Source organism: Allobrachymonas chironomi DSM 19884 (genome assembly GCF_000374625.1).
GTDB lineage: Bacteria > Pseudomonadota > Gammaproteobacteria > Burkholderiales > Burkholderiaceae_C > Brachymonas > Brachymonas chironomi.
Genome location: NZ_KB894771.1, coordinates 53706 through 111376, shown reverse-complemented (window position 1 = coordinate 111376; position 57671 = coordinate 53706). Strand labels below are relative to the sequence as shown.

Genomic DNA, 57671 nt, shown 5'->3' with positions numbered 1-57671 from the left:
GTGCGTGGTGACGGTGGCAGCACGGATTCCCACCGCAAGTTCTACGACGAGTACAACGCCGTACTCGACATGGATGCCGAGTTCTATCTGGACACCATCAAGACCGTGTTCCAGGACTACTCCCTGCCCAACGGCACCTGGGAAGTCCGCAACCCCGAAGGCAAGCCCGAGCTGGTGCGCCCGCAAGACATTACCAAGACGGCCGTGCTGGCCATTGAAGGCGAGCTGGACGACATTGCCGGTCTGGGTCAGACCCAGGCCTCGCTGGACCTGTGCAGCAGCGTGCCCGACAGCGAAAAGCAGTACTACGAAGTCATGGGTGCCGGTCACTACGGTATCTTCAGCGGCCGCCGCTGGCGCGAAGTGGTCTACCCGATCCTGCGCGACTTCATCGCCAATCACCACACCGGCATCGTCACCACCAAGCGCCGTGCCGCGTCCCAGGCCCTGATGGAAGCACTGGAAAACCGCGAAGACCTGTACGAACAGCTGCAGCTGGGAACCAACTACCAGCCGGTGGAAGACAAACCTGTCGCAGCCAAGGCAGCGGCCACTGTCGCTGCCGACAGCGCCGTGAAGGCCGCTCCGGCTGCCCGCAAGCCGGCCGCCAGCCGCGCCAAGCCGGCTACCGCGCGCAAGACGACCAGTACCAGCAAGGCTGCTGCCGCAAAACCCGCCGCGGCTGCCAAGCCTGCCGCTGCCCCCAAGGCCGCAAGCAAGCCCGCTGCCACCGCCACCAACAAGCCAGCGGTCGAAAGCAAGCCGGACGTTGCCCCGAAGGCCACCAGCGTGCCTGCCGCAGCAGTAGCCGCCAAGCCTGCCACCGTAGCAGCAACAGCTGCTCCGGCACCGGCTGCGGCTCCTGCCAAGGCCGAAACCGCAACACCAACTGCGGCACCCGCCCAGCCGGAAGCCGAAGCCAGCCGCCCGGCTACCGCCTGGCGCACCCCGGAAACAGAGGGGCAGCCAAACGCAGCCCAGAGCGCCAGCGCCCCCAAGCAGTCCTGATCACCTATACTGCAGACTGACACGCCAGCCCGGCCCTGCCGGGCTGTGCTGTTTCTGCCCCCGTGTTCACGCTGCCATGACTTCCCGGAATCTTGCTGTCACTCCTCCGGCCCTGCACGATACCCGTGCCGAGGCCATCCACCGCATCCTGCCGCAGACGCAATGCCAGCGCTGCGGCTACCCGGATTGCGCCGGCTATGCCGAAGCGATCGCAACGGGTGCAGCCGGTATCGACCAGTGCCCGCCCGGTGGAACAGAGGGCATGCACAGGATTGCAGCAGTCATCGCCCTGGAGCCTGCCCATGTGCCTGCCACGCTGAATCCCGAATTTGGCCAGGAAGGCCCGATGACAGTGGCCGTGATCGACGAAGCCTGGTGCATCGGCTGCACGCTGTGCATCAAGGCCTGCCCGACCGATGCGATTCTGGGCAGCAACAAGCGCATGCATACCGTGGTGGAAGCGTTGTGTACCGGCTGCGACCTGTGCGCCATCGCCTGTCCGGTGGACTGCATCGCCATGGAGCCTATCAGTGGCGAACGTACCGGCTGGAATGCCTGGTCACCTGCACTGGCAGCGCAGGCCCTGCAGCGCTACACCTTTCACCAGTTCCAGCAGCAGCGCGCCGAGCGCGACCAGGCCGCCCGGCTTGAAGCCAAGGCTCAGCACAAGCTGGAACACCTGCAGGAGCAGAGCCTGTACACCGATCCCGCCGTGCTCGACAAGAAACGCGCCATCATCGAAGCCGCACTGGCCAAGGCGCGCGCACGCCGCCAGGACTGAACGCCCTGCCCCAAACGACAACAGGCGACCGTTAGCCCGGTCGCCTGTCTGCTATCAGCTGCCTGCCGTCGCACGGCAGGCATGACGCATGACTTACTGGCCCGCCAGTTTGGCAAAGGCGTCGATCACTTCCTGCGGTGCCTGTACCAATTCGATCAGCACGCCCTCGCCCCCAATCGGCAGCTCGTCATTGCCCTTGGGGTGAATGAAGGTGATGTCGAAACCGGCAGCGCCCTTGCGGATGCCGCCCGGGGCAAAACGCACGCCCTGTGCCGTCAGCCATTCCACGGCCAGCGGCAGATCATCGATCCACAGGCCGATGTGGTTGAGCGGCGTGGTGTGCACCGCCGGCTTTTTCTCGGGGTCCATCGGCTGCATCAGATCCACCTCGACCTTGAACGGGCCGCTGCCGATGGCGCAGATGTCTTCGTCCACGTTTTCGCGCTCACTCTGGAAGGTGCCGGTCTTTTCCAGGCCGAACATGTCGACCCACAGGGTCTGCAGGCGCTCCTTGCTCGGGCCGCCAATGGCGATCTGCTGGATGCCCAGCACCTTGAACGGACGCGGGCTGCCTTTGGCGATAACGGTTTCAGTCATGCGATTCTCCTTGGTTGGTTCTGTATGCAGTTGAAAATGAGGGAAGACGAGTCAGGTCGCAGCCCGCATCGGCAGGCGCAAAATGCCACGATAAACCGGATTGCCGTTGCGTTCCACGGCTCCGGCCAGTTGCAGGCCTGGTAGCCGCAACACCAGTTGCGCAAACAGCGTTTGCGCCTCCAGCTGGGTCAGGGCGGCGCCAATGCAGACATGCGGGCCGCTGCCAAACGACAGCGCACCGGGGTTGTCGCGCTGCACATCCAGCGTTTCCGGATCGGCATGGCGGTCTGGATCGTGGTTGGCGCAGCCAATCATCGGCAGCACCAGTTCGCCACGGCGCAGCGGCTGGCCATGCAGCGTCAAGCTGCGCGCCACGCGGCGGCCGGTCCATTGCACCGGGCTGTCAAAACGCAGCAGCTCACGGATCGATCCCGGCACCAGCTCCGGCTGGCGGCACAGCAACTCCCACTGCGCGCGATGCTGCATCAGCACTAGCATGCCATTGCCGAGCAGGTTGCGCGTGGTCTCGTAACCGGCAAACAGCAACATGGCGCACTGCGCCAGCAACTCGGCATCGGAGCTGATACGACCATCGTCACGCGCCTGCACCAGCTCGGTGACCAGATCATCCTGCGGATCGCGGCGACGGCGCGGCAGCAGGTCGCGCTCGAAATAGTCAGCCATCTCCAGCGTGCTGCGCTGTGCCAGGCGCGTCTGCTCCGGGCTCGGGCGCACGGCACCGATAAAGGCGGCGATGTCATCGGCCCAGCGCATGAAATCGGTTTCCAGCGACAGGTCGACACCCATCAGGCGCGCAATCACGCGCACCGGCAGCGGGCGCGCGATGCGCTCCATGAAATCGAAGTCTTCGCCGGGAGCGATGCCCTGCACCAGTTCGGCAGCAAACTGTTCGATCTCCGGCTGCAGGGCCTGCAGGCGCTGCGGCCGGAATGCCGGCATCAGCACCTGGCGCAGGCGCGTATGTTCGGGGGCGTCCAGAAACAGCAAGGCACGCGTGAACAGGCGCTGGAACGGCGTGAGGCCGGCGCGATCGCCTTCGGCCACATCCATCACCCAGCCGCCGGTACGCTGCGCCGACAGGCGCACATCGCGCAGCGCCGATTCGACATCGGCATGGCGCGTCAGCAGCCAGGCGCCGCCAAAAAAGGCATCGCTCCACAACAGCGGACCTTCGGCACGCCAGCGCGCATAAGTGGCATACGGGTTGTCGGCAAAATCCGGCGACAACGGACTGGCCAGCGGCTTGTCCCTTGCGTGTCCGTCCGCGAGGACGAGGGTCTCCGGTGCGTTCATGACGTGATCTTCTCCAGCGTATCCAGTACGGCCAGCAGCTGATCCAGCTGGGCCTGTGTGTGTGCGGCACTGAGCGTAAAGCGCAGCCGCGCCGTGCCGGCCGGCACGGTGGGCGGGCGGATGGCTGGCACCCAGACGCCGCTCTGCTCCAGCGTTGCCGACAGACGCAAGGCATCTTCGTTGCTGCCCACCACCAGCGGCTGGATGGCCGTGACGGAATCGGGCAGGCTCCAGTGCGGGTGTTGCTGCACCAGGGCCGACAACCCTGCGCGCAAGCGCGCAATCAGTTGCTGCAAGTGCTGGCGACGTGCTGCGCCCTCTTGCGACTCTACCAGTTCCATGGAAGCGAGCAAGGCCTGCGCCAGCGCCGGCGACATGCCGGTGGTGTAGATATAGGGACGTGCGCGCTGCACCAGCCAGTCGATGATGGTGGCATGCGCCACCACCACGGCGCCGGACACGCCCATGGCCTTGCCCAGCGTGCCCATCCAGACCAGGCGCTCGCTGTGCAGGCCGAAATGTTCCAGACTGCCATGACCGTGCGCGCCCAGCACGCCCAGCCCGTGGGCATCGTCCACCACCAGCCAGGCATCATACTGTTCGGCCATGCGCAGCAGCGCCGGCAGGTCGGCCAGATCACCGTCCATGCTGAACACGGCATCGGTAACAATCAGGCGCTGCGGCGTGTTGCAGCGCTGCAGCAACCGTTCCAGTTGTGCCAGGTCACCATGCATGTAGCGACGTACGTCGGCATCGGCCAGACGTGCGCCATCGATCAGCGAGGCATGGTTGAGCTTGTCGGAAAAAATCGTGGTCTGGCCATCACCCAGCGCCGTCATCAGCGCCATATTGGCCATGAAGCCGCTGCAGAACAGCAGCCCCGCCGCTTGCGGAATGTGGGCCGACTGCCAGCGTGCAAAGCCCTGCTCCACATCTTCATGCACCTGGCTGTGACCGCTGACCAGATGCGAGGCACCGCTGCCCACGCCCCAGCGCTGCGCCCCTTCGGCCAGGGCCTCGGCCAGCGCCGGATGCCCGGCCAGGCCCAGATAGTCGTTGCTGCAGAAGGACAGCCGGGGCTGCTCTGCGCCGGCCAGCTGCTGCAACGGGCCGCAAGGCCCGGTCACGACACGGCGGCGACGACGCAGGCCGGCCTGCTCCAGCGCGGCCAGCTCCTGTTGCAATCGGGTGATCAGCATGGGCAACTCCAGGTGCCGCTGTGGATTCGGCAGAAAGCCATGGTGGTCTGTACGTTCATGTCGCGGCCTCGCCACGCAACTGTTGCAGCAGTGCCTGCGCGGCAGCCAGTGCGGCCGCATCGGCCAGCTGCACGGCCAGCACCTTTTGTCTGCCGGCAGCCCCATGCAGCAGCTCGACCTGTTTTTTCGGTACGCCAAACGTGCTGGCTGCCCAGGCAATCAGGGCCTCGTTGGCCTTGCCATCCACCGGCGCGGCGCCCAGGCGCACGCGCAAGGCATCGCCATGCAGGCCGGCCGCCTCGGTACGCTTGGCCCCCGGCGTGGCATGAATGGCCAGTTTCAGGACATGGCTTGTCATGGGCTTCAGGCGGCTGTGGCCAGCAGTTCGGCCGACTGCACACGCTGCACGCCAGCTGCAGCCATCTGCTCCCAGGCACGTGCCAGCGAACCTTCCAGATCAATGCCACGGCAGGCATCTTCGACCACCGTGACCTCGAAACCCGCAGCCCGTGCATCGAGCGCACTCCAGGCCACGCAGTAATCGGTGGCCAGCCCGCACAGGTAAAGCGAGCGGATACCACGCGCCTTCAGATAGGCCTCCAGCCCGGTGGTGGTCTGGCGGTCGGCCTCGACAAAGGCCGAGTAGCTGTCCACGTCGCGGTGAAAGCCCTTGCGGATGATGAGTTGCGCTTGCGGCACCTGCAGGTCGGCGTGCAAGGCGGCATCGGGCGTACCCTGCACACAGTGCATCGGCCACAGCACCTGCTCGCCATAAGGCAGCGTCAGCGTCTGGTAAGGCTGCATGCCTGCATGGTTGCGCGCAAACGAGACATGGTCGGCCGGGTGCCAATCCTGCGTCAACACGGCATTGGCAAACAGCGGCGCGATGCGGTTGATCACCGGCACCACGGCATCGCCATCCGCCACGGGCAAACCACCGCCTGGCATGAAGCCGTACTGGACATCGATCACGATCAGCGCCTGGCTGGCATCTTGCAACAACACACTCTCCTTCTGGAAAAAAACCGCCCATGCTCGCACATGGGCGGTCCGGCGTTCAGTGCACGGTCACTACCGCGCAGCTTACTCGAACGCCACGATGGCCTGATCGACCGCCAGGCTCTCGCCCGGCTGTGCCAGCACTTCCTTCACCACGCCATCGGCCGTAGCGAACAGGATGTTTTCCATCTTCATGGCCTCGATCACGGCAACGCGCTCGCCGGCCTGCACCTTCTGGCCAGGCTCCACGGCCACCTGCGTCAGCAGGCCCGGCATCGGGGACAGCACGAACTTGCTCATGTCCGGCGGTGCCTTGTAGGGCATCAGCTTGTGCAGCTCGGCCGTGCGCGGATGCATCACGATGGCATCGACCTGGCTGCCGTTGTGGATCACGCGGATCGCCAGCGGATTCTTGGCGCGGCCACGTTCCATCTGCACGGTGAACTCTTCGCCGTTGCAGGTACCGGTGATGCGGGCATCACCCAGGAATTGGTCGATCAGCATGTCGTAATGGCGCTCGCCTTCGGGCGTCTGCAGCGTCACCACGGTGGATTCGCCCGGTGCGGTGGCGCTCAGTTCGGCATTGACATAGATGTTGTTGCCTTCCTTGCCCAGGGCGCAGACGGTGAACTCGCGCTTGGGCAGGCGCTTGTAGCCTTCCCAGAACTTGCCCTGCAGATCCTGTGCACGGTTGCGGTAGTACATGTTCAGGCGCGCTGCCAGGGCCATCAGGAAGTACGGATCGCTGTGCGGCACGTCTTCGGCGCGGAAGCCATCGGCGTAGTTCTCGGCGATGAAGCCGGTATTGAAATCACCGGAGATGAACTTGGGATGCGCCAGCAGCGCGGCCTGGAACGGGATGTTGCTCTGCACGCCCTTGATCACGAAACCGTTCAGGGCTTCACGCATGCGCGCGATGGCGTCGTTGCGATCCTTGCCGTGCACGATCAGCTTGGCGATCATGGAGTCGTAGAACATGGAAATTTCGCCACCATCCACCACACCGGTGTCGACGCGCACACCGTAATCGGTGCTGGCTTCGCCCTGGAACAGGTTCTGCTCCGGCGGCTGGAAGCGCACCAGACGACCGGTGGAAGGCAGGAAGTTGCGGAACGGATCTTCGGCGTTGATACGGCACTCGATCGCCCAGCCTTCCTTCTTCACGTCAGACTGCTGGAGGGTCAGCTTTTCGCCAGCGGCGACGCGAATCATCTGCTCCACCAGGTCCAGACCGGTGATGCACTCGGTCACCGGATGCTCCACCTGCAGGCGGGTGTTCATTTCCAGGAAGTAGAAGTCCTGGTTCTTGCCCACCACGAATTCCACCGTACCGGCAGACTGGTAGTTCACCGCCTTGGCCAGGGCCACGGCCTGTTCGCCCATGGCCTTGCGGGTTTCATCGCTGATGAAGGGAGACGGTGCTTCCTCGATCACCTTCTGGTGACGACGCTGGATCGAGCACTCGCGCTCGTTCAGGTAGATCACGTTGCCGTGCGCATCGCCCAGTACCTGGATCTCGATGTGGCGCGGCTGCTCGACGAACTTCTCGATGAAGACGCGGTCGTCGCCGAAGCTGTTGCGGGCTTCGTTGCGGCAGGAAGCAAAGCCTTCATGCGCTTCCTTGTCGTTGAAGGCCACACGCAGACCCTTGCCACCGCCGCCGGCGGAAGCCTTGATCATCACCGGATAGCCGATGCCCTTGGCGATTTCCACCGCCTGCTCGGGTGTATCGATCGGGTCGTTGTAGCCGGGAATGGTGTTGACCTTGGCTTCGTTGGCCAGCTTCTTGGAAGCGATCTTGTCGCCCATGGCGGCAATCGCCTGGTGCTTGGGGCCAATGAAGGCAATGCCGTTTTCCTCGACCTTGCGGCAGAATTCCTCGTTCTCGCTCAGGAAGCCGTAGCCGGGATGGATCGCCTGTGCGCCAGTCTGCTTGGCCACTTCGATGATCTTGTCGCCCAGCAGGTAGGACTCGCGGGAAGGCGGCGGGCCCAGGCGCACGGCCTCGTCGGCCAGCTGCACAAAGCGCGCGTCCTTGTCGGCGTCGGAATAGACCGCCACGGTCTGGATGCCCATTTTCTTGGCAGTGGCGATCACGCGGCAGGCGATTTCGCCGCGGTTCGCAATCAAAATCTTGGTGAACATGAAACGGTTCTCCTAATCGGTATTCTGGTCTGGATGCTTGTGGAAAAGGAACGCGGATTACAGCGGGATGTTGCCGTGCTTGCGCCACGGGTTTTCCAGCTTCTTGTCCTTCAGCATGGCCAGGCTGCGGCAGATGCGCTTGCGCGTCTCGTGCGGCTGGATCACGTCGTCGATGAAGCCACGGGCACCGGCCACGAACGGGTTGGCGAAACGGGACTTGTATTCGGCTTCGCGGGCAGCCAGCTTTTCCGGATCATTCTTGTCTTCACGGAAGATGATCTCCACCGCGCCCTTGGCACCCATCACCGCGATTTCGGCATTCGGCCAGGCCAGGTTGACGTCACCACGCAGGTGCTTGGAGCTCATCACGTCATACGCACCGCCGTAGGCCTTGCGCGTGATGATGGTGATCTTCGGCACCGTGCACTCGGCGTAGGCGTACAGCAGCTTGGCACCATGCTTGATGATGCCGCCGTATTCCTGGCTGGTACCGGGCATGAAACCAGGCACGTCCACGAAGGTGACCACCGGGATGTTGAAGGCATCGCAAAAGCGCACGAAACGGGCTGCCTTGATGGAGGACTTGATGTCCAGGCAGCCGGCCAGCACCAGCGGCTGGTTGGCCACGATACCGACCACGTTGCCGTCCATGCGGGCAAAACCGATCACGATGTTGGCGGCATAGTCAGGCTGCAGCTCGAAGAATTCGCCATCGTCCACGGTCTTGACGATCAACTCCTTCATGTCGTAAGGCTTGTTCGGGTTGTCCGGCACCAGCGTGTCCAGGCTCAGGTCGGCACGATCGACCGGATCCAGCGTCGGGCGGTACGGTGCCTTTTCGCGGTTGTTGGACGGGATGTAGTTGTACAGGCGACGCAGCATCAGCAGCGCTTCCACGTCGTTCTCGAAGGCCAGATCGGCCACACCGCTGCGGCTGGTGTGGGTAATGGCACCGCCCAGCTCTTCTGCCGTCACGGATTCGTGCGTCACGGTCTTCACCACTTCCGGGCCGGTCACGAACATGTAGGAGCTGTCCTTGACCATGAAGATGAAGTCGGTCATGGCCGGAGAGTAGACGGCACCACCGGCACAGGGGCCCATGATCATGGAGATCTGCGGCACCACGCCGGACGCCATCACGTTGCGCTGGAACACCTCGGCGTAGCCAGCCAGGGAGGCCACGCCTTCCTGGATGCGCGCGCCGCCGGAATCGTTCAGGCCGATCACCGGCGCGCCGACCTTCATCGCCTGGTCCATCAGCTTGCAGATCTTTTCTGCGTGGGCTTCGGACAGGGCACCACCGAAGACGGTGAAGTCCTGGCTGAACACGAACACCAGGCGGTTGTTGATGGTGCCGTAGCCGATCACCACGCCATCGCCCGGAATGTGGCTTTGTTCCATGCCGAAGTCGGTGCAGCGGTGCTCCACGAACATGTCCCATTCCTCGAACGTACCGGCGTCGAGCAGGACCTCGATACGCTCACGCGCCGTGAGCTTGCCCTTGCCGTGCTGCGCATCGATACGACGCTGGCCGCCACCCAGTCGGGCGGCTTCGCGCTTCTGTTCAAGTTGGTCAAGAATTTCCTTCATCTCGGATCCTTTGGTTTGAAATTGAAAGATTGAAACAGGTACAAAACGGAAAACCCGTGACGATTCAGGGTTGCACTGCAGACTGGAACAGCTGCAGCAGCTGACGCGCTGCGGTCGATGCGGCCAAGGTGCCCTGCTGGACACGCTGCGTCAACTCCGGCAATTGTCCGGACACGCCAGCGTGGGTGCGGAAGGCATCCTTCAGGCCGGCATCGATGCGTTCCCACATCCAGGCCTGCGACTGCTGCTGACGACGCTGCGCCAGCTTGCCATTGCCGGTATTGATGTTGCGGAATTCCTCGACGGCAGCCCAGAAATCTTCCACGCCGGTGCCTTCCAGCGCACTGATCTGCAGCACGCGCGGTTGCCACTGCGGGGCAGCGCTGTCGTCATGGCGGCCATGGAAGCCGAGCAGGCGCAGGCTGGAAGTAATCTGGGCCTGGGCACGCGTGGCTGCCACCGGATCGATATCGGCCTTGTTGATCACGACCAGATCGGCCATCTCCATCACGCCCTTCTTGATCGCCTGCAGATCGTCACCGGCGTTGGGCAACTGCAGCAGCACGAACATGTCGGCCATGTCATGCACGGCGGTTTCGGACTGGCCGACACCAACGGTCTCGATGATGACCACATCATAGCCGGCCGCCTCGCACACCAGCATGGCTTCGCGCGTCTTCTCGGCGACACCTCCCAGGTTGCAGCTGCTCGGGCTTGGGCGGATATAGGCATTGGGTTCGCGGCTCAGGCGCTCCATGCGGGTCTTGTCACCCAGGATGGAGCCGCCGGAAACGCTGGAGGACGGATCGATGGCCAGCACGGCCACCTTGAGCCCGCGCCCGGTCAGGTGCAGGCCGAGCGTCTCGACAAAGGTCGACTTGCCCACGCCCGGCACGCCACTCAGGCCCAGGCGCAGCGCCTTGCCGGTATGCGGCAACAGGGCCGTCAGCAACTCATCGGCCAGCGCACGGTGATCGGCGCGGGTGGATTCGAGCAGCGTGATGGCCTTGGCAATGCCACGACGGCGACGCGACGCGTCACCGTGCAGAATGGCTTGCTGGATGTCGGGAACTGCTGGCAACATGGATCAGGACAGGCTTGCCTTGATCTGTTCCAGCACGTCCTTGGCGCTGACCGGAATCGGCGTACCCGGACCATAGATGCCCTTGACACCGGCTTCGTACAGGAAGTCGTAGTCCTGACGCGGAATCACGCCGCCCACAAACACCACGATGTCGTCGGCACCCTGTGCCTTCAGCTCCTTGACGATGGCCGGCACCAGCGTCTTGTGGCCGGCCGCCAGCGTGGAAATGCCGATCGCGTGCACGTCGTTCTCGACAGCCTGGCGGGCGCATTCTTCGGGGGTCTGGAACAACGGGCCGATGTCGACGTCAAAGCCCAGGTCGGCGAAGGCGGTGGATACCACCTTGGCACCGCGGTCGTGACCGTCCTGGCCCAGCTTGGCCACCATCACGCGCGGGCGGCGACCCTGCTGTTCGGCGAACTGGCTGATTTCTTCCTTGAGTTTTTCCCAGCCTTCGGCCGAGTCATAAGCAGCAGCGTACACACCAGTCACCTTTTGCGTATCCGCACGATGGCGGCCAAATGCTTTTTCAAGCGCGTCGGAAATCTCGCCACCGGTGGCACGCAGACGCGATGCCTTGATGGCCAGGTCCAGCAGGTTGCCTTCGCCGGATTCGGCAGCAGCAGTCAGGGCATCCAGCGCCGCCTGCACGGCAGCGTTGTCGCGCTTGGCCTTGATCTGGTTGATGCGGGCAATCTGCGATTCGCGCACCTTGACGTTGTCCACTTCCAGGATCTCGACCGGGTCTTCCTTGGCCAGCTTGTACTTGTTGACGCCAACGATGACATCCTTGCCGGAATCGATGCGGGCCTGCTTCTCGGCCGCGGCTGCCTCGATCTTGAGCTTGGCCCAGCCGCTGTCCACGGCCTTGGTCATGCCGCCCATGGCGTCCACTTCCTCGATGATCTTCCAGGCGGCATCGGCCATTTCCTGGGTCAGCTTTTCCATCATGTAGGAACCGGCCCAGGGGTCGATCACGTTGGTGATGTGGGTTTCTTCCTGGATGATCAGCTGCGTGTTGCGCGCAATGCGGGCCGAGAATTCGGTCGGCAGCGCGATCGCCTCATCCAGCGCGTTGGTGTGCAGCGACTGGGTGCCGCCGAACACGGCTGCCATGGCCTCGATAGTGGTACGCACCACGTTGTTGTACGGATCCTGCTCGGTGAGCGACCAGCCGGAAGTCTGGCAGTGCGTGCGCAGCATCAGGGACTTGGGGTTCCTGGGCTCGAACTCCTTCATGATGCGGCACCACAGCAGGCGGGCGGCACGCATCTTGGCAATTTCCAGGTAGAAGTTCATGCCGATGGCCCAGAAGAAGGACAGGCGGCCGGCGAAGGCGTCCACGTCCATGCCCTTGGCCAGGGCGGTCTTGACGTATTCCTTGCCGTCGGCCAGCGTGAAGGCCAGCTCCAGCGCCTGGTTGGCACCGGCTTCCTGCATGTGGTAGCCGGAGATCGAGATCGAGTTGAACTTGGGCATGTTCTGGCTCGTGTACTCGATGATGTCGCCGATGATGCGCATGGACGGCTGCGGCGGATAGATATAGGTATTGCGGACCATGAACTCCTTGAGGATGTCGTTCTGGATGGTGCCGCTGAGCTTGTCCTGGGACACGCCCTGCTCTTCTGCCGCAATCACGTAACCTGCCAGCACCGGCAGCACGGCGCCGTTCATGGTCATGGAAACGGACACCTTGTCGAGCGGGATGCCGTCGAACAGGATCTTCATGTCCTCGACGCTGTCGATGGCCACGCCGGCCTTGCCGACGTCACCGGTCACGCGCGGATGGTCGGAGTCGTAGCCTCGGTGGGTGGCCAGGTCAAAGGCCACCGACACGCCCTGACCACCGGCCGCCAGGGCCTTGCGGTAGAACGCGTTGGATTCTTCGGCGGTGGAAAAACCGGCGTACTGGCGGATGGTCCAGGGACGCACGGCATACATGGTGGCCTGCGGACCACGCAGGAAAGGCTCCAGGCCCGGCAGCGTGTTGGCGTACGGCAGGCTGGCGGTATCGGCTGCGGTGTACAGCGGCTTGACCCTGATGCCGTCAGGCGTGATCCAGTCGAGGGCCTGCACATCACCGCCCGGGGCGGATTTGGCAGCCGCCTTCAGCCAGTCTTCCATTGTGCTGGGGTTGAACTCGGTGTTCAGCTTGTTGTCGGAATTTGCCATGGATTGCAGTCCCTCTGTGGTGATGAGCAGATGCCACTACAGCAGAAGCGCCGAAGCCGCGCCAAGTGACGCGGTTCGACGAGCTGTTGGACCCTGCCCTGTTATAGCAAAAAAAACAAGGTTGGACCTGTCTGCCAGATGTCCGGCATGCAGGCATCGGTTGCCAGCAGTTGCATTTGGCAATACTGTAATTATGAATGCAAAGCAGGTAAGATGCGCGCATTGTGACCCTTTTTTTACGTTCGGGCCCGGGCCATGGCACTTGCATCCTCCTATTCGACCAGACAGCCATCCGGCGGACTCGCAGCCGCCCGTCCGCTGTACATGGATGTAGCCGACAATCTGCGCCTGCGCATCCTGCAGCGCGGACTGCCGCCCGGCAGCTGGATCGACGAGCAGAAGCTGGCCGAGGAAATGGGCATCAGCCGCACGCCGATGCGCGAGGCGATCAAGGTGCTGGCGGCTGAAGGCCTGGTCACGATCCGGGTGCGACGCGGTGCCTATGTCACCGAAGTGCCGGAAAACGAGGTGCGCGAAATCTACCACCTGCTGGCCCTGCTCGAAGCCGATGCCGCTGCCGATGTGGCACTGCATGCCGCTGACGAGGAGCTGCAGGAGCTGTCCGGCCTGCACACGCAGCTGCAGCTGCAGGCCGGCTTGCTGGCCGCCAGCCCGAACGACAGTCTGCTGATTGACCGCTTTTTTGCCATCAACCAGCAGTTCCATGGCCGCATGCTGGACATCAGCCGCAACCACTGGCGCATGCAGATCGTGAACGACCTGCGCGGCGTGATGCAGCTCGGACGCCACCACTCGCTGTTCAAGACCGGCCGTGTGCAGCAGTCGCTCGATGAGCACGCGGCCATTCTGGCAGCGCTGCTGGCGCGTGATGCTACCGCCGCCAGTGCTGCCATGCGCACCCACTTCGCCAACGGCCTGCGGGCCGCCGGCTGAGCAGCCCAGCGCCTACAATCCCTGCATGGCCATACCGCAGGGTTTCATCCAGGATCTGTTGCAACGCGTCGACGTCGTCGAGGTGGTGGGTCGCTACGTCCAGCTGAAGAAAACCGGCGCCAACTTCTCCGGCTTGTGCCCCTTCCACTCGGAGAAATCGCCCTCCTTCACGGTCAGTCCGACCAAGCAGTTCTACCACTGCTTTGGTTGCGGCAAGAATGGCGATGCGATCCGCTTCCTGATGGAACACAACGGCATGAGTTTTGTCGAGGCGGTGCAGGATCTGGCCCAGCAGCACGGTCTGCAGGTACCGGAAGAAAACATCAGCCCGCAGCAGCGCGCCCAGCAGGAAGAACGGAAGCAGAAACAGGCCACGCTGACCGATGTCCTGGAACGCGCTGCCATCGATTACCGCAAGCAGCTCAAGCATGCGCCCGTCGCCATCGACTACCTCAAGCAGCGTGGCCTGACCGGTCGCATCGCGCTGCGTTTCGGCATGGGCTATGCGCCGGCTGGCTGGCACCATCTGACCAGCGTGTTTCCCGAATACACCGATCCGCTGCTGGAAGAGGCTGGCCTGGTGATCCGCCAGGCCGACCAGGCCGGAGACAGCACGCAGGACCGGCGCTACGACCGCTTTCGCCACCGCATCATGTTTCCGATTCGCAATGTGAAGGGCGAATGCATCGGCTTTGGCGGTCGCGTGCTGGGAGACGACAAGCCCAAGTACCTGAACTCGCCGGAAACCCCGGTGTTCAGCAAGGGACGCGAGCTGTACGGCCTGTTCGAGGCACGCGAGGCGCTGCGCAGCCACGGTTATGCATTGGTGACCGAGGGCTACATGGACGTGGTGGCGCTGGCCCAGCTCGGCTTTGCCAACGCCGTGGCCACGCTGGGCACGGCCTGTACGCCCGAGCATGTGCACAAGCTGTTCCGCTATACCGACCAGATCGTGTTCAGCTTTGATGGCGACCAGGCCGGTCAGCGCGCTGCGCACAAGGCGCTGGTCGCCGCCCTGCCCTATGCCACCGATACCCGCAGCGTGAAATTCCTGTTCCTGCCGCCCGAGCATGATCCGGACAGCTTTATCCGTGCCAACGGTCCGGAAGCCTTCAGTGTCCAGGTGCAGCAGGCGCTGCCACTGAGCCAGTTCCTGGTCCAGGCGGCATCCGAAGACTGCGATCTGGGCACCGCCGAAGGCCGCGCCCGCATGAGCAGTCAGGCGCGTCCGCTCTGGCAGGCCCTGCCCGATGGCGCGCTCAAGGCACAGTTGCTGGCCGAACTGGCAGCACAGGCGCAGCTGACGGCCGCCGACCTGCAGCATGTCTGGCAAACCCAGGGCGGATCGATTCCCCAGACCACGTCTGCGCCCCGGCAGCCGACCAACGCAGCAGGCCATGCGGCCTCGTCAGCAGCGGAATGGCGACCGGCCTCCAGCCAGCGTCCGCAACGCGCAAGACAGGCATGGAAAAATGCGGCTTCGCCAGCACCCGTGCCCCAGGGCCGTCGCAGCCCGCCCACCAGCCGCGCCGACCACGCGCTGCGCCTGCTGTTGCTGCACATGCCGTTCTGGGGCCGCTTGCCACCGGCGCTACAAGGCCTGCTGTGCGCGCTGCCGGTACCGCACGGTCCGCTGTTCGGCTGGATCGACAGCCAGTACCAGGAACATGGCGCGCTAGCCTGGGGCACGCTGCAGGAAAGCCTGCCGCAGGTCGCCTGGGGCGATGTGGCCCTGCAGCTGGTGCAGAACTACCAGGCCCTGGGACTGCAGCCCAGCCAGGACGATGCGCTGGCAGAATTGCGTTCTGCTGTCACCTGGCTGCACGCCGACGAGCTGGACCGCCAGGCACAGCAGGCCGCCGCCGCCGGCGATGTGGCGCGCGTCCGCGCCCTGCTGCAGCAGAAAACCGCACTCGATATCCTGCCGCCCGCGCAGCAGGACTGATCAGGGCTTGTGGACGACGGGCGGTACATCCGCCAGCACATTCGATGCGCCAGGCAGTCGAGCCGGCAGATCACGGGCCGGCTCGGGCGGTGGCGCATTCACCCAGGGCTGCATGACCGGCAACAGGAATTCGGTGGCCTGGCGGCCGATATCGATGGCCTCCTGCGCCCGGTGAAAATCCATCAGTGACAGATGCGCCAGCCTGGGCGCAATCACCATGTCGGGCGGATCACCCGCCATGCGGCTGCGCGTGATGCGCTGCTGCATGATGTTGATGCTGGTGGCCAGCACCTCGAGCATGGAAGGCAGCGGCGAGCTGACGGCATCGGTCACGCTATCGGGCAGCCAGCTGCCGAGCGTGTTCTGGATCGACTGCAGCCAGGGCGAACGCTGTACCGGCTCGTCGGGCTCCTGCAGATGACGCTGCAGGATGTCATGGTTCAGGTCAACCGCGATCACGATATCCGCCCCCATGGCGCGTGCCAGCGTGACCGGCACCGGATTGACCAGACCGCCATCAACCAGTAGTCGATCCTGCACCATGACCGGAGTGAACAGGCCTGGCAAGGCGATAGAGGCACGCACCGCATCCACCAGTGAGCCTTCGCGCAACCACAACTCGTTGCCGCCATGCAGTGCCGTGGCGACTGCAGCAAACGGCAGCGGCAGATCCTCGATCTGGCAGTCCTCGAAATGGTGGCGGAAGAAGCTGACCAGCTTTTCGCCCTTGAGCATGCCGCCGGCCAGTCGAAAATCCATCAGCGAGATCACATCGCGCATGCGCAGGCCACGGATCCAGGCCTCGAAACTGTCCAGCTTGCCGGTGGCATAGGCGGCACCGACGATGGCCCCGACAGAGGAGCCGCAAACGATATCCGGACGGATACCGGCTTCCAGCAAGGTGCGCAGCACCCCTACATGCGCCCAGCCACGTGCCGAACCGCTGCCCAGCGCCAGGCCAATCACCGGCTTGCGTTTCGGCATCTCAGGCCTGCTCAGCCGCTACCGCTTCCGGCATGCGCAGAAAGTGTTCGCGGTAATAGACCAGCTCGTCGATGGACTCCTCGACATCGGCCAGCGCGGTATGCTTCTGGTGCTTTTTGAATTGTGCGTGCAGTTCCGGACGCCAGCGACGCGCCAGTTCCTTGAGCGTACTCACGTCCAGATTGCGGTAGTGGAAATAGGCTTCCAGCTTGGGCATCGCCTTGACCAGAAAACGACGGTCCTGGCCGATGGTGTTGCCGCACATGGGCGACTTGCCCTTGCTCACGTACTTGCGCAAAAAGGCCAGGATCTGCTCTTCGGCATCCGCTTCGGTGGTGCTGCTGGCCTTGACCTTGTCGATCAGGCCGCTGCGGCCATGTGTGCCCTTGTTCCAGGCATCCATGCCATCCAGCAACTGCTGGCTCTGGTGGATGACCAGCACCGGGCCGGGAACACGCACCGCGAGATCGGGACTGGTCACGATCACGGCAATTTCGATGATGCGCTCCTTCTCGGGATCGAGGCCGGTCATTTCACAATCAAGCCAGACCAGATTGTCATCGTGCTTGGCCAGCACGGGATTGGCAGCCACTTCGGCTGCGGGGTTCAGGGTTTCACTCATGACCGTATTGTCTCGCATCCGGCACCTTCTCCGGCCTGTCGGGCCTGCGCAAACCCCCGCAGACAGGTACACTTACGCTGCATGGATGCACTCCCCTTTGATATTACCTACCTGAATCTGTTCACCACGCTGTTTGTGCTGGCCCTGGTCGGCAGCCTGCTGCTGCGCTACTGGCTGGCTTCACGCCAGATCCGGCATGTGGCCTGGAACCGGCATCAGGTACCGACAGCCTTTGCCCCCTACATCAGCCAGCAGGCGCACGAGAAAGCCGCGGCCTACACCATGGCACGCAACCAGATGGACCTGTGGCAAGGTACCTACAGCGCCGCCATCGTGATCGGCTGGACGCTGCTGGGTGGCCTGGCTGCGCTCAACTACCAGATCCACCACCTGATCGAACATCCCTTCTGGCAGCAGTTGGCGCTGATCGCCGCCTTCTTCCTGATCAACGGGGCGCTGGAACTGCCGGTGAGCTGGTACGCCACCTTCCGCCTGGAAGAGCGCTTCGGTTTCAACAAGAGCACACAGGGCCTGTGGTGGGCCGATGTGTTCAAAAGCACGCTGATGACTGCCGTCATCGGCCTGCCGCTGGCCGCACTTTACCTGTGGCTGATGGAGCGCGCCGGCAGCCTGTGGTGGCTCTGGGCCTGGGGCGTCTGGGTGGCGTTTGCCCTGCTGATGATGGTGCTCTACCCAAGCGTGATCGCGCCGTTGTTCAACAAGTTCCAGCCGCTGCAGGACAGCCAGCTGACTGAACGCGTGCAGGCGCTGATGCAGCGTTGCGGATTTCGGGCCAAGGGCCTGTTCGTGATGGATGGCAGCCGCCGCAGCGCCCATGCCAATGCCTATTTCACCGGCCTGGGCAGCTCCAAGCGCGTCGTGTTCTTCGACACCCTGCTGTCCAAGCTGGATACCGACGAGGTGGAAGCCGTGCTGGCGCACGAGCTGGGCCACTTCCATCACCGCCACATCATCAAGCGCATGGTGCTGATGTTCGGCCTGAGCCTGGCCGGTTTTGCCCTGCTGGGCTGGCTTTACAACCAGGTCTGGTTCTACACCGGTCTGGGCGTGATGCCCAACCTGATGTCGCCCAACGCGGCGCTGGCGCTGATCCTGTTCCTGCTGGTGGTGCCGCAGTTCGTGTTCTTCCTGTCGCCGCTGCTGGCTTCGCTGTCACGCCGCGATGAATACCAGGCCGATGCCTACGCCGTGCAGCAGACCGCTGCCAAACCCCTGGCCACCGCCCTGCTCAAGCTGTACGAAGACAATGCCTCGACGCTCACGCCGGATCCGGTCTACGTCAAGTTCTACTATTCGCATCCGCCCGCCAGCAGCCGGCTGGCGCGCATGGGCATGGCCTGAATGGCAAAGTCCCGCCGCCCTGCCCCCGCCGCCACAACCCCCGACCTGCTGGACGGGCTGGTGGTATCGGCCCATGGCCGCCATTGCGTGGTGGAAAGCGATGACGGCAGCCGCCGCATCTGCCATCCGCGCGGCAAGAAGAACACCGTTGTCGTGGGCGACCAGGTGCGCTGGAGCGCCCCGCCACCCGGTCAGGGCGAAGAAGGCAGCATCGAACAGGTCCAGCCGCGCCGCAACCTGTTCTACCGCCAGGACGAGATGCGCACCAAGGCCTTTGCTGCCAATATCGACCAGGTGCTGATCTGGATTGCCGCCGAGCCGGAGTTTTCGCACAAGCTGCTGGCACGCGCACTGATCGCCGCCGATGCCGCCGGCATCCGCCCGCGCATCGTGCTGAACAAGGCCGACCTGACCGAAGCGCATGCCCGCGGCTGGGAGCGGCTGGAACCTTACCGCGCCATGCAGTACGACACGCTGGCCGTATCGCTGACGGAACACGCTGCCGACGATCCGGCTTTGGCACAGCTGCAGCAGTGGCTGCAGGGCAGCAGGACGCTGGTACTCGGCCCATCCGGCACCGGCAAGAGCACGCTGATCAACTGGTTGCTGCCCGATGCCAACGCCCAGGTCGGCGAAATTTCGCAGGCCCTCAACTCCGGCCGCCACACCACCACCAACACGCGCTGGTACTGGCTGGATCGCGCCAGCGGCACGGCCGTGATCGACTCACCGGGCTTCCAGGAATTCGGCCTGCGCCATATTGCCCCAGCCGATCTGGCCTCCTGGATGCCGGACCTGCGCCAGCATGTGCCGCAGTGCAAGTTCTACAACTGCACCCATCTGCACGAACCAGGTTGCGGCGTGCTGGCGGCGGTGGACCAGCCTGTCAGCACTGGCGGCATCCACCCGCTACGCCACAAGCTGTACGCCGAGCTGTTCGAGGAACTGTCGCAGGTGCGCTACTGAGATCCTGCTCAGCTGACCCAGCGCGTCAGCGTGATCAACGCCAGCAGCAGACACCAGATCCAGAGTGCACGGCGGATCAGGCCGGACAGCGTCTGCAGCGAACACAGGCCAGGCTGCTCCACCACACGGACGGACGGCATGGCAGTGCCAGGCGGTTCCAGAGGAGCTGGCAGGTGCGGCGTACCCGTTGCAGCAGGCAACGGCCAGGACAGATCGATCGCGCCCATGGCCGTAGCCTGTACCAGGACATCGGCATCGGTATCGGTATCGGACAGGCTGGCCGGTGCAGCCTGGGTCTGGAAACGCCAGTTGTCCAGCGCCTGCTCGAAATTGCCAGCCACGGCAAAGCTGGCCGCTGTCAGCCGCGCCGGCAGCCAGTTGATCCGGTTCCAGGCTTGACGCGCGACATCAACCAGCAAGCTGCGCTGCACTGCATCATCCTGATCCGGCAGCTGCCGCCAGTGCGTCACCACGACATCGGCAGCACGGAACAGCACGGCTCCGGCCGGCCCCAGGCCCAGCAGCATGCCGATCAGGAAGGCGGACAGCACACCCAGCAGCTGGTGATGCGCATCCTGCGTCCCCTGCTCCAAAGCCTGCCGCAACAGGTCCTGGCGCGGCAGGCTGCCGATATCGATCTGCTTCCATTCGGCCAGCAGCTGGCGTGCCTGCTGCTCCTGCCCAGTATCAAGCGCATCGCGGATGCGTGCCAGCGGCTGGCTGAACGAGCGGTAGGTCAGGCAGACATGCAGCACGGCCACCAGCCAGGCCAGCGACAGCAGCCAGCCCGCAGCATCAAGCAGGTGATACAGCAGCGCCGACAGCGCAGCCGGCAGCAATACGGCAATCGCCCAGGCCAGCCAGCCCTGGCGCTGTCCGACCGGCTGCAGATGTGCCACCACGCGATCCACCAGGGGAAGATAACGCCGCAGCAGCGACTGGCGCAGGGGCTGCGGCTGTGGCTGTGGCTGTGGCTGGAACTGTTCGATCAGCAGGACAAGCAGAAGGGAAATCAGGGACATGTGGCAGTCTCAGAAAACGAGGCAGGCATGGTTCCGCCTCCGCTGCGCTCAGGCAGCCAGAAAACGGTAGAAATCACGCAGAATGCCGGCCGTTACCCCCCAGATATAGCGCTCGATGCCGGTATCAGCCTCCTGATACGGCATGGAAAACCATTCCCGGCGATGATCCGGCGCCGGTTGCCATTGGTGCTTGCGGTGGTGACGCGGGTCCATCAGGAACGGCAAGGGCACGGTAAACACCTCGGCCACCTCGTTCGGGTTCGGCAACAGGTTCACATCCGGCGACAGGATGCCGACCACCGGCGTCACACGGTAGCCGGTACCCGTCATGTAGCTCGGCAGTTTGCCCAGCACCTGCACCCCTTCTACCGGCAGGCCGACCTCTTCCTCGGCCTCGCGCAAGGCAGCCGCCACGGCATCGGCATCATCGGGATCGATCTTGCCACCCGGAAAGGCGATCTGTCCGGCGTGTGACTTGAGATGTTCGGTACGCTGCGTCAGCAGCACGCGCAGCTGGTCCGGCGCTTGCTGCAACGGTTGCAGGCCGAGCAGCACGGCGGCGTCACGCGGGGGCTGCTGCCAGGGCAGCAACTCGCGGCGCTGTTCCGGCTGCCATGGCAGCGGATTGGCAAAGCGCTGGCGCACCGCCGACAGCGACAGGCGATCCTGGCCCAGCACATGCTGTTGCTGCACCTGACTGGTGGCCTCGTGCCAGACCGGGATCTGGCGCGGGTCCAGCGCATTCACCTGCTGGTCGGCAGGCTGCTGCGGGTTCGGCGTGGAGGGGCGGGAATCGGTCTTGCGCATGGGAGTATCCGGTGCCTGTCACGGCATGTGCAAGCATACGTTGCCTGACAGGGGCTGACAAGCGGACAAGAAAAAACCGCTCCGGCCCACAGGGGCGGGAGCGGCTCGGCCTGCCCGCAGGCAGGCTGGCATCGCGGCAGCAGCTTAGCTGGCAACCTTGACGCGAGACGGCAGCTTTTCCTTGATGCGTGCCGACTTGCCGCTGCGCTCACGCAGGTAGTACAGCTTGGCACGACGCACGTCACCACGGCGCTTGACTTCGATACCGGCAATCAGCGGGCTGTAGGTCTGGAACGTACGCTCCACGCCTTCGCCGCTGGAGATCTTGCGCACGGTGAAGGCGCTGTTCAGGCCGCGGTTGCGCTTGGCAATCACGACACCTTCATAGGCCTGCACACGCTTGCGCGTGCCTTCCACCACGTTCACGCTGACGATCACGGTGTCGCCAGGGCCGAAAGCGGGGATGGTCTTGCCGAGACGCTCGATCTCTTCTTTTTCCAGGGTCTGGATCAGGTTCATTGCTGAATTCCTCACACTCTCCGATCGTATTCAAGCTGCACAAATGGCCTCTTCACACAGGCACCAACTACGGTATCCGGCTGCTGCTGGCGGGTGTCTGGAGGCACGGCGTCGCCCAGCGAGGCGGCTAACAGAGGATCGAAAGATGGAATTATAGCCCGCAGACCAATTGAATATCAAGCACTGACCACGGCTTACGCGCATTTTGTTGCCTGCTGTGGCCTGACCGGTACGCCCTGCCCCTGCGGCTGGATTCAGGTTGGCAATGCCAGTAGCGCCTGGGCGATATCGGCCTCCAGATCGCGCGGATCTTCCAGGCCAATGCAGAAACGCACCAGTGTGCCACGTGCCAGGTGTTCGGGCCAGACCGTGCGCATCTCGGTCAGGTCATAGGGCATGACCAGGCTGACCGGCCCACCCCAGCTGTAACCGATGCGGAACAGTTGCAGGCTGTCGCAGAAGGCATCGATCTCGTCCTGCGTGTAATGCTCCTCGAAGATCACGCTGACAATCCCGGCACCAGCGCCGTGTGGCTGTTCGGGCGAGCTGCAGACCTCCTTCCAGCTGGCATGACCGGGCGATTCGGGCAGACTCGGGTGCAGCACCTGCGCCAGTTGCGGCTGCTGCTGCAGCCATTGCGCCAGATGGCGCGCGCTGCGATCGGCAGCATGGTAGCGCAGGTCCATGCTGGGCAGGCTGCGCAGCACCAGCTCGACATCGTTCATGCCCACGCCCAGACCCAGGCGCATGTGGCTGAGCAAAATGCGGCGATGCAGTGCCGGGTTGCGCGTGATGACGCTGCCCATCAGCACATCGGCACCGCCACTCGGGTACTTGGTCAGGGCGTGCGCGCTGATGTCCACGCCCACCGCCTCGTCACTGTCGGGATCGCCACAGCGCAGCAGGTCAAACGGCTGGAAGGCCAGGCCGGCCCCCCAGGTGTTGTCAAGCGCCGTCAGCACCCCCAGATCGCGGCACAGGCGCGCCTGTGCCAGCAGATCGGGAAACTCCAGTGTGACGGAGCCGGCTGCTTCCAGCCAGACCAGACGCGTGTTCGGCCCGATCTTGTCAGCCAGGTCATTCACGTCCATCGGATCGTAATAGCGATGGCTGATGCCCCAGTGCTCCAGCTCGCCTTCGGCCAGCGTCTTGCTCGGGCCATAGGCGTTATCGGGAATCAGCACCTCGTCACCGGCATGCAGCAGCGCCAGATTGACACAGGCAATCGCGGCCAGACCGCTGGGCACCAGCACCGCGTGCAGGCCGCCCTCGATGCTGCACAGGCGCTGCTCCAGCGTGTAGCTGGTGGGTGTGCCGTGCAGGCCGTAGGTGTAGGCGCTCTTGTCCAGCCAGGTGCGCTCGCGCATGGCGGCGACATTCGGGAAGAACACGGTGGAAGCCTTGCAGACCGGCGGCTGGGGCGCCTCGAAATCTGTCGGGGGCTGATAGGGATCGTGGATGATGCGGGTGGGGGTGTGCTGGCTCATGGGAAGATGATAACCGCCCGCATGGCCGGATCCCATCAGGCCCTGCCCTTGCCTGCCTTGTATTCGCGCCACCAGCGGCTGGCAAACCAGATCAGGCTGATCAGCACATAGCTGAACAGGCCGAAGGCGGTAGCCATGATGGACAGGCCGACCATCAGCGGCTTGCCCATCAGCTTCAGGCGCTGCCAGAAACCGAGCTGCTTCTCTTCCGTCAGCTGCTTCTGCAGCTTGTCGGCATTGGCCTGTGCCGGCGCGCGCTCTTCGGGTTCATTGCCCAGCACCACATTGCCCAGCTGATAGGCCAGGTAGTAGACCGGCGCAAACGTGATCGGATTGCTGACAAAGGTACTGGCCGCGGCAGCCGGCAGATTGGCACGCAGCACCACGGCGGCGATGGCCGATGCCGGAATCTGGGCAATCGGTACCAGCATGCCGAAGAAAACGCCGAGCGCCACCCCCAGCGCCACGCCATGGCGCGACCAGATCCAGAGCGACGGCCGCCCGAGCCACGGGGCCAGCCAGGCCAGCCAGCGACTTTGGCGCAGCTTTTCTTCCGTCGGGATCCAGCGTTGGTACCAGGGGGCGGGGCTCATGAGGGCGGGTGTGCCAATCCTTTACTTGGCGTTTCTGTGCTGCAGATCCTGCAGGCTCAGCTTGTCGTACTGCTCGAACGGCTGGTGAATCCACGGACTGGTAGGCAGATGTTCTGCGGCGTAATCGGGTCGCCAGCTGGAAACCCCCTTGGTCCAGATCACTGCCGTGCGCAGCTCGGTAATGGCCGGATGCCGTTCGCGCAGCATGTCGGTCACGGCATGCAGTGTCTGGCCGCTGTCAGTCAGGTCATCCACCAGCAGTACCGGACCGATCAGCGCCGGCAAGGTGGTACTGATGGCGGTCGACATGTGCAGCTCGCCTTGCGTGGTGCCGTCATCGTCGCGGTAGGAACTGACCGCCAGAATCGCCAATGGCACACGGAACAGGCGGCTCAGGATATCACCCGGGCGCAGCCCGCCGCGCGCCAGACAGATGATGGTACCGAACTGCCAGCCGGAGGCATGGATCTGCAGCGCCAGGCGCTCCAGCAGCCGGTGGTACTCCTCATGATGCACATACAGGTGCCTGCCGTTTTCAGTCAACATGTCCGCCTCCCCTTGCGGTCAAGGAGCTGTCGTGAAGCCGACTGCGCCAGCCCTGCATTGTCCCCGATCAGCCCTCAGGCTGCAAAGGGATGGTGCATCATGATGGTGTGGTCACGATCCGGGCTGGTGGAGATCACGTGCACCGGCACACCCGTGGTTTCCTCGATACGTTTCAGGTACTGGCGCGCTTCGGCCGGCAGTTTGTCGTACTCGGTCACGCCCACGGTGGAATCGGTCCAGCCCGGCAGCGTTTCGTAGATCGGCTTGCACTGGGCGATGTCGTCTGCACCCAGCGGCAGGATGTCGATGCGCTCACCGTCCAGCTCGTAGCCGACGCACAGCTGCAACTCGGTCAGGCCGTCCAGCACGTCCAGCTTGGTGATGCACAGACCGCTCAGGCCGTTGACCTGGGCGCTGCGCTTCAGCAGTGCGGCATCGAACCAGCCGCAACGGCGGCTGCGACCAGTGGTCACGCCACGCTCGGCACCGACCACGCTCATGTGGTAGCCCGGCGTGCCTTCGGTTTCCCAATCCAGCTCGGTGGGGAACGGGCCACCACCCACGCGGGTGCAATAGGCCTTGGTGATGCCCAGCACGTAGTGCAGCAGGCCCGGGCCGACACCGGCACCGGCAGCGGCGTTGCCAGCCACACAGTTGCTGGAGGTGACAAAGGGATAGGTGCCGTGGTCGATATCCAGCAGCGTGCCCTGGGCGCCCTCGAACAGGATGTTGCCACCGGCCTTGTGCAGATCATTCAGCTCGCGCGAGGTATCGGCAATCATCGGGCGCAGCTGTTCGGCATGGCGCATGGCTTCTTCCAGCACCAGCTCGTACTGGAGTCGGCCCTGGTCCAGCTGGGGCTGCAGAGCAGCACCAAAATCGATGTTGGCGGCATCGTAGCGCTCAGTCAGCAGGAAGTTGTACAGCTCGATCAGTTCGCGCAGCTTGGCGGCGAAGCGTTCGGGGTGCTTCAGATCCTGCACGCGCAGCGCACGACGCGCGATCTTGTCTTCGTAGGCCGGGCCGATGCCGCGGCCGGTGGTGCCGATCTTCTCGTTGCCGGCCTTGACCTTGTAGGCTTCACGGGCGATATCCAGCGCAGCATGGAACGGCAGGATCAGCGGGCAGGCCTCGCTGATGCGCAGGCGCGAACGCACCTCGACACCGGCCTGCTCCAGACCGGCGATTTCTTCCAGCAGCTTGGCAGCAGACACCACCACACCATTGCCGATATAGCACTTGACACCCGGACGCATGATGCCGCTGGGGATCAGGTGCAGCGCAGTCTTGACGCCATTGATCACCAGCGTGTGACCGGCATTGTGGCCGCCCTGGAAGCGTGCCACGGCCTGGGCGCTCTCGGTCAGCCAGTCGACCAGCTTGCCCTTGCCCTCATCGCCCCACTGGGTTCCGACCACCACGACGTTGCGCCCCTTGGCGATCTGGACATCCAGGTTGTTGCTCATTGCAGTTTCCTCGTTCAAAAAATGGGGTTGCCGACAATCACGCCCGCGGCATCAGGCTTGTGCAGTCAGGGGCTGTTCCACCCACTGGCCCTGCTGTTGTACCAGCTCGGTCTGGCAGTGCATGCCTTCCTGGCCTTCGTCAGGCGACTGGCCCGGAAAGCGCACCACCACGGTACGGCCCCGGGCGCGCAGTGTGCGCACTGCCTGGCGCCAGTCCAGGTCCTCGCGCCAGTGCGCCAGAATGGCCTGCGGCTGGGTCGCGGCAGGCGTGAGTGCGCTGACGGCACGCACGTCCATGCTGAAGCCCACGGCCGGACGATTGCGGCCATAGACCGCACCGACCTCGTTGTAGCGGCCACCGCGCACCAGGGCATCGGGGCAACCCGGCAGATAGATGGCAAAGCGGATGCCGCTGTAATAGGAATAGCCACGCAAATCGGCCAGATCCAGCAGCACTTCGGCCTGCGGATGGGTGCGGCGCAGTTGCCGGGCGAGCCAGTCGATATCGTTGAGCGCGGACGTGATGGCCGGCAGCGGGGGCAGCACGCCGCGCGCGCGCTCCAGCACGGCATCCACGCCACCATACAGGCCCAGCAGCGCCAGCAACTGCTGCTGCACCGCCTCGGGCAGCGTTGCAGCGGCTTCGCGCAGCGCCTCGGCGTTCTTGGTGATCAGGGCGTCCTGGATGCTGTTCGCATCTATTACCGCACCAGCGGCCTGCTCCAGCAGAGCCGGCACGATGCTGGCCTCGGCCAGGTCCACCACCAGGCCCTGTGCCATCGGCACATCGACGGCCGCCAGTGTGTCGAGCGCCAGCGCCAGGCTTTCGAGTTCGGCACCGATGCCTTCGTAGCCGTACATTTCGGCACCGAACTGCAGCGGTTCGCGGCTGGCACCGGGCTGGGACGGCCGGGTGTGCAGCACCGGGCCGCAATAACACAGGCGCGTAACACCGGGACGGTTGAGCAGATGGGCATCAATGCGGGCGACCTGCTGCGTGGCATCGGAGCGCACACCGATGGTGCGACCGGAAAGCAGATCCACCATCTTGAAGGTCTGCATGTGCAGCGCCTTGCCGGTGCCTGTCAGCAGGGACTCGATGTGTTCGACCAGCGGCGGCATGACCAGTTCATAGCCGTAGCTGCCCGCGGTGTCGAGCAAGGCGCGGCGATGCGCTTCGATCAGGCGTGCCTCGGCGGGCAGCACATCGGAAATATAGTCGGGAAGTACCCAGGCTGACATGGGAAAAATGGGGGCTGTTAAAAAGGGGATTCTACCCGGTTTGTTCCGGGCTGTGTTTGCCTCAGCCCGTGATCAGCCAGTACAGCAGCAGCCCGGCGGCGACGCTGGCGAAGCCGAACAGGCGGATCTGCTGATCGGACAGTTGCACCAGGCGCTGGAAGGTCTCGCGCCAGTTGCGTGGCAGCAGCAAGGGGAACAGGCCTTCAAACATCAGCATGAAGGCCAGCGCCAGCCACAGGACATCATCCATGGCAGCTGGCGCAGCGCTGCGTGCGCTCAGTCATTGCCGCCGGCACCACCCTGACGGTAGGTACCGAAGAACTTGCTGTTCTGCGGATCCACCACGATCAGGTCGCCCTTGGCATCAAAGCTCTTGCGGTAGGCTTCCAGGCCACGGTAGAAATTGGCGAACTGCGGGCTCTTGCCGAAGGATTCACCATAAATGCGGGTGGCCTGGGCATCGCCCTCACCCTTGACGCGCTGGGCATCACGGTAGGCTTCGGCAATCGTCACGTCACGCTGGCGATCAGCTTCGGCGCGGATTTTTTCGCCTTCGGCGTTACCGGTGGAGCGCAGCTCGTTGGCCACGCGCTCGCGCTCGGCCTGCATGCGGCGATAAACCGATTCGGTGATGGCCTCGGCATAGTCGGCACGGGTGATGCGCACGTCCACGATCTCGATGCCCCAGGCCTTGGTGCCGCGCGTGACGGTGCCCACGACCTGCTCCTTCACGTTGTCCATCAGCTCGTCGCGCTTGCTGGAAAGGATCTGCTTCACGGTGTACTTGTTGACTTCCTGCTGGAAGGCATCGCGCACCACGCGCGACAGTTGCACGCTGCCGGCCGCTTCGTCGAGGCCGACGTTACGGATATAGGCCTGGGGATCGGCGATGCGCCAGCGCACATACCAGTCGATCACCAGGCGCTGCTTCTCGGCCGTCAGCACCGATTCGTTGTTCTGGCTGTCCAGCGTCAGCAGGCGCTTGTCGACAAAGCGCACGTTCTGGAACGGCGGCGGCATCTTCACGTACAGGCCGGGCTCGCTGATCACGCGGTTGATCTGTCCCATGTTGTAGACCACGCCAAACTGGCGCTGATCCACCACGAACAGCAGGGTACTGGCCGCCACCAGGGCGATGAACAGTCCAACGACGAGGGCTATCAATTTGTTATTCATCTGACTCGATCTCTTGCAAATCTGGTCGGGTGGTCCGCTCAGGAACCGGTACGGCTGCGCGCCGTGGTGCTGGATTCACGGGTGCGTGCATCGGCCGGCGCAGCCGGTGTCGATGCCGCTGCCGCGGGAGCCGGGGCAGCCGCTGCAGCAGCCGGAGCCGTGGCACCCTGCTGTGTCTGCTGGATGATCTTGTCCAGCGGCAGGTAGAGCATGCTGCCCTGGCGCGTGTCCACCATGATCTTGGTGACCTTGCTATAGATTTCCTGCATGGTGTCGTTGTACATGCGGTCGCGCGTGGCCTGCGGTGCCTTCTGGTACTCGGGCAGGATGGAGCTGAAGCGCGAGGAATCACCCTCGGCCTGTGCCACCACCTGGGACTTGTAGGCTTCGGCTTCGGAGCGCAGGCGCGATGCAGTACCGGTAGCCAGCGGGACCACGCGGTTGGCATAGGCCTGGGCCTCGTTCTTGGCACGCTCGGCTTCCTGGCCGGCCTTCAGCACATCGTCAAACGCTGCCTGCACCTGCTCCGGGGGACGTACACCGCCCTGCTGCAGGTTCACGCCGACCACATCGATACCAACCTGGTAGCGATCCAGGATCTGCTGCATCAGCTGGCGCACGCGCGGCGCAATCTGCTCGCGCTCCTCGGCCAGCGCGGCGTCCATGCGCATGCTGCCAATCACCTCGCGCACCGCGGTTTCGGCAGCCTGGATCACGGCCTGGTCCGGGTTGCGGCTGGCGAACAGGTAGTCACGGGCATTGCTCAGGCGGTACTGCACGGCAAAGTTGATTTCGACGATGTTCTCGTCGGAAGTGAGCATGGCCGATTCGCGCAGGCCGGTGCTCTGGATGATGTTTTCGCCGCCGATGTCGACCGAGCGGATCTGGGTCACGTTGACGGTTTCGTGGCGCTCGATGGGGAACGGCAGGATCCAGTTGATACCGGCGCCCACGGTGGCGCGGTAGGAGCCGAAGCGCGTGACCACGGCCTGCTGGCCTTCCTGCACGATGAAGAAGCCGCTCAGCAACCACATCACCAGCAGCACACCGGCAATCAGGCCGACGCCGATGCGCGTGCCCCTGGTATTGCCGCCGTCCGGGCCACGGTTCCAGCCGGGGAAGCCTCCGCCTCCGCCTCCACCAGCACCGCCACCGCCCTGCTGGCCGCCCTTGCTGCCACCGAACAGGCCACCGAGCTTGCGGTTCAGGTCCTGCCAGAGCTCATCCAGATCCGGCGGGCCGTTTTCGGGACGCTTGTCCGGCTGGGGACGCTGCGGCGGTTGCGGCGGACGCTCGTCGTTTTGCGGATCCGGCGAACCAGCCGGACGCTCGCTGTCCTGGTCCGTGCGACCCCAGCGCGGATCGTTGAGGTTGAACATGCGCTGCCAGGAAGCCGGCAGGGCCTGCACCAGGCGTTGCCAGGCGGCGGGCCGGCGCTGGCCTGCAGAAGGACGGGAGGAATAGGTGTCGTTCATCGAATCCATGGGTATTCAGGGGTCGGTCCGGGACAGTCCCGGACACGCAGATCATGGTCTGGCCGCCTCGAAGGCATGGCCACCGTGGTGTCAGATGGGGACGCTTGCGCCGAATGGAAGACTATACCAGCCAAGTTGCCGCCATCCGGGGCACAGGGACTTGTTACGGCTGTCAATGGACAGCAGAAAATTCAATCAAATCGCACATCTGGCTCGTCGTCTGCGGCGGCAGGCGCACGCGCGGACTCCCACTTGGCTCGCGCCGCCTCGGCCATGTAGTCGCGCAACGCATCGAGATTGTCGCCGGTACTGGCGCTCAGGTAGAGGCGCGGCACCTGCTGGTGGTTGATCTCGTACGTGTCGGACAGCTGCGCCGGCAGACGTTCGGCCGGTACGGCATCGAGCTTGTTGAACACCAGCAGCTGCGGAATGCTGTCGGCACCGATTTCCTCGAGTACCTGTTGCACTTCGCCGATCTGTTCCACCCACTCCGGGCTGGAGGCATCGACCACATGCAGCAGCAGGTCGGCATCGACGGCTTCCTGCAGCGTGGCTTCGAAGGCTTCGACCAGACCGTGCGGCAGGTCGCGGATGAAACCGACCGTATCGGAGATGGAGATGCTGCGGCCCAGCTGCGCCAGGTAGAGCTGGCGCGTGGTGGTATCGAGCGTGGCAAACAGCTGGTCGGCGGCATAGGCGCGTGCCTTGACCAGGGCATTGAACAGCGTGGATTTGCCGGCGTTGGTATAGCCGACCAGCGACACGGTAAATGTGCCGGTGCGCTGGCGCTGGCGCCGCTGCGTACTGCGCTGGCGCTTGACCTTTTCGAGCTGGGTACGGGTGCGCTTGATGGCATCGCCAATCATGCGACGGTCCAGCTCGATCTGGGTTTCACCGGGGCCGCCACGCATGCCGATACCGCCAGCCTGGCGCTCCAGGTGGCTCCAGCGGCGTACCAGGCGGGTGCTGAGATATTGCAGGCGCGCCAGCTCGACCTGCAACTTGCCTTCGTGGCTGCGCGCACGCTGGGCAAAGATTTCCAGGATCAGCATGGTGCGGTCGTTGACCGCCCGCTGCAGGGCGCGTTCCAGGTTGCGCTGCTGGGCCGGGCTCAGAGCCTGATCAAACAGGATTTCATCGGCACCGTGCTGCTCGGCCAGCAAGGCGATTTCCTCGGCCTTGCCGCTGCCGACAAACAGGGCCGGATCGGGGGCCTTGCGCTTGCAGGTGATGCGGGCCACCGGCTCCAGGCCGGCGGTCTGGGCCAGCAGGCCCAGTTCGGCCAGTTCCGCATCAAAATGCGGCAAGCCGAAATCGACGCCCACCAGAATGGCGCGGGGGCGCTCGGATTGTTCTTGCATGTAGGGGAATGTGGGCTGACCACAGGCGCACCGTGGTGCGCCCGGGGGATCAGCTGTTGGCTGTACCGGTAGTGGCTTCGCCCGATTCCGGATTCACGGAAAAGTTGACGGCGCGGCCCGGCACAATGGTGGAAATGGCATGCTTGTACACCATCTGGGTGACGGTGTTGCGCAGCAGGACCACGTACTGATCGAAGGACTCGATCTGACCCTGCAGCTTGATACCGTTGACCAGGTAGATGGACACCGGCACATGCTCACGACGCAGGGTGTTCAAAAAGGGATCCTGCAGCAATTGACCTTTATTACTCACGATATTCTCCGTGTTTGTTTATAGTTAAGGAAATTGACGATACCATAATTTGCGTACGGCCAGCATCATTACAAGGGAAAGCCCCGGTTTTTTGCTGTAACTGCACGTTTTTTGCTTCATCTCGCGGCTTTCCGCCTGCTTCATGGCCTACCGACCAGAACCTGCCTCCCCCTCCCCGTCTTCTGCCAGCCTGTCGCGCACTGCCGTGGTGCTGTGCAATCTGGGTACGCCCGATGCCCCGACACCGGCTGCCGTACGCCGCTATCTGGCCGAATTCCTGTCCGATCCGCGCGTGGTGGAAATCCCCGCCGCGCTCTGGAAACCGATTCTGCACGGCATCGTGCTGCGCACCCGGCCGGCCCGGTCTGCCGCCAAGTACCGCACTGTCTGGACGGAGCAGGGATCGCCGCTGCTGGTCTGGACCGTGCGCCAGGCCGAGCTGCTGCAGCAATGGCTGCAGGCGCGCGGCCAACTGGTGCGCGTGCTGCCGGCCATGCGCTACGGCCAGCCGGCGCTGACCCGGGTGCTGGACCAGCTCAAGGCCGACGGTTGCGAACGCATTCTGGTGCTGCCGGCCTATCCGCAATATTCCGGCAGCACTACCGGCAGCGTGCTGGACTGCGTTTACGACTGGAGCCGCCAGATTCGCAACATTCCCGAAATGCGCTTCGTCAACCGCTACCCGGAAGACGCCGGCTATATCGCAGCGCTGGCCGACAGCGTACGCCAGCACTGGCAGACCCATGGCAGGGCTGACAAGCTGGTGCTGAGCTACCACGGTGTCCCCAAGCGCACGGTGGCCCTGGGAGACCCCTATCTGATCGAGTGCAGCCAGACGACCGAAGCGTTGCGGCTGGCGCTGGGCCTGACCCAGGAGCAGATCCTGATGACGTTCCAGTCGCGCTTCGGCAAGGCCGAATGGCTGCAGCCCTATACCGAACCGACGCTGATCGCGCTGGCTCAGCAGGGCCTGCGCCAGGTGGATGTGATGTGCCCGGGCTTTACCGCCGACTGCCTGGAAACGCTGGAAGAAATCAACGAGGAAGTGCGCGAGGCCTTTCTGCAGGCTGGCGGCCAGAGCTACCGCTACATCCCTTGCCTGAATGACCGCCCCTTGTGGATCGATACCCTGGGCGAGCTGTGTCAGCGCCATCTGGCCGGCTGGCCGACCGGTGCATGAGCGATTGGCTGCTGGCGCTTGGGCCATGGAAACCGGTGCTCACGGCACTGGTGCTGCCGCCCGGTGGCCCGTTGCTGCTGATGCTGATTGGCGCGCTGCTGCTGTGGCGGCAACGCCGCCGGACGGGCTGGAGCGCCCTGCTGCTCGGACTGGCCAGCCTGTGGCTGCTGTCCTGCCAGGCGACCGCGGTGTGGATGTCGCACCAGCTGCTGCCCCAGGTGGCGATCCAGACGCCGGAACAGCTGCGCCAGCAGCAGGTGCAGGCGGTGATCGTGCTGGGAGGCGGTATCCGCCTGGAATCCGCCGAATATGGCCGGCCGCAGCTGCGCGAGCGTGCCATGGAACGGCTGGTCTACGGTGCCTGGCTGTCACGCCAATTGGCCGTGCCAATGGGCTATGCCGGTGGCGTGGGCTGGGGCGCGCAAGGCGAGCAGCTGGCCTGGCCGGAAGCACGTGCCGGAGCCGCTGACGCGATCGAGCTGCTGCAGACGCCCGTCACGCTGCAGGAAGACCAGTCGCGTGATACACAGGAGAATGGCCGGCTGATGGCGGCCAAGCTGCAGCAGCAAGGCATCCAGCGCATCGCCCTGGTCACCCATGCCTGGCACATGCCACGCGCCCTGCTCGCCTTTGACGGTCACGGGCTGCAGGTGGTACCGGCCCCGATGGGGGCGATTGCGCCGCGCGACATGACCGTGCTTGACCGCTTGCCCAGCGCCTACGGCCTGCTCGACAGCCGCCTGGTGCTACACGAGTGGCTGGGGCTGCAGCTCTCGCGCTGATTGTTTTTGGCGGACATACAATGACCGCATTCACTTGCTACAGGAACCCGATTCATCATGTTTACAGGCATCATCACCGGCGTTGGCCAGATTCTTGACGTTACCGCCCTGGGCGACAGCGCCGCGCACGGCAGCCGCCTGAGCGTGCAGGCCCCGGCCGGCTATCTGGACGATGTGTCGCTGGGCGACAGCATCGCCATCAACGGTGCCTGCATGACGGTGGTGGCATTTGACGTGCCGACCAGCGTGTTCCACATCGATATTTCGGCGGAATCGCTCGACAAGACGGCCGGCCTGAACCAGCCCGGCCCGGTGAACCTGGAAAAGGCGTTGCGCGCCAGCGATCGCCTGGGCGGTCACATCGTCAGCGGTCATGTGGACGGCATCGGCATCGTCAGCCATTTTGACCGTGTTGGCGAAAGCCACGAGCTGCGCATTGTGGCACCGCAGGCGCTGGCACGCTTCCTGGCCTACAAGGGATCGATCACGGTAAATGGCGTCAGCCTGACGGTGAACCGCGTGCTGGATCTGCCATTGAAGGATCCCGATGCCGGCTGCGAAATCAGCATCAACCTGATCCCGCACACGGTGGAAAATACCTCGCTGCATGCGCTGCAGGCGGGTAGCCGGGTCAACCTGGAAATCGATCTGATGGCGCGCTACTGCGAGCGCATCCTGAGCTACCGCGCACAGGACTGAACGCCGCCCTCAATGGTGATCGTGGCCCCAGAACAGCAGGCGGTCACGGTCTTCGGCGGCCAGTGTGACCTGGCGGCCCACGGGCAGCAGCACCTTGGTGGGCACATGCCCGTGCGGCAGGCCGGTAAAGACTGGCGTCTTGCACTGGCTGCGCAGCCACTGGATGGCGGCCTCCAACGCGTAGCCCTTGTCGTGCGGCACCAACTGGTAATCACTGCAGCTACCGATCACGATGGCACGCTGGCGCTCCAGCACGCCTGACCAGAGCAGCTGGCTGAGCATGCGCTCGATGCGATAGGGATGCTCGCCGACCTCCTCCAGAAACAGCACACCGCCCTCGATCTGCGGGAAATACGGCGTGCCGAGCAGGCTGGTCAGTACGCAGAGATTGCCGCCCCAGAGCGTGGCATCCTCGATCAGCACCGATTGACCCAGTGTATTTTCGCGCTCGGCTTCCTTCTTCTTGACGTACCAACCGGCGCCTTCGCTGCTGCCGTCCAGCATCTCGTCGAAGCAGGCTTCGGTGATCTCGTCAGGGCCGTCTTCGCGGCCCCAGTCATCGATCAGCAGATTGCCGGCCCAGGTGGTGGCGTGCGGCTCGTGCGCCAGCAGGGCCAGTTGCATGGCGGTGAAATCGCTCAGACCGACAAAGCGCGTGCCCTTGTCGATGGCGCGGACGATCTGCTTGTACGGCAACTGCGGCAGGATGCGCGACAGGCCATAGCCGCCGCGCGTCATCAGCGCAACATCAGCACCGCTGGCGGCAGCGCGACCGATGGCGGCCAGGCGCGTGGCGTCATCGCCGGCAAAGCGCTGCTGGCTATCGAGCGCGGCGGGATCGATTTCGACCTGGTGGCCGCGTTTTTCCAGGCGCTTGATGGCGCGGCGAAAGCCCGCCTTGTTGCGCACGGCGCCGGAGGGGGAATAGATATAAAGGTGTGCCATGGTGGTGTCAGTTGGCTGGCCGCGCTTGCTGCAGCCAGTGGAGGATCATGGGGCTATTGTGCCGCAGCGCCGCACGGATGCGGGCGCCGGAAGTGGCGAGCGCTTCGGCGGCTGGCTCCAGCGTGTGCACGGGCAGGCGGCGGCCATGCTGCTGCCCATACTGGCGATCAAGCTCGCTGGCAGGCTGGCCTGCCCAGAGCGGCCAGCGCATGGCGGTGCGATGGCCGGCATCGGGATAGCTGGCCTGCAGCAGGGTGGCCTGGTCGGGGATCGCCCAGTGGGCCTGCAGGTCAAACACCGGGCTGCGCTGGCAGCGCAGACGCCAGTCGTGGCTGGACGATGCACGGCTGTCGTCAGGCCAGCGCACGGCGGCATCGGGGGTGTCCAGTGCCAGCACCTGTTCTGGCGGGATGTTGGCCGGCAACAGCAGCGCGGCCTGGTCCAGCGTGATCCAGCGCGTATCGGCAGGCAGTTGCTGCGCCTGCGCCCAGGCTGCCAGCAGGGACTGGTGCCACGCGAGTTGATGTTGATCGGCCTTGCGTGGCTTGTCGCTCAGGCCATGACCGGGTAGATCGGGGGCAAGCGTGCGCCAGCCGGCTGCGCTGATCCGGCTGGCCAGCTCCTGCCAGAGCCGGGCGTGACCGGCGTAGCCGTGCAGCAGCACCACGCTGGGTGCCGCGGCACCGCCCTGCTCCAGATGGTGCATGCGCCAGGCGGCGCTGTCGGGCGCGGCAGGGTCCGGCACCAGCGTCCAGCGGGAATCGGGCTGCCAGACACCTTCGGCTTTCAGGGAAGCGGCCGATGGGCGCAAGGCGTCTTCGCGCAGGGGCGCGTGGTCGACCTGCTGGCGCTGCCGCGCCTGTTGCTGGCGGCGGCTGCGAAAAAACCGGGTGAGCAGATCGGCGCAGGCCTGCCTGAGCTCTGCGCCGCCATCGGCATCGGGCAGCAGGCTGGCCGTGGTCTGGTGGTTGATACCGGACGGCGCCAGCAGATTGAGCACCGAGCCGGCGGCACCGGTACGCGGGTCCGGCACGGCATAGATGACCTGGGCCAGACGTGCGTGCAGCATGGCTCCGCTGCACATGGCACAGGGCTCCAGCGTGACGTACAGCGTGCAGCCTTCCAGCCGGTAGTTGCCCAGCGCACGTGCCGCCTGGCGCATGGCCTGGATTTCGGCGTGGGCAGACGGATCGTGATCGGCGATGCAGCGGTTGTGGCCCCTGCCCAGAATGGTGTGTCCGTCGGGCGCGACGACAATGGCTCCGACAGGGATTTCAGCCTGGCTGGCGGCCTGTTCGGCCTGGGCCAGGGCGTGTTGCATCAGGGTGGTGGGACTTGGGTGGGGGGGCATGGGGGAACTCTAGCGCAAATATAGGGGGCCAGCCATTTCTGCATCACCCAAGCGGCCAAAGCAGCACGGCACAGCGGGCGTCTTCATGCCCGGTGCCCGATGTGAACATGGGTGGCTATGGCTCCGGATCACGACGGGTAGGCGCTATAGCCTGTTACGCCCTGCAACCCCGGCTCCCGGGAAGATTCGCTACGATCAGGCCATACCCATAGCCAACCGGAGACTCCCATGAAAGCCCTTCTGACCTCTTCTGCCCTCCTGGGTGCCGGCCTGCTGCTGGCAGGCTGTACCGTGGCCGTCGGCCCCGGCCATGACGGTTACGGCAGCGGCCCCGCCAACTCCGGTGTCTGCCCGCCCGGACAGGCCAAGAAAGGCAACTGTCTGCCCGGTGGCGGTTTCTGCCCGCCTGGTCATATCAAGAATGGCAAGTGCAATGCCCGCGTGGGAGCTGATGGCGCCATCATCATCATTGATTGACGCTCCTGCTGACCGCGCCTCCAGCGCCTGGCCATTTTTGTGCTGGTGACGCGCTTCCGCCAGACTGGCAGCTTGGCTACAGGAGGCCGCATGGAACAGACGATCACGGCGTTTTTCAGACAATACCAGCAGCATTTTCAACAAGGGCTGCAAGGCACGGCCGACATGGCCTCCGTAGCTGCCAGCTACGCCCCGGCCTTTATCGCTGCCTCACCAGCCGGCGTCAGTACCGGCCACAACGATGTGCAACTGCCGCAGGTCATGGAACAGGGATTTGCGCGCTACCGTCAGCTGGGAACGCGCGACATGCTGCTGCGCGAAGTGCACGTGGTACCTATCAATGCCCTGCACTGCCTGGCGCATGTGGGCTGGACCGCTAGCTATGCGCGTGACGGACAGGGCGATATCCGCATCGATTTTGAGGTGCATTACCTGATGCAGTTGCTGGACGGGAAACCGAAGATTTTTGGCTGGGTGGCAGGAGATGAGGAGACCTTGCTGCGGGAGCATGGGGTGGTGTGAACCCTGGTTCGACCCGTACCCCTTGGGCGACATCTGCTGTCTGCAAACAAGCAGCGCGGAACCCCGGACGGGATTCCGCGCCATGCCTTACTTGCGCTTTTGCGGCGGCAGGTCGGTACAGCTGCCATGCGCTGCTTCGGCGGCCATGCCGATGCTCTCGCCCAGCGTCGGATGCGGGTGGATGGTCTTGCCGATATCCACCGCATCAGCCCCCATCTCGATGGCCAGCGCGATCTCGCCGATCATGTCGCCGGCATGCGTGCCGACGATGCCGCCACCGACAATGCGATGCGTTTCGGCATCGAACAGCAGCTTGGTGAAACCTTCGTCACGGCCGTTGGCAATGGCGCGACCGGAGGCCGACCACGGGAACAGGCCCTTGGTCACCTTGACGCCCTGCGCCTTGGCCTGGTCTTCGGTCAGGCCGACCCAGGCGACTTCGGGATCGGTGTAGGCCACGCTCGGGATCACGCGGGCATCGAAAGCGGCAGCAGCCAGCTCCTTGTTGCCCTGCAGCTCGCCGGCAATGACTTCGGCTGCCACGTGCGCCTCATGCACCGCCTTGTGCGCCAGCATGGGCTGGCCGACGATGTCGCCAATGGCGAAGATGTGCGGCACGTTGGTGCGCATCTGCACATCGACCGGAATGAATCCGCGCTCGGTGACGCTGACCCCGGCCTTGTCGGCCGCGATCTTGTTGCCATTGGGGGAACGGCCTACCGCCTGCAGCACCAGATCGTAGGTTTGCGGTGGCGGAGCGCCCTCGCCTTCGAAGGTGACTTCGATACCGGCATCGGTTGCCCGGGCACCGACGGTCTTCGTCTTGAGCATGATGTTGTCGAAGCGCGGTGCATTCATCTTCTGCCAGACCTTGACCAGATCCCGGTCGGCACCCTGCATCAGGCCATCCATCATTTCGACCACATCCAGGCGCGCACCCAGCGTACTGTACACCGTGCCCATTTCCAGCCCGATGATGCCGCCACCCAGGATCAGCATGCGCTTGGGCACCTCCTTGAGCTGCAGCGCGCCGGTGCTGTCCACCACACGCGGATCATCCGGCATGAAAGGCAGACGCACGGCCTGGCTGCCTGCCGCGATGATGCAGTGGCGGAAGGCAATCGTGCTGCTGTTGCCGGTCTTTTCCTGGCTGCTGCCGGTGGTTTCCTCCACCTGGATATGGTTGGCGCTGACAAAGCTGCCGTAGCCGCGCAGCAGCGTGACCTTGCGCATCTTGGCCATGGCGGCCAGACCGCCGGTCAGCTTGCCGATCACCTTTTCCTTGTGGCCGCGCAGCTGGTCGATGTTCACCACCGGCTTGCCGAAACTGATGCCGGCGGCTTCCAGGTGGCTGACTTCGTCCATCACGGCGGCCACGTGCAGCAGCGCCTTGGACGGAATGCAGCCCACGTTCAGGCAGACGCCGCCCAGCGTCGCGTAACGCTCGACAACCGCCACCTTGAGGCCAAGATCGGCGGCACGGAAGGCCGCGCTGTAGCCGCCCGGGCCACCGCCCAGCACCACCAGGTCGAACTCCTGATCGACCTGGCCGCTGTAGCTGCTGGCGATCGGGGCCGGGGCAGCAGCAGCCGGTGCAGCGGCCGCCGCAGGTGCGGCGGGTGTATCGGCAGCAGGTGCTGCCGCAGCGGCATCGGCCTCCAGCGTCAGGATCAGGCTGCCTTCGCTGATCTTGTCGCCCAGATTGACGGCCAGGCTCTTGACCACACCGGCATGGCTGGACGGGATTTCCATGGAAGCCTTGTCACTCTCCACGGTGATCAGGCTTTGCTCCACCTTGACGGTATCGCCGGGCTTGACCAGCAGTTCGATCACGGCCACATCGCTGAAGTCGCCGATATCGGGAACCTTGACTTGAATTTCGCTCATGGTGCTACCCTCTTACAGTGCCACGCGGCGGAAATCAGCCAGCAGCTGCGCCAGGTAGACGTTGAAACGGGTCGCCAGTGCGCCGTCGATGACGCGGTGATCGGCTGTCAGCGACAGCGGCAGCGTCAGGCGCGGCACGAACTGCTTGCCATCCCAGACCGGCTTCATGGCGCTCTTGTTGACACCGAGAATCGCCACTTCGGGCGCATTCACGATCGGTGCGAAATAGGTACCGCCAATACCACCCAGGCTGGAAATGGTGAAACAGGCACCCTGCATGTCGGCCGGGCCGAGCTTGCCGTCACGCGCCTTCTTCGCCAGTTCGCCGGACTCCTGGGCGATCTCGAATACCGATTTCTGGTCGGCGTTCTTGACCACCGGAACCACCAGGCCATTCGGCGTATCGGCTGCAAAGGCGATGTTGAAGTACTTTTTCAGCACCAGGTTGTCGCCGTCCAGCGAGCTGTTGAACTCGGGGAATTTCTGCAACGCCTTGACGCTGGCCTTGATCAGGAAGGCCAGCATGGTGACCTTGATGCCGGCTTTCTCGTTTTCCTTGTTGAGCTGGACACGGAAAGCCTCCAGATCGGTGATGTCGGCATCTTCGTGGTAGGTCACAGCCGGGATCATGACCCAGTTGCGGGACAGGTTCTGCGCGGAAATCTTCTTGATGCGCGACAGCGGTTTGGTCTCGATCTCGCCGAACTTGGCGAAATCGACCTTGGGCCAGGGCAGCAGATCCAGGCCGGCACCGCCACCTCCGCCAGCCGGGGCCTTGGCTGCCTGCGCCTGGGTGCGCAGATCGCCGGCCATGACCGACTTGGTGAAAGCCTGTACGTCGGACTGCTGGATGCGGCCCTTGGGACCGGTTCCCTTGACCTCGGCCAGCGGCACGCCCAGTTCGCGGGCGAACTTGCGCACCGAAGGCGAGGCATGCGGCAGCTTGCTGCTGGCTGGCGTCGAAGCGGGATCATGCGCTGCAGCGGGCGCGGCAGGTGCCGCTGCTGGCTGTGCGGCTGCCGGTGCCGGAGCACTCGCCTGCGCAGGGGCTGCAGCAGCCGGTGCAGATGCCGTTGCCGGCGCCGGCGCAGCTGCGCCTGCCGCGGCTTCCAGCACCACGATCAGATCGCCCTGGTTGATTTTGTCGCCCAGATTGACCTTGACCTCCTTCACCGTCCCTGCGTGGCTGGACGGAATCTCCATCGAGGCCTTGTCGCTTTCGACGGTGAGCAGGCTCTGCTCGACCTTGACCGTATCGCCAGGCTTGACGAACAGCTCGATCACGGCGACATCCTTGAAATCACCGATATCGGGTACCAGCACCTCGACGCTGCCCAGCGGGGCAGACGCGGCTGCCTGCTGCCCGGCACCTGCAGTATCCGCCGCGCGGAGTGCCGCAGAGGCTTCGCTCGCGCCCGGAACCACTTCGCTGCCAGCCACCGGGGCTTCGGCATTCGCCGGGGACGGCTCGGCCCCTGCCGCCGCATCAGCCGTTTCCAGCAGCAGCACGACCGAGCCTTCGCTCACCTTGTCGCCGAGCTGGATCTTGAGCTCCTTGACCACGCCGGCATGGCTGGACGGAATCTCCATGGAGGCCTTGTCGCTCTCCACGGTCACCAGCGATTGCTCTACCTTGATGGTATCGCCTGCCTTGACCAGCACCTCGATGACCGCGACTTCGGAAAAATCACCGATGTCCGGAACCTTGACTTCAATGGTTGCCATGTGTCTGTCTCCTATGCCGGCCATCAGGCGTACAGCGGGTTGATCTTGTCGGCCTGGATGCCGTACCTGGCGATGGCTTCAGCCGCCTTGCTGGCCGGGATCTTGCCCTCATCGGCCAGCGCCTTGAGCGTGGCCAGCACGATGTAATGGCGATCAATCTCGAAGTGCTCGCGCAGGCGATTGCGGAAATCGCTGCGGCCAAAACCGTCGGTACCGAGCACGCGATAGTTGCGGCCAGCCGGCACGAACGAACGGATCTGCTCGGCGTAGTTCTTCATGTAGTCGGTGGAAGCAATCACCGGACCGCTGGTATTTTCCAGCTGCTGCTGCACAAAGGACTTGCGCGGCGTTTCGGTCGGATGCAGCAGGTTCCAGCGATCGGCATCCTGGCCATCACGCGCCAGCTCGTTGAAGCTCGGGCAGCTCCAGACATCGGCGGCAATGCCCCAGTCCTGCGCCAGCAGGGCCTGGGCGGCCATGCTTTCACGCAGGATGGTGCCGGAGCCCAACAGCTGCACGCGCTGCGGCAGGCCTTCGGCACCGGGCTTGCACAGGTACATGCCCTTGATGATCTGTTCCTCGGTGCCGGGCTGCAGGCCGGGCATGGCGTAGTTCTCATTCAGCAGGGTCAGGTAATAGAAGACGTTTTCCTGCTTTTCGACCATGCGCTTGAGGCCGTGCTGCATGATGACGGCAACTTCGTGCGCGAAGGTCGGGTCGTAGCTGACGCAATTCGGGATCGTGCCGGCCAGGATATGGCTGTGGCCGTCTTCGTGCTGCAGGCCCTCGCCGTTCAGCGTGGTGCGGCCGGAAGTGCCGCCCAGCAGGAAACCACGTGCCTGCATGTCACCCGCAGCCCAGGCCAGATCACCAACGCGCTGGAAGCCGAACATCGAGTAGTACACGTAGAACGGGATCATGATCCGGTTGTTGGTGCTGTAGCTGGTGGCGGCAGCAATCCAGCTGGACATGCCGCCGGCTTCGTTAATGCCTTCCTGCAGGATCTGGCCGTCGGTCTGCTCCTTGTAGTACATCACCTGGTCGCGGTCGACCGGGGTGTAGTTCTGGCCAGCCGGGTTGTAGATGCCAATCTGGCGGAACAGGCCTTCCATGCCGAAAGTGCGTGCCTCGTCCACCAGGATCGGGACCACGCGCGGGCCCAGCGCCTGATCGCGCAGCAGCTGCGTCAGGAAGCGCACAAAGGCCTGGGTGGTGCTGATCTCGCGGCCTTCGGCGGTCGGTTCCAGCACCGCCTTGAAGGTATCGAGCGAAGGCACGGTGAACTGCTCGTCGGCCTGCGGACGACGCTTGGGCAGATAGCCGCCCAGCGCCTTGCGGCGGGCCTGCAGGTACTGCATTTCCGGCGTGTCATCGGCCGGCTTGTAGTACGGGATATTGGCCAGCTCGCTGTCCGGCACCGGAATGTTGAAACGGTCGCGCATGTAGCGCACATCGTCATCAGTCAGCTTCTTGGTCTGGTGCACGGTGTTCTTGCCTTCACCCGCCTTGCCCATGCCGTAGCCCTTGACCGTCTTGATCAGCAGCACCGTCGGCTGGCCCTTGTGATGGTGTGCCGCATGGAAGGCGGCGTAGACCTTTTGCGGATCATGGCCGCCGCGACGCAGCGCCCAGATCTCGGCATCGGTCATGTGCTCGACCAGCTTCAGGGTTTCGGGGTACTTGCCGAAGAAGTGCTTGCGCACAAAGGCACCATCATTGGCCTTGAAGGCCTGGTAGTCGCCGTCCAGCGTTTCCATCATCAGCTGGCGCAGCTTGCCGCTCTTGTCGCGTGCCAGCAGCGGATCCCAGTTGCTGCCCCACAGCAGCTTGATGACGTTCCAGCCGGAGCCACGGAACTCGCCTTCCAGTTCCTGCACGATCTTGCCGTTGCCGCGCACCGGGCCATCCAGGCGCTGCAGGTTGCAGTTGATGACGAAGATCAGGTTGTCCAGCTTTTCGCGCGAGGCCATGCTGATGGCACCCAGGCTTTCCACCTCGTCCATTTCGCCATCGCCGAGGAAAACCCAGACCTTGCGGTTTTCGGTATTGGCAATGCCACGTGCGTGCAGGTACTTCAGGAAGCGCGCCTGGTAAATCGCCATCAGCGGGCCCAGGCCCATGGAGACGGTCGGGAATTGCCAGAAGCCGGGCATCAGCTTGGGGTGCGGGTAGCTGGACAGGCCGTTGCCGTCGACTTCCTGGCGGAAGTTGTCGAGCTGTTCTTCGGTCAGGCGGCCTTCGAGGAAGGCGCGGGCGTAAATGCCGGGCGCGCTGTGGCCCTGGATATAGAGCAGGTCACCGCCATGCTCACCATCATCGGCATGCCAGAAGTGGTTGAAGCCGGCACCGAGCATGCTGGCCAGCGAGGCAAACGAGCCGATGTGGCCGCCCAGGTCACCGCCATCAGACGGATTCAGGCGGTTGGCGCGCACCACCATGGCCATGGCGTTCCAGCGCATGAAGGCGCGCAGGCGCTTTTCCAGTGCGATATTGCCCGGGCAGAAAGCCTCCTGCTCCGACTCGATCGTGTTGACATAACCGGTGCTGGCCGAGAACGGCAGATCAATGCTGTGCTGGCGCGCATGCTCCAGCAGGCCTTCCAGCAGGAAGTGGGCACGCTCCTTGCCCTCGCTTTCGATGACGGCGCTCAGGGCATCCAGCCATTCGCGTGTTTCTTGGGAATCAGTATCGTGGGGCCATTGGCCGCCAGCTTGCTGCGCGTCGGACATGCGGGTCTCCTTGTGGGTGTTGTCAGGGCGTGAGGCTATTGTGCGCACTCGCTGGCGCGAGTATGGCACAAGAAAACCCTTATTTCAATATATGGATCTTATTTTCTTATTATGAAATATGCATCGGTGAAACCCCGCATGGACGGGCGGGAAAGCCTGTATGCTTCTGCTTTTGTCATCCACGCTGTCCGCCCGGCAGGCCGGCACTGTCTGCATGTCCCATCCTGTTCTTTTCTGGCTGTCCCTGCAACCCCTGCGCCGCTGGTGGAGCCGCATGCCTGTGCATCGCCAGGATCGCCTGGCCAGCCTGATCCCGCTGGTAGCCGTGGTCCTGTTCGTGGTGGCCGTGACCATGGCCATCACCTATCTGCGCGTGGAAGAGCGCCAGAGCCAGCACCAGTCGGTGCAGCACGCCGGCGAATACACGCGCCAGCAAATCCACGGTCGCCTGGCCGACCGGCTGGAGCAGATCCGCAGCTTTGCCCGGCACGTGGTGACGACGCCCGCAGGCCAGCCGGTCTCCGACGAGCAGGTCAGCAAGCTGCTATCGGTAGCTCCCGAGATCCGCAGCATGACCCTGGTGGATGCACGGGGTCAGGTACAGGACAACTTCACGGCCGGCTCACCGCACCGGTCAGATGCCCTGCCACTGGATATCCCGCTGCCGCTGGCCAGCGAGCATGACTTGCTGGCGCAGGCCATGCGTACCCACCTGCCCAGCTATCGCGTCATCAGTGGCAGCAGCCACAGCGATACCTGGCTCGGCCTGATGCTGCCGCTGACGCGCGGGGACAGCGTGGTCGGCGCCCTCTATGTGCGCTACAGCCTCTCGGCCCTGGCCTACCAGGCGATTCCCTCGGAAATCTTCGTCAAGTACGCGCTGACCCTGCTGGACAACGATGGCCGGGTGCTGATCGGCAGCCAGACCGTGCGGCGACAGGACAGCCCGGATACGGAGCGCTGGTTTTCCTGGCTGGACAGCAGCCTGTCGCCCCAGGTCTACGAAACCGCGCTCTCGCGCACCGACAACTCGCTGGTACTGCATCTGGAGCCTTACGAAGCCGGCGGTGCACTGGCCGACAACGCCCTGTTCCTGATGGTGCTGGGATTGAGCCTGCTGACCGGCCTGACCTTGTTCATGAACTGGAAATACCTGCGTGGCCGCCAGCGCTCGCAGCGCGCCCTGGAAACCGAAACCAACTTCCGTCGTGCCATGGAAAACTCCATGCTGATCGGCATGCGGGCGCTGGACATGGAGGGGCGCATCACCTATATCAATACCGCCTTCTGCAGCATGACGGGCTGGAGCGAGGACGAGCTGATCGGACAATTGCCACCCTACCCGTTCTGGCATGCCGAAGACTTTGCGCGCCACGAGAAAACGCTGCAGGAGACGATGCAGTCGACCATTGCACGCGGCGGCTACGAGATGCGGGTGCTGCGCAAGAACGGCTCCACGTTCGAGGCCCGCATGTACATGTCGCCACTGGTCGGCCTGGACGGCGTGCAGACCGGCTGGATGACCTCCATGACCGACATCACCGAGTCCAACCGTTTCAAGCGCCAGCTCACGGCCGCCTACGAACGCTTCACGCGCGTGCTGGACGCCCTTGAAGTCACGGTCTCGGTCGCCCCGCTGGGTGGCCATGAGCTGCTGTTTGCCAACCGTGCCTATCGCCAGGTATTTGGCGAGGATGAGGGCACGACGGCGCACATGCAGCTGCTCACGCTGGCCGGCCGACCCGGCCAGCAGGACGCGGAAAAAGATCCGCTGGCGCATGCGCCCAGCAAGCACACCGAGGTCTTCGTCCCCAGCCTGGGGCGCTGGTTTGAAGTACGCACGCGCTATCTCGAATGGGTGGACGGCCGGCTTGCCCAGCTGCTAACCGCCAACGACATCACGGCACGTCGCCAGGCCGAGGATATCAGCGCCCAGCACGAGGCACGGGCCCAGGCGGCAGCGCGGCTGGTGACCATGGGCGAGATGGCTTCCAGCGTGGCGCATGAACTGAACCAGCCCCTGACCGCCATCAACAACTATTGCAACGGCATGGCCAGCCGCCTGGAGCGCGGCCAGATCGATCAGGACAGCCTGATGATGGCGATCCGCAAGACCTCCCAGCAGGCCACGCGTGCCGGCCAGGTGATCCAGCGCATCCGCAACTTCGTCAAGCGCAGCGCTCCCAACTACTCGCCCACCAGCGTTGCCGTGATCGTCACCGATGCCGTGGAGCTGGTGGATATCGAAATGCGCCGCCGCCAGGTACGGCTGGTGCAGAAAGTTGCCGACGACCTGCCCGATCTGGTCATGGACCGCATCCTGATCGAGCAGGTGCTGATCAACCTGCTGAAAAACGCTGCCGAATCGATTGATCTGAGCCAGTTGCCGGTAGAGCGCCGCGAGGTCAAGCTGCAGGTGCAACGCGCCGTGCGCGAGGGCCGGCCGGTGGTGGAGTTCCTCATCGAGGACAAGGGTTCCGGCATGTCGGAGCAGACCCTGCAGCATGTCTTCGAGGCCTTTTATTCAACCAAACCGGAAGGCATGGGCATTGGCCTGAACCTGTGCCGCAGCATCGTAGAGTCCCACCATGGACGTTTGCAGGCACAGAACATTTACAATGAAGCCGAGACGGAGGTATGTGGTTGCCGGTTCACCTTCTGGATTCCGGTTCCTGCTGCCACCGACAAGTCAAACTGACAACAAGACACAAGAGAGACCATGAGCTTGATTCCGGAAAAAGGCACAATTTACGTCGTGGATGATGATGAAGCCGTGCGCGACTCCCTGCAGTGGCTGCTGGAGGGCAAGGGTTACCGGGTACGCTGCTTCGACTCGGCCGAGAGCTTCCTGAGCCGCTACGACCCGCGCGAGGTGGCCTGCCTGTTTGCCGACATCCGCATGGGCGGCATGAGCGGCCTGGAGTTGCAGGACCGCCTGCTGGAACGCAAGTCCCCGCTGCCCATCGTCTTCATCACCGGCCACGGCGATGTACCGATGGCAGTCGAAACCATGAAGAAAGGCGCGCTCGACTTCATCCAGAAGCCCTTCCGCGAGGAAGAGCTCGAGGCGCTAGTCGAGAAGATGCTCAAGTCGGCACAAAGCAGCTTTGCCGAACACCAGATGGCCAGCACGCGCGAATCGCTGCTGGGCAAGCTGACCAACCGCGAAGCCCAGGTGCTGGAGCGCATCGTGGCCGGCCGCCTCAACAAGCAGATTGCCGATGATCTGAACATCAGCATCAAGACGGTAGAGGCGCACCGCGCCAACATCATGGAAAAGCTCAACGCCAATACCGTGGCCGATCTGCTCAAGGTGGCCCTGGGTTCCAGCGCCGCCAAGGCCTGACCCGCTCCCCTCCCCCCGCAGCCCGCTGCGGGTTTTCTTTTTTTCACTTCCGATACGATTCCGCACATGACAGCACAGATCATCGATGGCAACGCCCTTTCCCGACAGCTCCGCACCGAAGTGGCCGAACGCGCCGCCGCGCTCAAGGCGCGTGGCGTGACTCCGGGCCTGGCCGTGATTCTGGTGGGAGACAACCCGGCCAGCCAGGTCTATGTGCGCAACAAGGTCAAGGCCTGCGAAGACAACGGCCTGCACTCCGTACTTGAAAAATACGATGCGGCCATGACCGAAGCCGAGCTGCTGGCCCGTGTCGAGGCGCTCAACAACGACCCGTCGATCCACGGCATCCTGGTCCAGCTGCCCCTGCCGGCGCATATCGACGCGCAAAAGGTGATCGAGGCGATCAGCCCGGCCAAGGACGTGGACGGCTTCCACATTGCCAGCGCCGGTGCCCTGATGACCGGCATGCCCGGCTTCCAGCCCTGCACGCCGTACGGCTGCATGAAGATGCTGGACAGCATCGGCTATGACCTGCGCGGCAAGCACGCCGTCGTCATCGGTCGCAGCAACATCGTCGGCAAGCCGATGGCGCTGATGCTGCTGTCGCGCAGCGCCACCGTGACCATCTGCCACAGTGCCACCGCCGACCTCAAGGCACAGACCCTGCAGGCCGATGTGATCGTGGCCGCTGTCGGCAAGCGCAATGTGGTGACCGCCGACATGGTCAAGCCCGGCGCGGTGGTGATCGACGTCGGCATGAACCGCAACGACGAAGGCAAGCTGTGCGGCGACGTCGATTTTGACGGCGTCAAGGAAGTCGCCGGCTACATCACCCCGGTGCCGGGCGGTGTCGGCCCGATGACCATCACCATGCTGCTGGTCAACACCATCGAATCGGCCGAGCGCGCTGCCGGTTAAGCCAGCGCCAGGGGCAGGGTTTGCAGGCAGGGCCGGCTTGAAGCGCCGGCTTTTGCCCCTACACTGCCCTACATGACTTCTCCTGCTTCCAACCCCCTCCTCCAGTTCGACGGCCTGCCCCTGTTTGACCAGGTGCGCCCCGAACATGTGCAACCCGCCATCGAACAACTGCTGGCCGCTGCCGACCAGGCTCTGACCACGGTCACGGCGGACGATTTTCCGGCCGACTGGCTGCAGCTCTCGGCCACACTCGATGTCGCCACCGAACGCCTGGGCCGCGCCTGGGGCACGGTCGGCCATCTCAAGAGCGTGTGCGACACGCCCGAGCTGCGTGCTGCCTACAACACCATGCTGCCGGCGATTTCCGACTTCTGGACCCGCCTGGGCGCCGACGAACGCCTGTACGCCAGGTACAAGGCCATCGATCCCGCCACCCTGACCACCGAGCAGCAGCAGGCCCTGAAGAACGCCCTGCGCGGCTTTGTGCTCAGCGGCGCCGAGCTGCAGGGGGCCGACAAGCAGCGCTATGCCGAAATCCAGGAACGCATGGCCACGCTGCTGCAGAAGTTCAGCGAAAACGCGCTGGATGCCACCGACCACTGGGCGCTGTATGTGAATGCCGACGAGCTGGATGGCGTGCCGCAGGACGTGATCGATGCCACCCGCGCAGCGGCAGAAGCCGAAGGCCGCGAAGGCTGCAAACTGACGCTGAAGCTGCCGGTCTACCTGCCGCTGATGCAATTTGCGCACAGCAGCGCATTGCGTGAAAAGCTCTACCGCGCCTACACCACGCGTGCCTCCGACCAGGCCGAAGGCGATGCCAGCCGTTTTGACAACTCGGCCATCATGGCCGAGATCCTGGCGCTGCGCCAGGAGGAATCGCAGCTGCTGGGCTACCGCAACTTTGCCGAAGTCTCGCTGGTGCCCAAGATGGCTGACACGCCGGAACAGGTCATCGCCTTCCTGCGCGATCTGGCGGCCAAGGCGCGCCCGCATGCCGAACGCGATGTGGCCGACCTGCGCCAGTTTGCCAGTGAGCAGCTTGGTTTGGCCGATCCGCAACCGTGGGACTGGACCTATGTCAGCGAAAAGCTCAAGGAAGCGCGCTACGCCTTCAGCGAGCAGGACGTGAAACCGTATTTCACCGCGCCCAAGGTCATGGCCGGCCTGTTCCGCATCGTCGAGAACCTGTTCGACCTGCGCATCACGCGCGACCAGGCCCCGGTCTGGCATGACAGCGTCGAGTTCTACCGGCTGGAACGTGATGGCCAGCTGGTCGGCCAGTTCTACCTGGATCCGCCAGCGCGCAACGGCAAGCGTGGCGGTGCCTGGATGGATGGCGTGCGCGACCGCTGGCAACGCCCCGACAGCGCCCGGCTGCAAACCCCGGTGGCCCATCTGGTGTGCAACTTTGCCGCCGGCGTCAACGGCAAGCCGCCGCTGCTCACGCACGATGACGTGATCACCCTGTTCCACGAAGCCGGTCACGGCCTGCACCACATGCTGACACGCATCAACGAACATGATGTCTCCGGCATCAACGGTGTCGAATGGGATGCGGTCGAATTGCCCAGCCAGTTCATGGAAAACTTCTGCTGGGAATGGCATGTGCTGCAGAACATGACAGCCCATGTGGACACTGGCGAGCCGCTGCCGCGCGCGCTGTTCGAGCGCATGCTGGCAGCAAAAAATTTCCAGAGCGGCATGCAGACACTGCGTCAGGTCGAATTTGCCCTGTTCGACATGCTGCTGCACAGCCAGGAGACACCGCCTGCCGACGTGATGCCCCTGCTGCGCCAGGTACGCGAAGAAGTGGCCGTGCTGCCGACCCCGGCCTACAACCGCATGGCCAACACCTTCAGCCACATCTTTGCCGGCGGCTATGCTGCAGGCTATTACAGCTACAAGTGGGCCGAGGTGCTGAGTGCCGATGCCTATGCCGCCTTCGAGGAAACCGCCGCAGCCGATGGCAGCCCGGATCCGTCGACGGCGCGCCGCTACCGCGAGGAAGTGCTTGAGGTCGGTGGCAGCCGCCCGGCGATGGAATCGTTCAAGGCGTTCCGCGGCCGTGAACCTTCGGTGGACGCCCTGCTGCGCCACCAGGGCATGACAGAAGCCGCTGTTGCCGCCTGAGCCTGTCGGGCACCGTATACCACAAGATACAGTGCCCGATTTTTCTTGCTCTGTAACGTTTCATGACCGGATGGGATGCCTATAATTATTGCTGTATCCTTAAAGGTCATACACACCTCACAAGGGCTTGCTGATGCCGGCGGATGTAACTGCCGGCTTTTTTGTCCCTATTCACTTTTCGATTCAAGACCATGGCACAGATTGCTTCCCTCGACGATTTCCTGATCAAGCTCCGCAAGCGCGACCCCCAGCAGCCGGAATTCCTGCAAGCCGTCCACGAAGTACTGGGCAGCCTGTGGCCCTTCATCGAAAAGAACCCGCGCTACGGCCAGCAGGGCCTGCTGGAGCGCCTGTGCGAACCCGAGCGCGTGATCCAGTTCCGCGTGACCTGGATGGATGACAAGGGCCAGGTGCAGGTCAACCGGGCCTTCCGCATCCAGCACAACAACGCCATCGGCCCGTACAAGGGCGGCATGCGCTTTCACCCTTCGGTGAACCTGTCGATCCTGAAGTTCCTGGCGTTCGAGCAAACCTTCAAGAACGCCCTGACCACGCTGCCCATGGGTGGCGGCAAGGGCGGTTCCGATTTCGATCCCAAGGGCCGCAGCGATGCCGAAGTGATGCGCTTCTGCCATGCCCTGATTTCCGAGCTGTACCGCCATATCGGCCCCGACACCGACGTGCCGGCTGGCGACATCGGCGTGGGTGCCCGTGAAGTCGGCTTCATGAACGGCATGATGAAGAAGCTGACCAACAACAACGGTACCGTGTTCACCGGTCGTGGCCTGAGCTTTGGCGGCAGCCTGATCCGTCCGGAAGCCACCGGTTATGGCCTGGTCTACTTTGTCGAAGCCATGCTGAACCACGCCGGCAAGTCCATCGAGGGCATGACCGTGTCGGTCTCCGGCTCCGGCAACGTGGCCCAGTACGCCATCGAGAAGGCCATGCACCATGGTGCGCGGGTGGTGACCTGCTCCGACTCCGACGGTACCGTCTACGATCCGGACGGCTTCAACCCGGAAAAACTGCTGGCCCTGATGGAGCTGAAGAACGTCAAGCGCGGCCGCCTGGTCGAATTTGCCGAAGCCTTCGGCCTGCAGTACCACGCCGGCAAGAAGCCCTGGCATATCCCGGTGGACATCGCCCTGCCCTGTGCCACCCAGAACGAGCTGAATGGCGAAGACGCACGCGAACTGGTGAAGAACGGCGTGAGCTGCGTGGCCGAAGGTGCCAACATGCCCAGCACGCTGGAAGCGATTGACGTGTTCCTGGGCTCGGGCAGCGTGCTGTACGCTCCGGGCAAGGCCAGCAACGCTGGCGGCGTCGCCGTTTCCGGCCTGGAAATGGCCCAGGGTGCGCAGCGCCTGTACTGGGGTGCCCCGGAAGTGGACGCCCGCCTGCAGGAAATCATGAAGGACATCCACATCAGCTGCGTGCAGCACGGTGCCGAGAATGGCAATACGGCTCCGCGCAGCCGCGTCAACTACGTGAACGGTGCCAATATCGCCGGTTTCGTCAAGGTGGCCGATGCCATGCTGGGCCAGGGCGTGATCTGATTCCCTTCAGTACCCTGCGCCATCCCGTCCGAGGATTTGATCCCGGACGGGATTTTTTCGTCACAATTCAGTACGTCAGCGTTTCCACACCGTCTTCGGTGCCGAGCAGGCAGACATCGGCCTTCTGGTGGGCAAACACGCCGACGGTAATCACGCCGGGCCACTGGTTGACTTCGCTTTCGAAGGCCAGCGGATCGTGGATCTGCAGGCCGCGCACATCGAGAATGTGCTGGCCATTGTCGGTGACCAGCGGTGCCCCCTGGCTGGAACGCACCATCGCCTGCCCCCCCATGGCGGCAAAGCGCTCGATCAGGCGGCCGGTAGCCATGGGAATGATCTCGACCGGCAGCGGAAACTGGCCGAGTACGCCGACGCGCTTGCTGGCATCGGCAATGCAGATGAAGCGCCGGCTTTGTGCCGCCACGATCTTCTCGCGCGTGAGCGCTGCACCGCCCCCCTTGATCATGTAGCCCTGGCCGTCAATCTCGTCGGCACCATCGATATAGACATCGAGCTCGCCCGCCTCGCTGGCGGTGAACACCGGGATGCCGAGTGCTTCGAGGCGCTCGGTGGAGGCCAGCGAGCTGCTGACCGCCCCCTTGATGTGGTCCTTCATGCCGCCCAGGGCATCGATGAACTTGTTGACGGTGGAACCGGTGCCGACTCCGACAATCGTGCCGGGAGTGACGTAGGCCAGCGCTGCCTGGCCAACCAGGGTCTTGAGTTCATCTTGGGTCATGCGGGTTTCCTGCCGTGGATTTGGGACAATGGGAGGATGCGATCACGCGGATCGCACCACCTGCACATTATCGTTCTTCCATGGCACTGATTCCCTACTCCCTGTCGCGCGCGGCCCTGTTCAGCATGGATGCTGAAGCAGCGCATGAATTCACCATCCGCTCCCTGTCGCGCCTGCAGCACACGCCGCTGCGCTGCACCTTTGCCCAGCCCTTTGTAAATGATCCGGTCACATTGTGCGGCCTGCGTTTTCCGAACCGTGTCGGACTGGCCGCCGGTCTGGACAAGAATGCCGAATGCATTGCCGCCTGGGAAGCCATGGGTTTCGGCTTTGTCGAGGTCGGCACCGTCACGCCCAAGGGCCAGCCGGGCAACCCCAAACCGCGCATGTTCCGCCTGCCGCCGTCCGAGGCCCTGATCAACCGCATGGGCTTCAACAACCATGGCCTGGATGCCTTTATCCGCAACGTGCAGCGCACCCGCCCGGTCCCCAGCAAGAGCCTGCTGGGTCTGAATATCGGCAAGAATGCCAGCACACCGATCGAACAGGCGGCTGACGACTATCTGGCCGGGCTGGATGGCGTCTACCCCTGGGCCGATTACGTCACCGTCAACATCAGCAGTCCGAACACGCAGAATCTGCGTGCCCTGCAAAGCGATGCAGCGCTGGATGCGCTGCTGGACACGTTGATGGAGCGCCGCGAACTGCTGGCACAGCAGCATGGCAAGCACAAGCCGCTGTTCATCAAGATTGCCCCGGATCTGGAGCAGGAACAGATTGCGCTGATTGCCAGCACGCTGCGCCGTTACGGCATGACGGCCGATGGCCGCCACGGCGGCCGCCTCGGCGTGATTGCCACCAACACCACCATCAGCCGTGAGGCAGTGCAGGGCCAACCGCATGCTGACGAGGCCGGCGGCCTGAGCGGTCGCCCGGTGTTCGAGAAGAGCAACCACGTGATCCGCGAGCTGCGCGCCGCACTGGGCACGGATTTTCCGATCATTGGTGCCGGCGGCATCATGAGCGGTGCCGATGCGCGTGCCAAGCGCGCTGCCGGTGCCGATGTGGTGCAGGTGTTTACCGGCCTGATCTACCGGGGTTCGGCGCTGGTGCGCGAAGTGGCCGAAGCCCTGCAGCCAGCCTGATACCGGATTTCAGGCGGCCAGACATGCCGCCACCATGTCGCCGATCGCCATGCTGCTGGTCAGGCCCGGCGATTCGATGCCGAACAGGTTGACCAGACCCGGCACGCCATGCTGCGCCGGGCCATCGATGCGAAAATCCGGCGCCGGCAGGCCGGGGCCGTAAATGGTGGGGCGAATACCGCTGTAAGCTGGTTGCAGCGCGCCATCCGGCAGATCGGGCCAGTAGCGGCGCACTGCCGTGTAGAAGGCCTGCAGCCGCTGCTCGTCCACGCGGTAGTCGAGCTGATCGGGATCGGTGCTATCCAGCCATTCGTGGTCCGGACCAAAGCGCGCCTGTCCGCCCAGATCCAGTGTCAGGTGCACACCCAGCCAGGCCCCGCTGGGAGCCGGATAGACCAGATGCGAAAACGGTGATCTGCCCGTCAGACTGGCATAGCTGCCCTTGGCAAAACGCTCCTGTGGCAGCTGCTGCGGGTCCAGCCCCTGGAAACGTCGCGCCAGCGCACAGGCATGCAGCGATGCCGCATTGACCAGCAGGTGACAGGCCAGCTCGCTGCCATCGGCGAGCTGCAGCACATGATGCATCTGTCCGAGCCGGGCCGATACCACCGTGCTGCCCAGCGCCACCAGACCACCCGCCTGCTCCAGTTCGGCCTGCAGCGCCAGCAACATGCCCTGGCTATCGATGATGCCGGTATCGGGCGACCAGAGCGCGGCCAGACAATCGATTTCGGGTTCCAGCGCCTGGGCCTGGGCAGCGTCCAGCAGCGCTACCGTGACGCCATTGGCCTGCGCCTGCCGGTAGAGGCCGTGCAAGGCCGGCAGCTGCTGCTGCGCGGTCGCCACGACCAGCTTGCCGGTCAGGCGATGCGCCACGCCATGGCGCTGGCACAGTTGCAGCAGCTGGACACGCCCTTGCACGCACAGGCGCGCCTTGAGCGAATCCGCGGGATAGTACAAGCCGGCGTGCAGGACTTCGCTGCTGCGCGAGGAAACGCCCTGCCCGATCGCCAGCGCACGCTCCAGCACGATGACCGCATGGCCGGCGCGCGCCAGGCTGCGAGCGCAGGCCAGCCCCACGGCACCGGCTCCGATGACGACGGCATCGACTGTGTCCACCTGTCCCGCTCCGTGAAACGGAAACCGTCAGTCTTCCTGGCGCAGTTTCAGCTGGTAACGATCACCCATGGGCGAGCCATCGGCATCCAGCTGTTGCAGCTGGCCAGCCTGATACGCATAGCGGCGGTATTCTCCATCCCTGTCCAGCTGCAGCATGCGGCGGTCCGCGCTCCAGCTGGTCTGCCCGCGCTGGATCACCGGCAGCGCACTGACGGTTTCGCGCTTCATGCTCAGGATGTAGCTGCCGTCCTCGTACAGCGACAGCAGCGTGCGGATGCCGGGGCAATCGGTACACGGCAGGCTGCCGGCATAATGGCCAACCCAGCTGATATCCTCGGCCGGGGCCGGAGCCTGGTCCGCTACCGGCGGGACCGGCTCCACGCGGATATCCTGCACCGGCGTGACCACGACGCCGGCATCGGGCACCCACGGTGCCACCGGTGCCTGCGGCGTGCTCTGGTTGATGACCGGTGCCGCAGTGCCTGTGCCGCGCAGCGGCGGCCAGCCGGGGCTATCCAGCGATACCGTGCTACATCCGGCCAGCCAGAACGATCCCAGGGCCAGCATCCATCCAGTCCGCAGCGTGGGCTTGGAATGGCTCATAGTTGCAATCTCCTTCACATCTTCGGCAGCATGCCTTGCCTGCCATTGTGACATCCGGCAGCAGGCGACGGCGGGTTATTCGATGGGCGTGAGCTTGGCCACGGCCAGGGCCAGCCACTTGACGCCATGGCGCGGAAAGTTGATCTTGGCCTTGGCATCGGTACCGCTGCCTTCGATCAGCAGCACATCGCCTTCGCCAAACTTGGCGTGGAACACGCGCATGCCCTTGTGCAGGCCATGACCGTCCTGCTGCTTGCGCGGGATCTCGGCGGCGGGCAGGCCCACCGACTGGCGCACGTCCTGGTTCCACTGCGCTTCGTCGTCCTGTCGCCAGCGGCCCGGTATGGCATCGGCAAAACCGCTGCGCTGCGGCGTGATCCATTTCAGGCATTCTTCCGGCAGTTCGTCGAGGAAGCGGCTGCGGATGTGGTAGCGCGTCTGGCCGTGCAGCATGCGCGTCTGTGCATGGCTCAGATAGAGACGCTGGCGCGCCCGCGTAATGGCCACGTACATCAGGCGACGTTCCTCTTCCAGACCGTCGAAGTCGTTCATGGCGTTTTCGTGCGGGAACAGGCCTTCTTCCAGACCACTGATGAAGACCACATCAAACTCCAGCCCCTTGGCCGCGTGCACCGTCATCAGCTGCACGGCATCCTGTCCGGCCTGGGCCTGGTTGTCTCCGGCCTCGAGCGCGGCGTGGGTCAGGAAGGCCGCCAGCGGTGACAGCGTTTCACCGTCAGGCAGCACGGCCTCCTCGCCTGCGACCACAGTGGCATCGGCCGGGCGCATGTCCACCGGCTGCAGGCCGGCGCTCTCGCGGCCAAATCCTTCGATGCTGACGAAGCTTTCGGCAGCGTTGACCAATTCCTGCAGGTTCTCGATACGGTCGGCACCATCGCGCTCGTTGCCGTAATGTTCCAGCAAGCCGCTGTGCTCCAGCACCAGCTCGACAATCTGCTTCAGGCTCAGGTCGGCCGACTGGTCGCGCATGGCATCGATCTTCGCCACAAAGGACGCGAGGTTGGCACCGGCCTTGCCCGCCACCAGCGCCACGGCATCGGTCAATGCGCTTTGCTGGCCGCGCGCCGCATCCTGCAACTGTTCCAGCGTGCGGGCACCAATGCCACGCGCCGGAAAGTTGACCACGCGCATGAAGCTGGTGTCGTCACGCGGATTGTCCAGCAGGCGCAGATAGGCCAGCGCATGCTTGATCTCGGCGCGCTCGAAGAAGCGCAACCCGCCATAGACGCGGTACGGCATGCCGACATTGAACAGCGTGGATTCGATCACCCGGCTCTGCGCATTGCTGCGGTAGAGGACGGCGATTTCCTTGCGCGAACGGCCATCGGCCACCAGCTGGCGGATTTCATCCACGATCCAGCGTGCCTCGGACAGGTCACTGGCCTGCTCCATCACGCGCACCGGCTCGCCTGCCCCCTGATCGGTGCGCAGGTTCTTGCCGAGACGGCGCTTGTTGTGGCTGATCAGCACGTTGGCACTGTCCAGGATATTGCTGTAGCTGCGGTAGTTCTGCTCCAGCTTGATCTGGTGCTGCACTTTCAGCTCGGTGACGAAATCGTTCATGTTGCCGACGCGGGCACCACGGAAGGCATAAATGCTCTGGTCATCATCGCCCACGGCCAGCACGGCGTTGGCCGGCACCCCTTCGCTGCCATCGGAGACCAGTTGCTTGAGCCACAGATATTGCAGACGGTTGGTGTCCTGGAACTCGTCCACCAGGATATGGCGGAAGCGGCGCTGGTAGTGCTGGCGCACCAGCGGGTAGTCGCGCAGAATCTCGTAGCTGCGCAGCATCAGCTCGCCAAAGTCGACCACGCCTTCACGCTGGCACTGCTCCTCGTAGAGCTGGTAGATTTCGGCCTTGCGGCGGCTTTCGGCATCGTGCACCGGCACATCGCCGGGACGCATGCCCTCTTCCTTGCAGCCACCGATGAACCACTGCATCTGCTTGGCCGGGAACTGGTCGTCCGAGATGCCGTGCTGCTTGTAGAGACGCTTGATGGCAGAAAGCTGATCCTGCGTGTCCAGGATCTGGAAGCCCTGCGGCAAGCCGGCCACCTGGTAA

50 protein-coding genes (2 of these 50 cut by a window edge) are annotated in these 57671 nt (G+C 64.1%); 17 read left to right on the top strand and 33 right to left on the bottom strand.

Translation table 11 applies throughout. The features are described 5' to 3' along the window. On the top strand, positions 1-1008 hold the 3' portion of the coding sequence (locus C513_RS13130; RefSeq protein ID WP_083927387.1) for a polyhydroxyalkanoate depolymerase. The gene continues 855 nt to the left of window position 1, outside the view; 1008 of the gene's 1863 nt are visible here — the last part of the coding sequence; its start codon lies off the left edge, out of view; the stop codon is at positions 1006-1008. A 76-nt stretch (positions 1009-1084) separates the two neighbouring features. Further along, complete coding sequence (locus C513_RS0108800) at positions 1085-1789, top strand: RnfABCDGE type electron transport complex subunit B (protein ID WP_018715686.1); 705 nt, start codon at positions 1085-1087, stop codon at positions 1787-1789. Between the two features lie 93 nt (positions 1790-1882). Here C513_RS0108800 and C513_RS0108795 read toward each other — a convergent pair whose 3' ends face one another. The 9 genes from C513_RS0108795 to scpA form a co-directional block, all read right to left on the bottom strand. Then, the gene (locus C513_RS0108795) at positions 1883-2386 is read right to left on the bottom strand and encodes a VOC family protein (protein WP_018715685.1); all 504 of its coding nucleotides are present in this window, start codon (positions 2384-2386) and stop codon (positions 1883-1885) included. A 51-nt stretch (positions 2387-2437) separates the two neighbouring features. Next, positions 2438-3700 carry a cytochrome P450 gene (locus tag C513_RS0108790; RefSeq protein ID WP_018715684.1) on the bottom strand — a complete coding sequence of 421 codons (1263 nt, stop codon included), beginning with the start codon at positions 3698-3700 and terminating at the stop codon, positions 2438-2440. Then, on the bottom strand, positions 3697-4899 hold the full coding sequence (gene bioF, locus C513_RS0108785) for an 8-amino-7-oxononanoate synthase (RefSeq protein ID WP_018715683.1): 1203 nt from the start codon (positions 4897-4899) through the stop codon (positions 3697-3699). The genes C513_RS0108790 and bioF overlap by 4 nt, the downstream gene beginning before the upstream one ends. Before the next feature lie 55 nt (positions 4900-4954). Continuing rightward, on the bottom strand, positions 4955-5257 hold the full coding sequence (locus C513_RS0108780; protein ID WP_018715682.1) for a DUF167 domain-containing protein: 303 nt from the start codon (positions 5255-5257) through the stop codon (positions 4955-4957). Between the two features lie 5 nt (positions 5258-5262). Further along, the gene (pncA, locus tag C513_RS0108775) at positions 5263-5901 is read right to left on the bottom strand and encodes a bifunctional nicotinamidase/pyrazinamidase (protein WP_018715681.1); all 639 of its coding nucleotides are present in this window, start codon (positions 5899-5901) and stop codon (positions 5263-5265) included. Positions 5902-5982: 81 nt separating this feature from the next. Further along, complete coding sequence (locus C513_RS0108770) at positions 5983-8043, bottom strand: acetyl-CoA carboxylase biotin carboxylase subunit (protein WP_018715680.1); 2061 nt, start codon at positions 8041-8043, stop codon at positions 5983-5985. Positions 8044-8100: 57 nt separating this feature from the next. Continuing rightward, positions 8101-9633 carry an acyl-CoA carboxylase subunit beta gene (locus C513_RS0108765; protein ID WP_018715679.1) on the bottom strand — a complete coding sequence of 511 codons (1533 nt, stop codon included), beginning with the start codon at positions 9631-9633 and terminating at the stop codon, positions 8101-8103. Between the two features lie 64 nt (positions 9634-9697). Continuing rightward, positions 9698-10717 carry a methylmalonyl Co-A mutase-associated GTPase MeaB gene (meaB, locus tag C513_RS0108760; RefSeq protein ID WP_018715678.1) on the bottom strand — a complete coding sequence of 340 codons (1020 nt, stop codon included), beginning with the start codon at positions 10715-10717 and terminating at the stop codon, positions 9698-9700. A gap of 3 nt (positions 10718-10720) precedes the next feature. Beyond that, the gene (gene scpA / locus C513_RS0108755; protein ID WP_018715677.1) at positions 10721-12889 is read right to left on the bottom strand and encodes a methylmalonyl-CoA mutase; all 2169 of its coding nucleotides are present in this window, start codon (positions 12887-12889) and stop codon (positions 10721-10723) included. Positions 12890-13213: 324 nt separating this feature from the next. Here scpA and C513_RS0108750 point away from each other — a divergent pair, with 324 nt between their 5' ends. After that, complete coding sequence (locus C513_RS0108750; RefSeq protein ID WP_018715676.1) at positions 13214-13843, top strand: GntR family transcriptional regulator; 630 nt, start codon at positions 13214-13216, stop codon at positions 13841-13843. A 25-nt stretch (positions 13844-13868) separates the two neighbouring features. After that, entirely contained in the window at positions 13869-15788 is a 1920-nt protein-coding gene (dnaG, locus tag C513_RS13125) for a DNA primase (protein WP_018715675.1), read from the top strand. Here the strand turns inward: dnaG and rssA are convergent, their stop codons facing one another. Continuing rightward, complete coding sequence (gene rssA / locus C513_RS0108735) at positions 15789-16772, bottom strand: patatin-like phospholipase RssA (RefSeq protein ID WP_018715674.1); 984 nt, start codon at positions 16770-16772, stop codon at positions 15789-15791. It lies immediately after the preceding gene. A 1-nt stretch (position 16773) separates the two neighbouring features. Next, complete coding sequence (orn, locus tag C513_RS0108730; RefSeq protein WP_018715673.1) at positions 16774-17394, bottom strand: oligoribonuclease; 621 nt, start codon at positions 17392-17394, stop codon at positions 16774-16776. 81 nt (positions 17395-17475) lie between these two features. Here orn and C513_RS0108725 point away from each other — a divergent pair, with 81 nt between their 5' ends. Continuing rightward, the gene (locus C513_RS0108725) at positions 17476-18756 is read left to right on the top strand and encodes a M48 family metallopeptidase (protein ID WP_018715672.1); all 1281 of its coding nucleotides are present in this window, start codon (positions 17476-17478) and stop codon (positions 18754-18756) included. Continuing rightward, on the top strand, positions 18757-19722 hold the full coding sequence (gene rsgA / locus C513_RS0108720) for a ribosome small subunit-dependent GTPase A (protein WP_018715671.1): 966 nt from the start codon (positions 18757-18759) through the stop codon (positions 19720-19722). It abuts the gene before it with no gap. An 8-nt stretch (positions 19723-19730) separates the two neighbouring features. On the opposite strand, the gene C513_RS13120 is transcribed toward rsgA, so the two are convergent. The 13 genes from C513_RS13120 to hfq form a co-directional block, all read right to left on the bottom strand. Then, entirely contained in the window at positions 19731-20744 is a 1014-nt protein-coding gene (locus C513_RS13120; protein WP_018715670.1) for a cobalamin biosynthesis protein, read from the bottom strand. 48 nt (positions 20745-20792) lie between these two features. Next, entirely contained in the window at positions 20793-21551 is a 759-nt protein-coding gene (locus tag C513_RS0108710) for a CoA pyrophosphatase (protein ID WP_018715669.1), read from the bottom strand. A 144-nt stretch (positions 21552-21695) separates the two neighbouring features. Continuing rightward, complete coding sequence (gene rplS / locus C513_RS0108705) at positions 21696-22070, bottom strand: 50S ribosomal protein L19 (protein WP_018715668.1); 375 nt, start codon at positions 22068-22070, stop codon at positions 21696-21698. Between the two features lie 254 nt (positions 22071-22324). Then, positions 22325-23557 (bottom strand): PLP-dependent transferase, encoded by a 1233-nt coding sequence (locus C513_RS0108700; protein WP_018715667.1) that lies wholly within the window; start codon positions 23555-23557, stop codon positions 22325-22327. Positions 23558-23592: 35 nt separating this feature from the next. Beyond that, positions 23593-24150: a DUF2062 domain-containing protein gene (locus tag C513_RS0108695; protein WP_018715666.1), complete on the bottom strand. Its 558-nt coding sequence runs from the start codon at positions 24148-24150 to the stop codon at positions 23593-23595. Between the two features lie 21 nt (positions 24151-24171). Next, entirely contained in the window at positions 24172-24696 is a 525-nt protein-coding gene (locus tag C513_RS0108690; protein WP_018715665.1) for a phosphoribosyltransferase, read from the bottom strand. Between the two features lie 74 nt (positions 24697-24770). Further along, entirely contained in the window at positions 24771-26162 is a 1392-nt protein-coding gene (locus tag C513_RS0108685; protein WP_018715664.1) for an adenylosuccinate synthase, read from the bottom strand. 51 nt (positions 26163-26213) lie between these two features. Further along, positions 26214-27404 carry an ATP phosphoribosyltransferase regulatory subunit gene (locus tag C513_RS0108680; protein WP_018715663.1) on the bottom strand — a complete coding sequence of 397 codons (1191 nt, stop codon included), beginning with the start codon at positions 27402-27404 and terminating at the stop codon, positions 26214-26216. Between the two features lie 61 nt (positions 27405-27465). After that, complete coding sequence (locus C513_RS0108675) at positions 27466-27654, bottom strand: DUF2065 domain-containing protein (RefSeq protein ID WP_018715662.1); 189 nt, start codon at positions 27652-27654, stop codon at positions 27466-27468. 26 nt (positions 27655-27680) lie between these two features. After that, positions 27681-28580 carry a protease modulator HflC gene (gene hflC / locus C513_RS0108670; protein WP_018715661.1) on the bottom strand — a complete coding sequence of 300 codons (900 nt, stop codon included), beginning with the start codon at positions 28578-28580 and terminating at the stop codon, positions 27681-27683. 38 nt (positions 28581-28618) lie between these two features. Continuing rightward, positions 28619-30064 (bottom strand): FtsH protease activity modulator HflK, encoded by a 1446-nt coding sequence (gene hflK, locus C513_RS0108665; protein WP_018715660.1) that lies wholly within the window; start codon positions 30062-30064, stop codon positions 28619-28621. Positions 30065-30246: 182 nt separating this feature from the next. Further along, positions 30247-31416: a GTPase HflX gene (gene hflX / locus C513_RS0108660; protein ID WP_018715659.1), complete on the bottom strand. Its 1170-nt coding sequence runs from the start codon at positions 31414-31416 to the stop codon at positions 30247-30249. 49 nt (positions 31417-31465) lie between these two features. After that, entirely contained in the window at positions 31466-31729 is a 264-nt protein-coding gene (gene hfq, locus C513_RS0108655) for an RNA chaperone Hfq (RefSeq protein ID WP_026320698.1), read from the bottom strand. A 142-nt stretch (positions 31730-31871) separates the two neighbouring features. On the opposite strand from hfq, the gene hemH reads away from it, so the two are divergent. From hemH to C513_RS0108640, 3 genes are read left to right on the top strand one after another with little or no spacing between them, the layout of a single operon-like run. Continuing rightward, on the top strand, positions 31872-32909 hold the full coding sequence (gene hemH, locus C513_RS0108650; RefSeq protein WP_026320697.1) for a ferrochelatase: 1038 nt from the start codon (positions 31872-31874) through the stop codon (positions 32907-32909). Continuing rightward, a complete protein-coding gene (locus tag C513_RS0108645; protein WP_033394982.1) occupies positions 32906-33691 on the top strand; it encodes a YdcF family protein in 786 nt (261 codons plus the stop codon). Before hemH ends, C513_RS0108645 begins: the two co-directional genes overlap by 4 nt. Positions 33692-33748: 57 nt before the next feature. After that, on the top strand, positions 33749-34390 hold the full coding sequence (locus C513_RS0108640) for a riboflavin synthase (RefSeq protein WP_018715655.1): 642 nt from the start codon (positions 33749-33751) through the stop codon (positions 34388-34390). Between the two features lie 9 nt (positions 34391-34399). Here the strand turns inward: C513_RS0108640 and C513_RS0108635 are convergent, their stop codons facing one another. Next, entirely contained in the window at positions 34400-35335 is a 936-nt protein-coding gene (locus C513_RS0108635) for an LD-carboxypeptidase (RefSeq protein ID WP_018715654.1), read from the bottom strand. A 7-nt stretch (positions 35336-35342) separates the two neighbouring features. Then, entirely contained in the window at positions 35343-36686 is a 1344-nt protein-coding gene (tadA, locus tag C513_RS13720; protein ID WP_083927386.1) for a tRNA adenosine(34) deaminase TadA, read from the bottom strand. Between the two features lie 228 nt (positions 36687-36914). On the opposite strand from tadA, the gene C513_RS13110 reads away from it, so the two are divergent. Both C513_RS13110 and C513_RS0108620 read left to right on the top strand, forming a co-directional pair. Further along, positions 36915-37163: a hypothetical protein gene (locus C513_RS13110; RefSeq protein WP_018715652.1), complete on the top strand. Its 249-nt coding sequence runs from the start codon at positions 36915-36917 to the stop codon at positions 37161-37163. A gap of 90 nt (positions 37164-37253) precedes the next feature. Further along, the gene (locus tag C513_RS0108620; RefSeq protein ID WP_018715651.1) at positions 37254-37685 is read left to right on the top strand and encodes a hypothetical protein; all 432 of its coding nucleotides are present in this window, start codon (positions 37254-37256) and stop codon (positions 37683-37685) included. Between the two features lie 87 nt (positions 37686-37772). On the opposite strand, the gene lpdA is transcribed toward C513_RS0108620, so the two are convergent. The 3 genes from lpdA to aceE are packed head-to-tail and all read right to left on the bottom strand — an operon-like array spanning position 37773 to position 44026. Further along, positions 37773-39572, bottom strand: a complete 1800-nt coding sequence (gene lpdA / locus C513_RS0108615) for a dihydrolipoyl dehydrogenase (protein ID WP_018715650.1) — start codon at positions 39570-39572, stop codon at positions 37773-37775. Positions 39573-39584: 12 nt separating this feature from the next. Beyond that, positions 39585-41297, bottom strand: a complete 1713-nt coding sequence (gene aceF, locus C513_RS0108610; RefSeq protein ID WP_018715649.1) for a dihydrolipoyllysine-residue acetyltransferase — start codon at positions 41295-41297, stop codon at positions 39585-39587. A 23-nt stretch (positions 41298-41320) separates the two neighbouring features. Further along, a complete protein-coding gene (aceE, locus tag C513_RS0108605; RefSeq protein ID WP_018715648.1) occupies positions 41321-44026 on the bottom strand; it encodes a pyruvate dehydrogenase (acetyl-transferring), homodimeric type in 2706 nt (901 codons plus the stop codon). 274 nt (positions 44027-44300) lie between these two features. On the opposite strand from aceE, the gene C513_RS0108600 reads away from it, so the two are divergent. The 5 genes from C513_RS0108600 to gdhA all read left to right on the top strand — a co-directional run bounded on the left by C513_RS0108600 (position 44301) and on the right by gdhA (position 51979). Next, complete coding sequence (locus C513_RS0108600; RefSeq protein WP_018715647.1) at positions 44301-46724, top strand: PAS domain S-box protein; 2424 nt, start codon at positions 44301-44303, stop codon at positions 46722-46724. Positions 46725-46745: 21 nt separating this feature from the next. Next, a complete protein-coding gene (locus C513_RS0108595; protein WP_018715646.1) occupies positions 46746-47372 on the top strand; it encodes a response regulator transcription factor in 627 nt (208 codons plus the stop codon). 66 nt (positions 47373-47438) lie between these two features. Next, entirely contained in the window at positions 47439-48290 is an 852-nt protein-coding gene (folD, locus tag C513_RS0108590; RefSeq protein WP_018715645.1) for a bifunctional methylenetetrahydrofolate dehydrogenase/methenyltetrahydrofolate cyclohydrolase FolD, read from the top strand. A gap of 72 nt (positions 48291-48362) precedes the next feature. After that, positions 48363-50423 (top strand): M3 family metallopeptidase, encoded by a 2061-nt coding sequence (locus C513_RS0108585; protein WP_018715644.1) that lies wholly within the window; start codon positions 48363-48365, stop codon positions 50421-50423. 191 nt (positions 50424-50614) lie between these two features. Then, a complete protein-coding gene (gene gdhA, locus C513_RS0108580) occupies positions 50615-51979 on the top strand; it encodes an NADP-specific glutamate dehydrogenase (RefSeq protein ID WP_018715643.1) in 1365 nt (454 codons plus the stop codon). 67 nt (positions 51980-52046) lie between these two features. On the opposite strand, the gene rpiA is transcribed toward gdhA, so the two are convergent. Beyond that, positions 52047-52718 (bottom strand): ribose-5-phosphate isomerase RpiA, encoded by a 672-nt coding sequence (gene rpiA, locus C513_RS0108575; protein ID WP_018715642.1) that lies wholly within the window; start codon positions 52716-52718, stop codon positions 52047-52049. A gap of 80 nt (positions 52719-52798) precedes the next feature. Here rpiA and C513_RS0108570 point away from each other — a divergent pair, with 80 nt between their 5' ends. After that, a complete protein-coding gene (locus tag C513_RS0108570) occupies positions 52799-53863 on the top strand; it encodes a quinone-dependent dihydroorotate dehydrogenase (protein ID WP_018715641.1) in 1065 nt (354 codons plus the stop codon). 9 nt (positions 53864-53872) lie between these two features. Here the strand turns inward: C513_RS0108570 and C513_RS0108565 are convergent, their stop codons facing one another. The 3 genes from C513_RS0108565 to C513_RS0108555 form a co-directional block, all read right to left on the bottom strand. Then, positions 53873-54982 (bottom strand): NAD(P)/FAD-dependent oxidoreductase, encoded by a 1110-nt coding sequence (locus tag C513_RS0108565; protein WP_018715640.1) that lies wholly within the window; start codon positions 54980-54982, stop codon positions 53873-53875. A gap of 27 nt (positions 54983-55009) precedes the next feature. Then, complete coding sequence (locus tag C513_RS0108560) at positions 55010-55585, bottom strand: copper resistance protein NlpE (protein ID WP_018715639.1); 576 nt, start codon at positions 55583-55585, stop codon at positions 55010-55012. Positions 55586-55660: 75 nt separating this feature from the next. Further along, positions 55661-57671, bottom strand: partial view of a UvrD-helicase domain-containing protein gene (locus C513_RS0108555; protein ID WP_018715638.1) — the 3' portion only. It continues 344 nt past the right edge of the window; the window shows 2011 of its 2355 coding nt (coding positions 345-2355); its start codon lies off the right edge, out of view — the gene reads right to left on this strand; its stop codon occupies positions 55661-55663.

Bases quoted from the DNA above. Each gene is read 5' to 3' on its own strand.
- C513_RS0108800 (WP_018715686.1), top strand. From the start codon at position 1,085: ATGACTTCCCGGAATCTTGCTGTCACTCCTCCGGCCCTGCACGATACC.
- C513_RS0108795 (WP_018715685.1), bottom strand. From the start codon at position 2,386: ATGACTGAAACCGTTATCGCCAAAGGCAGCCCGCGTCCGTTCAAGGTG.
- C513_RS0108790 (WP_018715684.1), bottom strand. From the start codon at position 3,700: ATGAACGCACCGGAGACCCTCGTCCTCGCGGACGGACACGCAAGGGAC.
- bioF (WP_018715683.1), bottom strand. From the start codon at position 4,899: ATGCTGATCACCCGATTGCAACAGGAGCTGGCCGCGCTGGAGCAGGCC.
- C513_RS0108780 (WP_018715682.1), bottom strand. From the start codon at position 5,257: ATGACAAGCCATGTCCTGAAACTGGCCATTCATGCCACGCCGGGGGCC.
- C513_RS0108770 (WP_018715680.1), bottom strand. From the start codon at position 8,043: ATGTTCACCAAGATTTTGATTGCGAACCGCGGCGAAATCGCCTGCCGC.
- C513_RS0108765 (WP_018715679.1), bottom strand. From the start codon at position 9,633: ATGAAGGAAATTCTTGACCAACTTGAACAGAAGCGCGAAGCCGCCCGA.
- meaB (WP_018715678.1), bottom strand. From the start codon at position 10,717: ATGTTGCCAGCAGTTCCCGACATCCAGCAAGCCATTCTGCACGGTGAC.
- scpA (WP_018715677.1), bottom strand. From the start codon at position 12,889: ATGGCAAATTCCGACAACAAGCTGAACACCGAGTTCAACCCCAGCACA.
- C513_RS0108750 (WP_018715676.1), top strand. From the start codon at position 13,214: ATGGATGTAGCCGACAATCTGCGCCTGCGCATCCTGCAGCGCGGACTG.
- dnaG (WP_018715675.1), top strand. From the start codon at position 13,869: ATGGCCATACCGCAGGGTTTCATCCAGGATCTGTTGCAACGCGTCGAC.
- rssA (WP_018715674.1), bottom strand. From the start codon at position 16,772: ATGCCGAAACGCAAGCCGGTGATTGGCCTGGCGCTGGGCAGCGGTTCG.
- orn (WP_018715673.1), bottom strand. From the start codon at position 17,394: ATGAGTGAAACCCTGAACCCCGCAGCCGAAGTGGCTGCCAATCCCGTG.
- C513_RS0108725 (WP_018715672.1), top strand. From the start codon at position 17,476: ATGGATGCACTCCCCTTTGATATTACCTACCTGAATCTGTTCACCACG.
- rsgA (WP_018715671.1), top strand. From the start codon at position 18,757: ATGGCAAAGTCCCGCCGCCCTGCCCCCGCCGCCACAACCCCCGACCTG.
- C513_RS13120 (WP_018715670.1), bottom strand. From the start codon at position 20,744: ATGTCCCTGATTTCCCTTCTGCTTGTCCTGCTGATCGAACAGTTCCAG.
- C513_RS0108710 (WP_018715669.1), bottom strand. From the start codon at position 21,551: ATGCGCAAGACCGATTCCCGCCCCTCCACGCCGAACCCGCAGCAGCCT.
- rplS (WP_018715668.1), bottom strand. From the start codon at position 22,070: ATGAACCTGATCCAGACCCTGGAAAAAGAAGAGATCGAGCGTCTCGGC.
- C513_RS0108700 (WP_018715667.1), bottom strand. From the start codon at position 23,557: ATGAGCCAGCACACCCCCACCCGCATCATCCACGATCCCTATCAGCCC.
- C513_RS0108695 (WP_018715666.1), bottom strand. From the start codon at position 24,150: ATGAGCCCCGCCCCCTGGTACCAACGCTGGATCCCGACGGAAGAAAAG.
- C513_RS0108690 (WP_018715665.1), bottom strand. From the start codon at position 24,696: ATGTTGACTGAAAACGGCAGGCACCTGTATGTGCATCATGAGGAGTAC.
- C513_RS0108685 (WP_018715664.1), bottom strand. From the start codon at position 26,162: ATGAGCAACAACCTGGATGTCCAGATCGCCAAGGGGCGCAACGTCGTG.
- C513_RS0108680 (WP_018715663.1), bottom strand. From the start codon at position 27,404: ATGTCAGCCTGGGTACTTCCCGACTATATTTCCGATGTGCTGCCCGCC.
- C513_RS0108675 (WP_018715662.1), bottom strand. From the start codon at position 27,654: ATGGATGATGTCCTGTGGCTGGCGCTGGCCTTCATGCTGATGTTTGAA.
- hflC (WP_018715661.1), bottom strand. From the start codon at position 28,580: ATGAATAACAAATTGATAGCCCTCGTCGTTGGACTGTTCATCGCCCTG.
- hflK (WP_018715660.1), bottom strand. From the start codon at position 30,064: ATGGATTCGATGAACGACACCTATTCCTCCCGTCCTTCTGCAGGCCAG.
- hflX (WP_018715659.1), bottom strand. From the start codon at position 31,416: ATGCAAGAACAATCCGAGCGCCCCCGCGCCATTCTGGTGGGCGTCGAT.
- hemH (WP_026320697.1), top strand. From the start codon at position 31,872: ATGGCCTACCGACCAGAACCTGCCTCCCCCTCCCCGTCTTCTGCCAGC.
- C513_RS0108645 (WP_033394982.1), top strand. From the start codon at position 32,906: ATGAGCGATTGGCTGCTGGCGCTTGGGCCATGGAAACCGGTGCTCACG.
- C513_RS0108640 (WP_018715655.1), top strand. From the start codon at position 33,749: ATGTTTACAGGCATCATCACCGGCGTTGGCCAGATTCTTGACGTTACC.
- C513_RS0108635 (WP_018715654.1), bottom strand. From the start codon at position 35,335: ATGGCACACCTTTATATCTATTCCCCCTCCGGCGCCGTGCGCAACAAG.
- tadA (WP_083927386.1), bottom strand. From the start codon at position 36,686: ATGCCCCCCCACCCAAGTCCCACCACCCTGATGCAACACGCCCTGGCC.
- C513_RS13110 (WP_018715652.1), top strand. From the start codon at position 36,915: ATGAAAGCCCTTCTGACCTCTTCTGCCCTCCTGGGTGCCGGCCTGCTG.
- C513_RS0108620 (WP_018715651.1), top strand. From the start codon at position 37,254: ATGGAACAGACGATCACGGCGTTTTTCAGACAATACCAGCAGCATTTT.
- lpdA (WP_018715650.1), bottom strand. From the start codon at position 39,572: ATGAGCGAAATTCAAGTCAAGGTTCCCGATATCGGCGACTTCAGCGAT.
- aceF (WP_018715649.1), bottom strand. From the start codon at position 41,297: ATGGCAACCATTGAAGTCAAGGTTCCGGACATCGGTGATTTTTCCGAA.
- aceE (WP_018715648.1), bottom strand. From the start codon at position 44,026: ATGTCCGACGCGCAGCAAGCTGGCGGCCAATGGCCCCACGATACTGAT.
- C513_RS0108600 (WP_018715647.1), top strand. From the start codon at position 44,301: ATGCCTGTGCATCGCCAGGATCGCCTGGCCAGCCTGATCCCGCTGGTA.
- C513_RS0108595 (WP_018715646.1), top strand. From the start codon at position 46,746: ATGAGCTTGATTCCGGAAAAAGGCACAATTTACGTCGTGGATGATGAT.
- folD (WP_018715645.1), top strand. From the start codon at position 47,439: ATGACAGCACAGATCATCGATGGCAACGCCCTTTCCCGACAGCTCCGC.
- C513_RS0108585 (WP_018715644.1), top strand. From the start codon at position 48,363: ATGACTTCTCCTGCTTCCAACCCCCTCCTCCAGTTCGACGGCCTGCCC.
- gdhA (WP_018715643.1), top strand. From the start codon at position 50,615: ATGGCACAGATTGCTTCCCTCGACGATTTCCTGATCAAGCTCCGCAAG.
- rpiA (WP_018715642.1), bottom strand. From the start codon at position 52,718: ATGACCCAAGATGAACTCAAGACCCTGGTTGGCCAGGCAGCGCTGGCC.
- C513_RS0108570 (WP_018715641.1), top strand. From the start codon at position 52,799: ATGGCACTGATTCCCTACTCCCTGTCGCGCGCGGCCCTGTTCAGCATG.
- C513_RS0108560 (WP_018715639.1), bottom strand. From the start codon at position 55,585: ATGAGCCATTCCAAGCCCACGCTGCGGACTGGATGGATGCTGGCCCTG.